This is a genomic window from Chryseobacterium sp. HNCC26DJ238 (assembly GCF_057180465.1).
Genome location: NZ_JBXUGI010000002.1, coordinates 288,357 through 332,974, shown reverse-complemented (window position 1 = coordinate 332,974; position 44,618 = coordinate 288,357). Strand labels below are relative to the sequence as shown.

At 38.1% G+C, this 44,618-nt stretch carries 39 protein-coding genes; 21 read left to right on the top strand and 18 right to left on the bottom strand.

What is annotated here, in order from left to right; translation table 11 throughout:
• Positions 1 to 130: 130 nt before the first annotated feature.
• From AC2A07_RS03145 to AC2A07_RS03120, 6 genes are all read right to left on the bottom strand, one after another.
• The gene (locus AC2A07_RS03145) at positions 131 to 1,552 is read right to left on the bottom strand and encodes a sugar MFS transporter (protein ID WP_484049162.1); all 1,422 of its coding nucleotides are present in this window, start codon (positions 1,550 to 1,552) and stop codon (positions 131 to 133) included.
• Positions 1,553 to 1,805: 253 nt separating this feature from the next.
• On the bottom strand, positions 1,806 to 4,253 hold the full coding sequence (locus AC2A07_RS03140) for a glycoside hydrolase family 3 N-terminal domain-containing protein (RefSeq protein WP_484049161.1): 2,448 nt from the start codon (positions 4,251 to 4,253) through the stop codon (positions 1,806 to 1,808).
• 13 nt (positions 4,254 to 4,266) lie between these two features.
• Positions 4,267 to 5,295, bottom strand: coding sequence for a nucleoside hydrolase (locus AC2A07_RS03135; protein ID WP_484049160.1), 1,029 nt, complete (start codon positions 5,293 to 5,295; stop codon positions 4,267 to 4,269).
• 67 nt (positions 5,296 to 5,362) lie between these two features.
• Positions 5,363 to 6,241 carry an alpha/beta hydrolase gene (locus tag AC2A07_RS03130; RefSeq protein ID WP_484049159.1) on the bottom strand — a complete coding sequence of 293 codons (879 nt, stop codon included), beginning with the start codon at positions 6,239 to 6,241 and terminating at the stop codon, positions 5,363 to 5,365.
• Between the two features lie 357 nt (positions 6,242 to 6,598).
• Positions 6,599 to 8,902: a glycoside hydrolase family 3 protein gene (locus tag AC2A07_RS03125; RefSeq protein ID WP_484049158.1), complete on the bottom strand. Its 2,304-nt coding sequence runs from the start codon at positions 8,900 to 8,902 to the stop codon at positions 6,599 to 6,601.
• A gap of 11 nt (positions 8,903 to 8,913) precedes the next feature.
• The gene (locus AC2A07_RS03120; protein WP_484049157.1) at positions 8,914 to 11,181 is read right to left on the bottom strand and encodes a TonB-dependent receptor; all 2,268 of its coding nucleotides are present in this window, start codon (positions 11,179 to 11,181) and stop codon (positions 8,914 to 8,916) included.
• 565 nt (positions 11,182 to 11,746) lie between these two features.
• Between AC2A07_RS03120 and AC2A07_RS03115 the strand changes: the two genes are divergently transcribed.
• A complete protein-coding gene (locus AC2A07_RS03115) occupies positions 11,747 to 12,496 on the top strand; it encodes an NUDIX hydrolase (protein WP_314491035.1) in 750 nt (249 codons plus the stop codon).
• 492 nt (positions 12,497 to 12,988) lie between these two features.
• Here AC2A07_RS03115 and AC2A07_RS03110 read toward each other — a convergent pair whose 3' ends face one another.
• The gene (locus AC2A07_RS03110) at positions 12,989 to 13,615 is read right to left on the bottom strand and encodes a CatA-like O-acetyltransferase (RefSeq protein ID WP_314491032.1); all 627 of its coding nucleotides are present in this window, start codon (positions 13,613 to 13,615) and stop codon (positions 12,989 to 12,991) included.
• Between the two features lie 149 nt (positions 13,616 to 13,764).
• Positions 13,765 to 14,121, bottom strand: a complete 357-nt coding sequence (locus AC2A07_RS03105; RefSeq protein ID WP_314491029.1) for a winged helix-turn-helix transcriptional regulator — start codon at positions 14,119 to 14,121, stop codon at positions 13,765 to 13,767.
• A gap of 136 nt (positions 14,122 to 14,257) precedes the next feature.
• On the opposite strand from AC2A07_RS03105, the gene AC2A07_RS03100 reads away from it, so the two are divergent.
• Positions 14,258 to 15,319 carry an NADH:flavin oxidoreductase gene (locus tag AC2A07_RS03100; protein ID WP_484049156.1) on the top strand — a complete coding sequence of 354 codons (1,062 nt, stop codon included), beginning with the start codon at positions 14,258 to 14,260 and terminating at the stop codon, positions 15,317 to 15,319.
• Positions 15,320 to 15,412: 93 nt separating this feature from the next.
• On the opposite strand, the gene AC2A07_RS03095 is transcribed toward AC2A07_RS03100, so the two are convergent.
• Positions 15,413 to 16,252, bottom strand: coding sequence for a helix-turn-helix domain-containing protein (locus AC2A07_RS03095; protein ID WP_484049155.1), 840 nt, complete (start codon positions 16,250 to 16,252; stop codon positions 15,413 to 15,415).
• Between the two features lie 143 nt (positions 16,253 to 16,395).
• On the opposite strand from AC2A07_RS03095, the gene AC2A07_RS03090 reads away from it, so the two are divergent.
• The 11 genes from AC2A07_RS03090 (at position 16,396) to AC2A07_RS03040 (ending at position 26,235) form a co-directional block, all read left to right on the top strand.
• Positions 16,396 to 17,775: an amidohydrolase family protein gene (locus AC2A07_RS03090; RefSeq protein ID WP_484049154.1), complete on the top strand. Its 1,380-nt coding sequence runs from the start codon at positions 16,396 to 16,398 to the stop codon at positions 17,773 to 17,775.
• 8 nt (positions 17,776 to 17,783) lie between these two features.
• On the top strand, positions 17,784 to 18,893 hold the full coding sequence (locus tag AC2A07_RS03085; protein WP_484049153.1) for an L-dopachrome tautomerase-related protein: 1,110 nt from the start codon (positions 17,784 to 17,786) through the stop codon (positions 18,891 to 18,893).
• A gap of 10 nt (positions 18,894 to 18,903) precedes the next feature.
• Positions 18,904 to 19,887: an aldo/keto reductase gene (locus AC2A07_RS03080; protein WP_484049152.1), complete on the top strand. Its 984-nt coding sequence runs from the start codon at positions 18,904 to 18,906 to the stop codon at positions 19,885 to 19,887.
• Positions 19,888 to 20,303: 416 nt separating this feature from the next.
• Complete coding sequence (locus AC2A07_RS03075) at positions 20,304 to 21,425, top strand: aldo/keto reductase (RefSeq protein WP_484049151.1); 1,122 nt, start codon at positions 20,304 to 20,306, stop codon at positions 21,423 to 21,425.
• 3 nt (positions 21,426 to 21,428) lie between these two features.
• Entirely contained in the window at positions 21,429 to 21,728 is a 300-nt protein-coding gene (locus AC2A07_RS03070; protein WP_484049150.1) for a DUF3861 domain-containing protein, read from the top strand.
• Positions 21,729 to 21,772: 44 nt separating this feature from the next.
• Positions 21,773 to 22,567: an SDR family NAD(P)-dependent oxidoreductase gene (locus AC2A07_RS03065; protein WP_484049149.1), complete on the top strand. Its 795-nt coding sequence runs from the start codon at positions 21,773 to 21,775 to the stop codon at positions 22,565 to 22,567.
• Positions 22,568 to 22,591: 24 nt separating this feature from the next.
• Positions 22,592 to 23,443, top strand: coding sequence for an NAD(P)-dependent oxidoreductase (locus tag AC2A07_RS03060; RefSeq protein WP_484049148.1), 852 nt, complete (start codon positions 22,592 to 22,594; stop codon positions 23,441 to 23,443).
• Positions 23,444 to 23,515: 72 nt separating this feature from the next.
• Positions 23,516 to 23,911, top strand: a complete 396-nt coding sequence (locus AC2A07_RS03055; RefSeq protein ID WP_484049147.1) for a MauE/DoxX family redox-associated membrane protein — start codon at positions 23,516 to 23,518, stop codon at positions 23,909 to 23,911.
• 6 nt (positions 23,912 to 23,917) lie between these two features.
• Positions 23,918 to 24,388: a PPC domain-containing DNA-binding protein gene (locus AC2A07_RS03050; RefSeq protein WP_484049146.1), complete on the top strand. Its 471-nt coding sequence runs from the start codon at positions 23,918 to 23,920 to the stop codon at positions 24,386 to 24,388.
• A gap of 22 nt (positions 24,389 to 24,410) precedes the next feature.
• Positions 24,411 to 24,992: a Crp/Fnr family transcriptional regulator gene (locus AC2A07_RS03045; protein WP_484049145.1), complete on the top strand. Its 582-nt coding sequence runs from the start codon at positions 24,411 to 24,413 to the stop codon at positions 24,990 to 24,992.
• Positions 24,993 to 25,158: 166 nt separating this feature from the next.
• Entirely contained in the window at positions 25,159 to 26,235 is a 1,077-nt protein-coding gene (locus AC2A07_RS03040) for an SDR family oxidoreductase (RefSeq protein ID WP_484049144.1), read from the top strand.
• 260 nt (positions 26,236 to 26,495) lie between these two features.
• Here the strand turns inward: AC2A07_RS03040 and AC2A07_RS03035 are convergent, their stop codons facing one another.
• Both AC2A07_RS03035 and AC2A07_RS03030 read right to left on the bottom strand, forming a co-directional pair.
• On the bottom strand, positions 26,496 to 27,320 hold the full coding sequence (locus AC2A07_RS03035) for a tyrosine-protein phosphatase (protein ID WP_484049143.1): 825 nt from the start codon (positions 27,318 to 27,320) through the stop codon (positions 26,496 to 26,498).
• Between the two features lie 9 nt (positions 27,321 to 27,329).
• Complete coding sequence (locus AC2A07_RS03030) at positions 27,330 to 30,194, bottom strand: TonB-dependent receptor (protein WP_484049142.1); 2,865 nt, start codon at positions 30,192 to 30,194, stop codon at positions 27,330 to 27,332.
• Between the two features lie 655 nt (positions 30,195 to 30,849).
• Between AC2A07_RS03030 and AC2A07_RS03025 the strand changes: the two genes are divergently transcribed.
• The 5 genes from AC2A07_RS03025 (at position 30,850) to pdeM (ending at position 37,710) form a co-directional block, all read left to right on the top strand.
• Positions 30,850 to 31,599, top strand: coding sequence for a helix-turn-helix domain-containing protein (locus tag AC2A07_RS03025; RefSeq protein ID WP_484049141.1), 750 nt, complete (start codon positions 30,850 to 30,852; stop codon positions 31,597 to 31,599).
• Positions 31,600 to 31,667: 68 nt separating this feature from the next.
• Positions 31,668 to 32,696 carry a ligase-associated DNA damage response exonuclease gene (locus AC2A07_RS03020; protein ID WP_484049140.1) on the top strand — a complete coding sequence of 343 codons (1,029 nt, stop codon included), beginning with the start codon at positions 31,668 to 31,670 and terminating at the stop codon, positions 32,694 to 32,696.
• A 97-nt stretch (positions 32,697 to 32,793) separates the two neighbouring features.
• Positions 32,794 to 34,374, top strand: a complete 1,581-nt coding sequence (locus AC2A07_RS03015) for an ATP-dependent DNA ligase (protein ID WP_484049139.1) — start codon at positions 32,794 to 32,796, stop codon at positions 34,372 to 34,374.
• Positions 34,375 to 34,621: 247 nt separating this feature from the next.
• On the top strand, positions 34,622 to 37,030 hold the full coding sequence (locus AC2A07_RS03010; RefSeq protein ID WP_484049166.1) for a ligase-associated DNA damage response DEXH box helicase: 2,409 nt from the start codon (positions 34,622 to 34,624) through the stop codon (positions 37,028 to 37,030).
• 35 nt (positions 37,031 to 37,065) lie between these two features.
• Entirely contained in the window at positions 37,066 to 37,710 is a 645-nt protein-coding gene (pdeM, locus tag AC2A07_RS03005; RefSeq protein ID WP_484049138.1) for a ligase-associated DNA damage response endonuclease PdeM, read from the top strand.
• Position 37,711: 1 nt separating this feature from the next.
• Here pdeM and AC2A07_RS03000 read toward each other — a convergent pair whose 3' ends face one another.
• Positions 37,712 to 38,014 (bottom strand): LuxR C-terminal-related transcriptional regulator, encoded by a 303-nt coding sequence (locus AC2A07_RS03000; RefSeq protein ID WP_314490974.1) that lies wholly within the window; start codon positions 38,012 to 38,014, stop codon positions 37,712 to 37,714.
• Between the two features lie 322 nt (positions 38,015 to 38,336).
• Between AC2A07_RS03000 and AC2A07_RS02995 the strand changes: the two genes are divergently transcribed.
• Positions 38,337 to 38,930 (top strand): cyclic nucleotide-binding domain-containing protein, encoded by a 594-nt coding sequence (locus tag AC2A07_RS02995; RefSeq protein WP_314490971.1) that lies wholly within the window; start codon positions 38,337 to 38,339, stop codon positions 38,928 to 38,930.
• A 258-nt stretch (positions 38,931 to 39,188) separates the two neighbouring features.
• On the opposite strand, the gene AC2A07_RS02990 is transcribed toward AC2A07_RS02995, so the two are convergent.
• On the bottom strand, positions 39,189 to 39,803 hold the full coding sequence (locus tag AC2A07_RS02990) for a cyclic nucleotide-binding domain-containing protein (protein WP_314490967.1): 615 nt from the start codon (positions 39,801 to 39,803) through the stop codon (positions 39,189 to 39,191).
• A gap of 354 nt (positions 39,804 to 40,157) precedes the next feature.
• Between AC2A07_RS02990 and AC2A07_RS02985 the strand changes: the two genes are divergently transcribed.
• Both AC2A07_RS02985 and AC2A07_RS02980 read left to right on the top strand, forming a co-directional pair.
• Positions 40,158 to 40,664 carry a pyridoxamine 5'-phosphate oxidase family protein gene (locus AC2A07_RS02985; RefSeq protein ID WP_484049137.1) on the top strand — a complete coding sequence of 169 codons (507 nt, stop codon included), beginning with the start codon at positions 40,158 to 40,160 and terminating at the stop codon, positions 40,662 to 40,664.
• 33 nt (positions 40,665 to 40,697) lie between these two features.
• Entirely contained in the window at positions 40,698 to 41,048 is a 351-nt protein-coding gene (locus AC2A07_RS02980) for a hypothetical protein (protein WP_314490962.1), read from the top strand.
• A 9-nt stretch (positions 41,049 to 41,057) separates the two neighbouring features.
• Here AC2A07_RS02980 and AC2A07_RS02975 read toward each other — a convergent pair whose 3' ends face one another.
• The 5 genes from AC2A07_RS02975 to AC2A07_RS02955 form a co-directional block, all read right to left on the bottom strand.
• Positions 41,058 to 41,651 (bottom strand): Crp/Fnr family transcriptional regulator, encoded by a 594-nt coding sequence (locus AC2A07_RS02975; protein ID WP_314490959.1) that lies wholly within the window; start codon positions 41,649 to 41,651, stop codon positions 41,058 to 41,060.
• Entirely contained in the window at positions 41,648 to 42,031 is a 384-nt protein-coding gene (gene ytxJ / locus AC2A07_RS02970; protein WP_484049136.1) for a bacillithiol system redox-active protein YtxJ, read from the bottom strand. The genes AC2A07_RS02975 and ytxJ overlap by 4 nt, the downstream gene beginning before the upstream one ends.
• The gene (locus AC2A07_RS02965; protein WP_484049135.1) at positions 42,028 to 42,489 is read right to left on the bottom strand and encodes a DUF1569 domain-containing protein; all 462 of its coding nucleotides are present in this window, start codon (positions 42,487 to 42,489) and stop codon (positions 42,028 to 42,030) included. The genes ytxJ and AC2A07_RS02965 overlap by 4 nt, the downstream gene beginning before the upstream one ends.
• Complete coding sequence (locus tag AC2A07_RS02960; protein WP_484049134.1) at positions 42,483 to 43,019, bottom strand: YfiT family bacillithiol transferase; 537 nt, start codon at positions 43,017 to 43,019, stop codon at positions 42,483 to 42,485. Before AC2A07_RS02960 ends, AC2A07_RS02965 begins: the two co-directional genes overlap by 7 nt.
• A gap of 193 nt (positions 43,020 to 43,212) precedes the next feature.
• A complete protein-coding gene (locus AC2A07_RS02955; protein ID WP_314490948.1) occupies positions 43,213 to 44,355 on the bottom strand; it encodes a DEAD/DEAH box helicase in 1,143 nt (380 codons plus the stop codon).
• Positions 44,356 to 44,618 lie beyond the last annotated feature (263 nt).

Sequence of the window (44,618 nt, the reverse complement as noted above, 5' to 3'; positions counted from 1 at the left end):
TTTAAGAAAGAAAGTTGCCTGAAGAGAAAAACTTTTTCTATTTTTCAAAATAATGAAGATTCTACCAAAATAAAAAATCCGCCTCAGTTTTAGTTGTGAGACGGATTGTTACTATATAAAATAACAAATATTAATGTCCGGATTTAGCGTCAGCATCCTGTTTTACATGTCCCAGATATTTGGTACAGTAGGCACCGAAGATCAGGATGGCTATGTAGCAGAATACAGGAATAATAAATGAATGCTGTACCCCGAAAATATCTGCAAGATAACCCTGGAAAATTGGTACAATCGCACCTCCCAGAATCGCCATTACAACCAATGATGATCCCTGACTTGTATATTTCCCTAAGCCGGAAATGGCAAGCGTATAGATATTAGAGAACATAATCGAGTTGAAAATTCCGATACCCAGAATACTGTACATTGCCAGTTCGCCCTGATTTAGCATTGCCGAGATCAACAGCAGAACGTTGATTCCTGCAAAAATGGATAATGTTCTTGCCGGAGCCGATTTTCCAATAAAGAAAGCAATAAAATTCAGTGCTATGAAAACTAGGAAGAAACTGATTTGTGAAAACGTAAGATCAACGATACTGAAAATTACAAGGAATACCGCAATCGCAGCACCTAGCATATAGATTACTTTTTTACTCTGACTCAGAGACTGATTCAGTGAGATAGCACCTAAGAAACGTCCGATCATGGCACCGCCCCAATATAAGGATAGGTAGTTTTTACTGACTACTTCAGAAAGGTTCATTACCTGAGGCTGCTCCAGAAAGCTGATAATGAAACTCCCTACAGCCACTTCCCCACCAACATAACAGAACATGGCAAATACACCGAACTTCAGATGATTAAACTGCAAGGCACCCAGACCTTTTACAATTTCTTCTTCTTCAGTCTGGAAAGAAGGCAGTTTTACCCGTGAGATCAATAATGCGACCAGCAATAAGATGGCTGCAAAGATCAGATAAGGAATTCTCGTTGCCACGGCAGAAAAAGAACCGTCTGCAGCAGAAAAGAATTCGAAAATCAGATGTCCGCCCAAAACCGGAGCGATGGTTGTTCCGAATGCATTGAATGCCTGCGTCATATTCAGCCTGCTCGATGCAGATTCTTCAGAACCCAGGAGTGATACATAAGCGTTTGCAGTAATCTGTAAAACGGTAAATCCTAATCCGAGAACGAAAAGAGCGCCTAAAAAAAGACCGTATGAAGAAAATGTTGCTGCCGGATAAAACAGGACACATCCGAAAGCGGCAAGGAAAATTCCAAAGAGGATTCCTTTCTTGTATCCTACTTTATTGATGGGATCTCCGCTGGAGGATGAAACCAGGAAATAAATTAACGAACCTATAAAATAAGCTCCGAAGAAACAAAACTGCACCAGCATTGATTCGAAGAAGGTCAGTTTAAAGAGTTGTTTCAGATAAGGGATCAAAATGTCATTCATGCACGTGATGAATCCCCACATAAAAAATAAAAGCGTAATAGTAATCAACGGAATCGTATAATTCCTTTTTGACTGTACTGCATTATCGATCATATACATTTAATTTTAAAAAGAGGCTAAAGATAATCCCTTTTGTTGATAATATCTTAATTTGAGACAATAAATTTGCTTCAGATTCGTAATATTTGATGAAAAAAAAGGCATCAATCATGGTAAAATCAGAAACCTTCAGTTCGGATTAAATTCAGAAAGAATTCTGTATCGTGAATTTTTGTAAAAAACACTAAAATTCCCGACACATTTTCTATTCTAAAAACTCGAATTGAAGGTGTTCCGATAAATACAGTTAAGGCTTTAAATCTTCAAACTGCTGATCTGCCGGAAAAACATGCTGCACTTTCTCAACAACCAGTTCCTTTGGAAGTGAGAAATCTGCAGTCTGTCTGATATCCAGAGAAGATGCGCCTACGGAAATTTTATAATTCCCTGCTTCTGCGATCCAGGCAGATTTTGCTGTGATATACGATGCCAGATCTTTCGGATTCAATGTTAAAGTGACGGTTTGAGATTCACCCGGTTGCAGCGCTTTTGTTTTAGCATAAGCTTTTAACTCTGATTTGGGTTTATCAATAGACTGGTTTGGAGCAGAAAGATAAAGTTCCACGACTTCTTTTCCGGTAACTTTTCCGGTATTCTTTACTTGAACGCTTATCTCTAAGTGATCGTTGAAAGTTTTTGAGCTGGTTTTAATATCTGAATAGGCAAAATCCGTGTAGGACTTCCCATAGCCGAATTCATAAGACGGTTTTATATTGAAAGTATTGAAATAACGGTATCCGACATATATACCTTCTTTATACGTTACATCTTTGGGGTTATCAGCAGGAACTCCGGGGAAATTCTTTGCGGATGCATGATCAGAATAATTCACCGGGAATGTCATTGTCAGTTTTCCGGAAGGGTTTACTTTTCCTGAAACTACATCTGCTACAGAATGTCCGCCTTCTTGTCCGGGCTGCCATGCCAGTAAAATAGCATCCACTTTATCTTTCCAGGAGGATGTTTCGATTACCCCACCGATATTCAGGATAGCCACCACTTTCTTTCCTTTTGCGTGAAAGGCTTTTGAGATTTTATCCAGCATTTGGATTTCCTCCGCTGCCATATTAAAATCGTTATCCACTACCCGATCTCCGCCTTCACCTGAATTTCTTCCGATTGTTACAAAAGCAATTTCTGAGGTTTCCGCTTTTTTGCTGATCAAGGCATCGTCCATTTTCATTTCAGGAAGTCTTTCCGGCAATGCTAGTATTCCTCTCGACTTTCTTCTTTCCTTTTCTGCAACAACCTCTTTTTCAGCGAAAGGTTTGTACAGATCAACCAATTCCTTATCCAGTTTATATCCTGCTGCATGTAAGCCTTCCAGCAAAGAAACCGTGTGTCTGTTATTTACACTTCCACTTCCCGTTCCTCCGGTAATCCATGCATAGGATGTTACTCCGAATAATGAAACTTCCTTCTGTTTATCGGCAAACGGCAGAGCGCTGTTATCATTTTTAAGTAAAACCATTCCTTCGGTGGCTGCATTTCTGGTTACTTCTGCATTTTGAACCAGGTCAGGTTTGTTACTGTACTTGTATTTAGCGAAAGTCGGTGTTTTAAAAACGTACTCCAAAATTCTTTTCACATTAAGATTTGCGGTCTCCTGAGATAGTTCTCCGGAATTCAATGCTGCTAACAGAACTTTTTTCTGAGCCGGAATTCCCGGCATCAACAGGTCATTACCTGCGTTCATCTGCTTTACAACATCAGAAATTCCACCGTCTCTGATCGATTCAAATCCGGGGAAACCTCCAAACCAGTCAGTCATGACAATCCCTTTGAAGCCCCATTCGTTTCTGAGAACCTGAGTTAAAAGATCTTTACTGTCAGAAGTGTAAACGCCGTTCAGTTTATTGTAAGAGGACATCACCGTCCAAGGCTGGGATTCTTTCACCGTAATTTCAAAATTCCTGAGATACAATTCTCTCATGGCTCTTTCCGAGACATGGGCATTGATCGTCAGACGGTTCGATTCTTCATTATTTGCCGCAAAATGTTTAATGGAAGTTCCGACACCCTGAGACTGAATACCGTTCACGATTGCTGCGGCAGTTTTACCGGAAATTAACGGGTCTTCGGAATAGTATTCAAAGTTTCTTCCGTTCAGTGGATTCCTGTGAATGTTCAAAGCCGGAGCAAGAAGTACATCGACGCCATATTCCTTTACTTCGTTTCCCATTGCTTTTCCTACCTGCTCCAGCAATGTTTTATTCCATGTCGAAGCTAGAGCTGTCCCAACCGGAAATGCTGTTGCATAATATGTTTTCGAATCACCATCCCTGGTCGGAGCTATTCTCAGACCTGCAGGACCATCTGCAACGATGGTAGCAGGAATCCCAAAACGTTCGAAAGAATCGGTACCACCGGCAGCTCCGGGAACCAGACCCTGTTTTGAATCTCCTACAGGGCCTGTCAGCACTTCTATTCCCGGCATTCCCGTTCCGATCAGTAGATTTACTTTTTCTTCGTTGGTCATCTCCCTGATGATCGCATCAATTCTTTTATCCACGGAAAGGACTGTGTTTTCCCAGGCTTTTAATGTTCCGTTTTTACTGGTTTTGCTGCTCGTATACGCAGTTTTCCCTTTAGTCTGAGCATTCACAAAAGGAGATGCAACAAATAAAGCAAGGAATAAGCCCGAGTATTTTGCTTTCTGAGAAAGTCCTGTCAATGTTGTTATATTCTTCTTCATAAGTAGAGATTAATTATTTTTTAGTAGTAAACATTTTTAATTTTGAATAGAAATCTTCGAACATCAGTCGTGTATCCAGTTGTATATAAATCCTGATGTTTCTCCCTTTAGGGTTATATTCGTATAATCCGCTGTCATTAATCTTAGGAGCATTTTTAATTACATAAGAACTTGAAGACGGATCAGCTTCGAAAGATGACTGCAGGGCTGACAACAAAACCAAAGGACTGTCGCCCATAATATACGTTTCACCAATCGGGAAGTTCAGTTTCTCAACCATCTTCATCAGATTTTCAATCTTTCCCGTCAGATATCCTCCGGTTTCTCCTTCCGGTTTTACTCTGGTTAACAGTTCAGCGTACGACATCAAAGTTTGCCGATATGCATTTCTGGGAATCTGCCAGATATTTAAATCAGATTCATTAAAAACAACCTGTGCCGCCTTGATATCGATTCCCAGATTGTATTCCAAAGGGGTATGACCGGGAGGCGGAGTTGCCAGTTCCGGATATTCGGCACCACCGATCCACACGACAATAATTTTGTCTGCAATTTTTGGTTCCATCAGATAAGCACTTGCTATCTCCGTGAGGCCTGCTCCACAGAGCAACAACAGAGGGTTTTTCTCATCAGCTTTCAGTGCTTCTGTAACAATTGCTTTTGCACCATCAGATAAGTTAGGCGTTTTTAAGTCTTTCAATGGATCATTGGATCCCCGGAAAACTGAGAATCTGGTTTTCAGATTCATCACTTCTAGAGTTTCATTGATTTTCTTTACTGCATTTTCAGCGGTAACTTTAGAAGAGTCAAACGGATCTCCGGGTTTCAAATGGGAGCCGATAATTCCTTTGATTTCTGTTGAGGGTGAAAGGATCTGATGAACCAACTGAAAGAGACCGTCAGGGTCACCGCCAAAATCATTATCGATGATGACACGGTAGCGCGGTTTCACATAGTTATCCATTTCTGAAATCACGGCTGAAGACTGTGCTGAGACGGCCATTACAGAAAAAAAAGAAATTATATTAAAAACTGATTTCATTACTTTTTATGGGTTATTAACTGCTGAAATTTTAAGCATCAGTCACATGAGATTTAAATTTCAAGGGTTATAAAAATTTGTGGAATTTTAACCAGTCCAGGTAAACATCAGACCATTTGTCAACCGGTGCATTCTGTATACCCATCCCGAAACCGTGACCGCCTTTTTCATATAGATGAAGTTCAGCAGGTTGCCCGGCTTCCTGCCATTTACTGTATAGCAGAACGGACTTCGGAGCTAATTTTAACTGGTCATCACTTGCCGCACAGATAAACATCGGCAGCGGGGACAAAGGAATTTCAGTATCTAAAATCTCCTGGCTTGGCCCGCCATAAACAGAAGCTGCAAAATTCGGCAATGTTGATGCATCCCTGCTGTGAAAAACGCTTTCAAGAATTACACTTGCGCCTGCCGAAAATCCGATTACTCCTAATTTTTCAGGGTTGATATTCAGTTCTTTTGCATGGGTTCTGATATAGGAAATGGCGGTCTTTATATCATCTCCCGCCATGACTTTGATGGGTGCTGTTTTTGCGTCAAAAGCTTTTCTGTCCTTAATTCCTTCCATCATTTCCCTGGCCGGATCGTTTGATTTTGTTTCAAGCAGTCTGTATTTTAGAACGACTGCTGTGATTCCGTTTGCCGCTAATTTTTTTGCAACTTCGGTACCTTCCCTGTTAATGGATAAGCTTTGAAAACCACCGCCCGGAGCAATAATGATCACGGTTCCGTTAGCTTTAGCTTTGTCCGCTTCAAAAAGCAGCATAGAAGGCTGTGCGACATTATAAACCACTTCGGTTTTAAAAAGTTCACTGAACTGCTGAGCTTCTTTCTGTGCCCAGTTCTCAGTTCCCGGCGCTTTTCCCCTGTATAGTGAAATTGACTGCTGAGCGTTGATGGTGCTTAAGCCTGCAAGGAAAATACCTGCTATGATAAATTTTTTCATTTTGATTTGATTTTAAAGTTTTAATTGCGAATTGTCGGGACAAAGTTTTTTTGAGTATTAAACTGTCTTTAAGTTCGCTGAGACGTTCCACTTAAATAAATTATAAGGATTTACCCTGTTGAGATTCCTTTGGAATGACAAATATGCTGTTGATTTTAACATCGAATTACACACACGCAGCCCGACTTGAACGGAAATCCTTTTTTGCATGAACTTCGAGTTCTGTTTAAACTGGATCGTCTGCAAAAAAGATTGGGAGTGAAAGGCGGAAAAGCTGCCCGGAGATCTATAAAAGAAGAAATGAGATTGAACATAATGCCTGATCTCAAAACATCAGATAAATCACTTTATTATGAGCTATTTCTTTTTATATTTCTCTGTTCTTGCATCTTTGATAACTCCGGACCAGTTCATTCCGAATCCGAAATCGTACTGGTGACCTTCGGAATCTTTATGGGTTTCCATATCATAAGGAACATCCTCTTTTTGATTTTCAACGGTTTCCATATTCGCAGGCATCTGTAACGGAAGCAATCCGGAAGGTTCATATTTTCCGGTAATGATATCTATCACAGCCTGATTAGACACATTGAAGTTCATCAGAACAGCGTCAGCATGTCTTTCAAATTCATTAAAAATCATCGGCTTCGAAGCCGTTACTGAGACAATAACCGGTTTCCCGTTCATTGCCTTGTAAGCATTTTCTATGGCTAATAAATCTGTGAAATTGGTAGCAGTGGAAGTTTTGTTTCTGAAAGTTCTGTCCTGTATATCAGGCGCAATTACAGGATCTCCCGCTGCAATGCTTTTCTCCCGGGCTGCTGTTGCTGTGTACGTCTGATATTGAAGAGAGATCGGCAGATAACCGTTTCCGCCTTCTTTTGCATCAACATCGCTGTACCCGCCTTCTTCACTGTGAGGACTTTTTACGAAAACCAAAGCAAAATCTGCCTTTCCGGGATCATCGGTTACATTAAAATTTTTCTTTACTTTTTCAATATCAACAGGATATTCTAAAGAAGGTCCGGTATAAACTCCCCACCAATTGAAGGTTGCCGGAGAATATCTCTTCGGAATGTAAACCGTTTTTCTTTCTTTGACCGGAAGAATATTGGCTTTGTTTTTCAACATTACGACCGACTTTACCTGAGCTTCATAACCGGCTTTCATAAATTCAGGATTTCCAACTGTTTTTTTGGTTTCTTCGGTATTTACATATGGATTTTCAAACAGCCCGATTCTCAAGAAATTTCTCAACAAACGAACAGCTGACTGCTCAAATTTTGCACGGTATGCCTTTTCACCATGTTCCTTTACCCCCATTTGGTACGCTTCAAGTACGGGAGCTTTATCATTGTTACCTCCAAACTGGTCAACGCCCGCTTCCAGAACTTTATAATGTCTTTCTGCAATTGATAATTTTTCGGCTCCCCAGGGTTTTCCGGCAAAGCCTCCCGGAGATTTGGGTTCATCTGCCGTGATTAACCAATCGGTACAGACTACCCCATCATACCTGTATTTTCCACGAAGCAAGTCAGTAATTAAATATTTGCTGTAGCCGTTTCCTACGTTTTCTTTATTTTTGGTATCCTGATTAAAACTGATGGTGTAATAAGGCATCACCGCAGAAGCTTCTTTAGTTCCGCCTGCCAATTTAAAAGCACCGTCAATAAAAGGCTTTACGTGGTTCTGAAAATTATTTCCCGGATAAACAGCATATTTTCCCATCGCCCAGTGACCGTCACGGCCACCCTCTTCCGGTCCGCCTCCGGGCCAGTGTTTTACCATGGCGTTTACGCTTTTATTTCCCCATCCGTTTTTTTCTGAATCTTTTCCGACTGTTGTCTGAAAACCATCAATATATCCTCTTGCCATATCTGCCGTCAGTTCAGGACTTTCGCTGAAAACATAAGCGATCCTGTACCATCGGGGTTCTGTCCCTAAATCTATCTGTGGAGACAGTGCTGTTGAAATTCCTAAAGCTCTGTATTCCTGAGCAGCAATGTTTCCGAATTTTTTAATCAGTTCAGGATCAAAAGTTGCTCCCATTGCCAGACCATCCGGCCAAAGGGAAATCTGACCTCCTGCCCCCTCATTAAATTCTGCTGTTACGGTCGCAGAATGTCTTGGGTCTGTACTGTTATTGGCAGGAATTCCCAATCCCAGACCTTCAATATATGCCTGGATATTGTTGCTCCATTTTGCAGCAACTTCCGGAGATTCTACGGTTGTTACCAGGACATGACGGAGATGGTCATCCTTTAAAAATTTTTTCTGCTGGTCTGTTAAATCGAAAGGTCGGGCACCGCTTTCTTTATAAAACATTCCGTTATACTTTCCTGCTCTGAAACCGTCTGCAGGAGCCGGAACCGATTGGTGACCGCTGTAAAGCATCAGTCCTGCAATCTGCTCAACCGACATTTTTGCAGCCAGGTCTTTTGCTCTGTCATCCACCGGTAAACGCCAGTCTTCGTATTTGTCGAGCTTCCCGTTTTTATTTAAATCTTTGAATCTTTTTCCGCCTACGGTCAGGATTTTTACCCCTGAATCAGCAGAATACCCTAAAACAGGACCTTTAGAATTTGTTACCGTCCGGATGTTCTGTGAAAATACGGCCACCCCCAAAAATAATGCTGCAACATTTAAAACTGTTCTTTTCATTCTTTTACATTTTAGAAATTAAAGCTTACCGAAAACTGGCCGGTCAAAGGCATAATATAGGTTCCTGTCAACAGTTTTCCGTAATACGGGCTTGCATCTGTAATTAATTCAGCTCCGTTGATCGTACCGCTCGCCCCTCTTTGATTAAGGAAGTTGATCACGGTAGCACCAAGATTGATATTCTTATTAACCGTATAACTTACCCCTCCGAAGGTTTCCCCTCTTGGAGCGAAATACAATGCATTGGTAAGGTTGGCGTACTGTTTTGAAAAATACCTGAAGCTTGCCCAGAATCTCCATTTGTCAATGGTATAGCTCGGGTCGATTTCCATTAAAACTTTAGCGACACCCAGCACATTGTTGTCGTTGTAATCATAGGCAGTTCCGAAGGCATTGAAATTGAATTTTTTATAGACCGGATTCTGGAAGGTTACCAGATAATGCAGATTAAATCCTTTGAATGGTTTTAAAACAAAATCCGTTGTCCATCCGATGGTCTGAATATCATAGTAGACCGTCACATTCTGAGCCTGTGTGGTATTGGCGGGATTAACGAGGTTGTACCGGTTAAGATTATTGTTTTTCTTAAGATAAGTGGCCTGGGAAATTAACTGGATGTAATCTGTATTCCAGAAAACCCCCAAAGCTCCCAACGGACTTTTGATTTTATTGGTATTGGGCTCAAAGGCCTGAGAATAACTTTCCAGCCTTCTGTTTTCTTCAGTGTAAAGTAAATTGGCAATAACCCCAAAATTCTTATTAATGTTGTAAGTAGCATTCAGGCTTCCTCCGATTTGATAAAAGCTCTGGTTGATCTTATTAAACTGGTTATCATTCGTAAAATTAAATCCTACGGTTCTGGGCGTCAAAGAATATTCGCCGTCAATAATATGATTTCTCAAATGTAAACCATAGCTCAGATTAAAGTTGTCTGAAACCTTCCATTCATCAGTTGCATATACCGAAAGCTTATTTTCTGTTCCGCTGTGGAATTCTCCGCCTGCATTATAATTGTAAAAACCATCAGTATCTGTAGTGGGACCGATCAGTCTCTGAGGTTGTGGTTCTACAGTCTGAAAAAAGAAAGACCTGTTGGAGGTGAATTTGTCTATATGGTAGTACTGTTCTAAAATACCTACGGTAACGTTATGATTTCCCAATTGTTTATTCAGTGAAAAACGTCCTGCTATGTTGGTAATGGGAGTCTCCGGAGTATGCATTGCCAGCTGAGTTCCTACTGCTCCTGAATATGCCTGTCCTGTGGAAGCGATGGTATATCCGGTGCCGGGCGCAGCATTGAAAATACTAAGAGGAATGATATTGGAAGATTTTGCTGTAGCGAAGTGAGCTCTTGTGGTGAATTTGAAATTCCAGCCGTTGTCAAGAAGATAATTCCCTAAAATATCGATATTGTGAGAGGTATTCCGATTATCATTTCCTGCCATATTTGCCCAATATGTTTCACCAGAAAAAATATCTTTCATTTTAATTCTTCCGTCATTCACAACATAAGAATCTCTTCCGATTCTGAAGTTGTCCAGCTCTGTCACTTTTCCGTTTTCACCGTATTGGAAAACAGCATAGTTTCCTACGTTATAGGAGTCTGCATATTTGTATAAAATGGAGATTTTACCCTTATCATCATTAAAATATTTGGTCACGCCTGCTCTGAAAATCTTTGTTTCATCAACATTCCTTGCAAAACCAAGTTTGAAAGTACTTGGGTCATAATTGGCAAATGCTCCGACCGTATAGGTCCATCCATTTTTAGAAATGGGTCCTGAGGCATTTACATCTCCCTGCAGCCATCCGAAAGTACTGGTCGTAAATTTTCCTTTTAACTTAAAATCTTTTGTTCCGGTCTGTGAATAGGAATTAACTGCAAAACCAAGATCTCCCATCGTATTTGCCAGCTGATCCATTTTTAAAAGGCCTGTTTTTTCAAGACCTACACTCTGTCTCCATGTTTTATTCGGAAGTTCCGGCCAGAAAAAGTAAACAGCAGGAAGATCATTTTCGAGAATGGTAATTCCTCCGACAGTAGATGGTAAACCGATGTTTACATCTCTCGGACTCGTATTGTTGGCTGCGTTCAGCATGACATTCCTGTTATTGTCTTCTTTTGAAGATGTCGCAACTGTTTTCACGCCTTCCTGCTTCCCGGCAGCAGCATTGACAGCACTTTTTATGGCAAGACTGTCTGTTTTTTCCTGTCCGAATGCCGCAGTAAACGAAAGGAGCAGTCCCAAAGCTGAAATTTTAAGGGTAGATTTTCTCATTGTATAATTATATAGTTTGTCTTTATTTCTAAATCTTTCAGATAGCCCTCTTATAAGGCACAACATTTCCTGCACCCGGTTCGGGGTGATTTTCTACATACATTAAAATGATTATGGAATTTTCAGCAGCCTGCTACGTCCTAAGTTCCCTTCATGCAGATTTTGCACTGCTTATCAGAACTGTTATCGAATTCCAAAATTTACTTCAACTTAAGGTGAACAGAATAGCCACCTTCGTTGATCAATGATATTCCCGAACGAATATCCTGAAATAAATAGTCAGTAACAGGTGTGTTTTTATTGCTTCATTATGAAACATTACAATTATACATTCTTTCCGGTTAACAGCAAAGAAAAATATGAATAAAACTTAATATTAGATATAAATATCTATATATCAATTATTTAAATTTAAATTTTATCATTATTATTCATTGTTTCATATGGAAACTATGAGATTTATCATTAAAAATAATCCCCAAATTTTAATCCTGTATACCACTTTTAAGAAATTCTTAGTTTTTTAGTATTAAATTTGTAATATCAGTTCATCATAAATAATAATATGGATTTACAGCAACAATTTTTACGAAAATCTGAAGAAGCAAAAGATCTTTTTCTGCCACATCTTTCTGCCGATCCCGTAGTATTCGGTTTCGATAAAAATGAGTTGAAAGTTCTGCTGCTTCAGATGACCTACCGTAAGCAATGGCTCCTGCCTGGTGGTTATGTAAAAAAAGAAGAAGATCTGGATGATGCAGCAAAAAGAGTTCTCAAAGACAGGGCCGGAATATCGGATGTCTATCTTGAAGAATTTGCAGTTTTCGGCAAGAATAAAAGAAGTGAATTTTACTTTGAAGATTTTGACGATTCCCTGTGGCACAAGCAACGTTTTGTATCTATCGGATATTATGCTCTCTATAATCCGGATAATGCTCATCTTGTGGTCGACGAATTCAGTGATAAATGCGAATGGATTTATCTAAGCCAGCTTCCGGAAATTGAACTGGCGATGGATCACCGCGAAATTATAGAAAAAGCCTTACTTGCTCTAAGAGAAAGGATTTCTTACAAACCCATCGGTTATAATCTTCTACCGGAGAAATTTACCCTTTCAGAGTTACAGAAACTTTATGAAACTATTCTGGGAAAAGAACTCAACCGTGGAAATTTCTACCGGAAAATCAAAAACCTGGGAATCCTCAAAAAGTTAGACGAACAGCGCCGTGGCGGTGCGCACAAGTCGCCCGACCTGTATTCTTTCGATGAAGAAAACTATAAAAAAGCATTAGAAAACGGATTGAATAACTGGTAAATTATTTTCAGAAACAATAGGATGTAGAATACAGAATAATGTTTCTGATCAGTCACGAAAATATACATTTTAAAAAAGTCATATTTTAAAACTCAGAGCCCATTTAAATTTTAGCAGGGAATTATTACAAATACAGTTATCGATCTATTTTGTTGACAAGACTCAACAGGTTACGTCTGAAATTATTTTGATTAAAAGATTGACGCAAAGTTTATGAAGAATTCTACTTTATCTAAGTGGGCAAAGTGATTCGATTTCGTCGCTGATAAAGCTATATGATTCTATAGGCTTAGAAGAATTAACTTCGCTTATTTACTCATTTATTTCGTAATTACACATGATGAAGCTAAAAGATTGATAGAAAAACACGTCATCAGTACATGATCTTTTTAGTGAAAAGTATCCTTAAAGAATTTGATTTAGATAAAAATTTAAATACTGAACAAAAAATAAAATTTATAAATTTAAACAGTCTCTTAAGTTTCTGTTCAGCTATTCATCAAGTTGCTTCTGAAACTCCTCAAGGTATTTTGCTAAATGAATTCCGTCGGCGAGACCATGATGCGCCTCTATAGAAAGCGGCAGGTATTTTTTACCGTCTCTGACATTAAACCTCCCGAATGCTATTTTCGGAATGCATTCTTTAGGATCAAAATTGGTCGGATGAAGCAGAGCACTGAACGAATTCCAGGGGATCGCAGTGTGCCGGATGTGATTGATCGGTAAGACGTCATTGCTGATTCCCAAACCAACTGAATTCTGTACTGTTTTGATCTGATCCTGTAAACCTGCATTAAAGATTTCAAAATCTTCAGAATAATGGAAAAAAGAAAAACCGAAAGTTCCGTCAGCTCTTCCAATGGTGCTTCCAACATGTACTTCATCATAGAGGATCACCTCATCTCCCACTATTCTGAGTTTAAGTTCGTCTACAGAATTGATGGCAACCATTGACCGGTAAAGGTAATAGGCAAAGAATGAACAGCCTTTTTCCTTTGCCGTTTTATACGCTTTTGTACAGTCTACTTCAGTGGTCAGACCAAAATAGGGACTTGCCATTTTAGAGAAAAATTCAAAGTGTTCCTTTCTGTTCCAGCTGTCAAGGTCAATAATCTTCATTTTATAAATGGTTTATACGAATGATCACGAAATTTTTTTACTACATCCCCACTAAAAACAGTTTGGAAATATCCTGTAATTCATAAGAACAGATTACGCTTCCAGTGCTTTTAAAGATGAAATTTCATTACATTTTAAAATTGAAATAATCAGTTTAAGAAAGCATTGACTTCTGATTTTTTCTCAGCGATATCAAATTCCCGCTCCCACTCTTCAAGAAGATTCAGAATAGGAAGCAGTGCCAGCCCTTTCTCGGTGAGGGTATATTCTACTCTAGGGGGAAGCTCTTTAAATTCCTGTCTGGTGACTAAAATATCTTCTTCCATTTCTCTTAGCTGGTCTGTGAGAACCTTTCTGGAAATGACCGAAATACGCGCTGCAATCTCACCGAATCTCAAAGTACGGTCTTTGATCACCAATACAATGATCGGCTTCCATTTGCTTCCTAAGGCCGACATTGCCTTACCCAGCGGGCAGCTGCAATGTTTAATTTTTTGTTGTCTCAATGTTGGTTACATTTGGGTTACTACTGTCAGTTACTCTAAGGTAACCAGTATTTTCAACTTCATTATACAAAAATAAACTATTATTAGTTACTTTGCGTAACAATTAAAAATTGAAGCACTAAAATTAAATAAAAAAATGAACATAGACTCATTATTTACACCGTTTACTTACAAAAACCTTACGCTGAAAAACAGATTGGTGATGGCACCGATGACCAGAGCCCAGTCTGACAACGGTGTTCCTACGAAAGAAATTGAGGATTACTATGCAAGAAGGGCTGCATCAGAGGTAGGATTAATTCTGTCTGAAGGAACAGTGATCAATCGTCCTGCATCAAAAAACATTCAGAATATTCCTGATTTTTATGGAACTGAAGCTTTGCAGGGCTGGAAAAACGTGATTGATGCTGTACATCATAACGGAGGAAAAATGGGACCTCAGATCTGGCACGTCGGGGATACGAGAAGTTCTGAAGATTATCCTGAAATACCAATGGAAAAGGCCTCAACGATGACTTTAGAAGATATTCAGGATACCATTGCACAGTTTGCTACATCTGCTAAATCTGCTAAAGATCTCGGGTTTGACTGTCTTGAAATTCATGGAGCACACGGATATCTGATCGATCAGTTTTTCTGGGAGGTTACCAATACCAGAACTGATGAGTACGGAGGAAAAAACATTAAGGAAAGAAGCCGTTTTGCAGTAAATGTTGTCAAAGCGATCAGAGCTGCCGTAGGTGAAAATTTTACAATCATCATCCGACTTTCTCAGTGGAAACAGCAGGATTATAAAAGCAGGCTGGCAACGACACCATCCGAAATGGAAGACTGGCTTTTACCTATGAAAGACGCCGGTGTTGATATTTTTCACTGTTCACAACGTCGTTTCTGGGAACCTGAATTCGAAGGTTCTGATTTAAATTTTGCAGGTTGGGCAAAAAAAATCACCGGACAGCCAACCATTACTGTTGGATCTGTCGGTCTTAAAGGAGATTTTATGGGCGCATTTGCCGGTGAAGGAAGCGAAAAAACCGATCTGTCTGAACTGATGAGAAGATTTGAGCGTCAGGATTTTGACCTGGTAGCGGTAGGAAGAGCATTGTTGACTGATCATCAATGGGTGCAGAAGATCAAAGAAGGGAGAACGGAAGAAATTTCAGATTTTTCAGCTGAAAGTCTTGGCGTTTTGTATTAGTTTTTTCCGGGAATACAAAGTTATTAAATAACAGATCGTATTAAATTAGATTTTGATAGTTAGAGTAAGCAGCTTCATTTTGAAGCTGCTTTTTTATGCTCTGCTTAAAAGTTTAAAATCGGAAGGATTTATTTTGTTCAAATTTTTAAAATAGTTTGTAAGATGGCTTTCATCCGTAAAACCAAACTCAAAGGCAATCTGCTTCATCGTCATCTGTCCGGACTGAATTCTTCTTTCAATAAGCTTCAGTTTGTAATCAGTGATATAATGCTGATAAGAAACTTCAAAGTTTCTTTTGAAATAAGCTCCGAAATAGGTTTTTGAAATATTGAAATGTTCGGATATATTTTTAATTCTGATTAATTCAGGAGTATAAATATTCTGATGGATATAGGAAATAAGGTCATCCTTCCGTGGAATTTTTCGGTCAATTCCCGTATTCATCTTCAGAGATGCTTCCCGGATTAGCCCGAATAGGGAAAGTACCTGAAACAATACAACCGGTGAATCTGAAATTTTATAAAAATCATGGTATTGAAATATATTTTCCACTGTTTTTCTGAGGATGGTTTTACAGGGTTCGTCAAAAATCAGCTTATCTTCTTTAAGCAGGTGATTCCGCATGATATCAATCGGTGAAGCCACCGTCAGCTGATCCGGTGATACATGTTTGTTTTCCCTGAAATAAGTGTCATTGAATTTGATAAACCAAAACGTGGTCAATTTTTTGATGTCAAAAAAGTGCTCATCATCAGGAGAAATCAGATACAGATCTCCGGTTTTGTAGGGAATAACAATCTGATTGATGTGATGATTCCCAAGTCCTTTTGATATATAGACCAATTCGTAATACGTATGGCTGTGTCTCGGAAAAGGATAGACGGCAGTTTCAAAAGTATCAAGTTCAAGAGGTTCAAACTGTTTTCGCTTCATCTTCTAAATGTACAATTTGTTAAACGATTTCTGCAAGTGAAAACTTGTTTTTATTGGCAAACTTTGTAGGAATATTGATGAATTACAGATGGTCTTCTGTAAAATAAAAATAACACGCTTCAAACATTACATAAAATAACACCATGAACATCATTCAAAAAATTTCAGGACTTTTACTCACTGCAGTGGTTCTTATCTCATGCGGTAATGATAAAAAAGGAAACTCTACAGGAAAATCCGGGACACTTCTTTTTGAAAATGTTACGCTCATTGACGGAAACGGCGGAGATCCTGTTCAAAATACCAGAATTCTGGTAAAAGACGGAAAAATCGCTGCGATTGGAAGTGAGGTCTCAGATGATAATGCAGAAAAGGTTGACCTGACAGGAAAAACAGTAATGCCTGCTTTAATATCTGCCCATTCGCATGTCGGCACTCTAAAAGGAACCACTACAAAACCGGAAAATTATACCGAAGAAAATATTCTGTCTCAGCTTAAAAAATATCAGGACTACGGTGTTCTCAATGTCATGTCAATGGGTACTGACCGTCCTCTGCTTTTTGCAGGTAGTTTACGGGAAAAATCGGTAAAAGGTGAAATTGACGGGGCAAGAATACATTCTGCAGGTTACGGTTTCGGTGTTACAGATGGTGCTCCCCCACTCGATTTTGCGATGGATAAAGTCTTCAGGCCAAAATCTGTCAAAGAAATTCCTGCGCAGATGGACAGCCTTAAAAAGATCAATGCAGAACTGGTTAAAATCTGGGTTGATGACTTTAACGGAAAATTCAAAGTAAAAATACGTCCGGAAATCTATAAGGCGATAATCAGTGAGGCTCATAAAAGAGGTCTCCGGGTTGCAGCCCACGTTTATTATCTTTCAGATTTAAAACAGCTCATTGCTGACGGGATTGACATTATCGGTCACAGTGTACGGAGTGAAGTAATAGACAATGCTGCCCTGGCTCAGATGAAAGCTAAAAACGTTACCTATATTCCTACCCTTTCTTTAGATGAATATGCTTATGTGTATGCAAAAAAACCGGAATGGATCCGTAATGCATTCTTTACAAAATCTCTGGAGCCGGGAGTGTATGAGATGATCACTTCTGAAAAATATCAGAACGAAATTAAAAACTCTCCGAATTATGCTTTGAATATGAAAGCCTTCGAAACAGCTAAACAGAATCTTAAAAAAGTAATCGGATACGGAATTCCTGTGGCCATGGGCACCGACAGCGGAGCAATGCCTATCCGCGCGCAGGGATTTTCTGAACATCTGGAACTGCAGCTCATGACAGAATCCGGATTGACCCCTTTACAGGCCATTACAGTGGCCACCAAAAACTCAGCGGAAGCTTTAAAAATTGACAGGGATTTCGGAACGCTTGAGGTCGGTAAGACAGCAGATTTTATTGTATTGGATGCCAATCCTGCCAATAATATCAGGAATACCCGGAAAATATTTTCAGTGTATAAAGCAGGAAAAGAAGTGAGTAAAGGTCCCTTGAAAAAACAATAATGATGATCATGAATAAATTAATCGTAAGCGTATTCCTTTCAGGATTTACACTCTTTGCCAATGCCCAGTCCAATTACGAAATTGTCACAAAAATTTCACCTCCCGATCCTGATCCTTCAGGAATTGCCGTAAGCTCAAAAGACCGGGTATTTTTAGGATTTCCGCGTCACTCAGATGATCATAAGAAATTTGCATTAGCAGAACTGGTTAACGGTCAGTTGATTCCTTTTCCGAATAGAGAATATGTTTATCCAGGCAACAGTGATTATAAAAACCGGCTTATTTCCCCACACGGAATGTATATCGATAAAAATGACATACTCTGGGTTTTGGATGATGGAAAGCGTTCTGGAATCAAAGAAATCCCTCCAGGGGCAGCCAAAGTTGTAGCAATAGACATTACTTCAGGAAAGATCCTTCATACAGTAGTAATTCCTAAAACGGTACTGTCTGATGACTCCCATTACAATGACCTTCGTGTTGATCTTTCGCACGGTAAACAGGGAACTGTATATATTGCCAATTCGGGATTCGGAGAACGCTTTTCTCTTATCGTTCTGGATGTGTCAAACGGAAAAGCAAAGGAAGTATTGCTGAATCACTATTCAACTTCTCCTGAACCGGGTTTTATGGGATTTTTGGAAGGACTGCCTTTGACTTATGATTTTAAAGATCAAAAATTTCCGGTTGGCGGCGCTGACGGAATTGCAATAAGCCCGGATCAAAAAACACTGTATTGGACTGCAATAACAGGAAGAAAACTGTACAGCATACCAACTGATCTGTTAAGCCGGTTTGAATCTACAGAAAAACAAATTGAAGATGGAGTGAAATTTGAAGGAGAAAGACCGGCATGTGATGGACTGGCAGAAGATGAAAAAGGGAATATTTATTTCGGAGCTTTTGAACAGCAGTCAATCATCAGAAGAAATGCTGACGGGAAATATTCCCTGCTGTCTCATGATAAGGAAAACTATGTGTGGCCGGATGGTTTGGCCTACAGAAACGGCTACCTTTATGCAACTCTGGGACAGTGGAACAGGCTGCCGGGCTTTAACGGCGGGAAAGACCTGAGAAAACCACCTTACTTAGTCGTAAAAATGAAAACAAACAATTAATACATAAAAAATGCAATACAGAAAATTAGGAAACAGCGATTTGGAAATATCAGCAATCACTTTCGGAGCATGGGCGGCCGGTGGATGGATGTGGGGAAGTACAGACCGAAATGAGGCTATCGATGCCATAAGGGCATCTTACGATATGGGAGTCACATCAGTCGATACCGCACCTGTTTACGGACAGGGCGTCAGTGAAGAAATTGTAGGTGAAGCGCTCAAAGGATTTTCAAGAGATAAAGTTCAGATTCTGACTAAATTCGGGATGCGATGGGATTTGGCTAAAGGTGATTTCGGATTTAACAGCTTCAAAAACAATGGCGAAGCTATTGATATTTATAAATATGCAGGGAAAGAAAGCATCATCCATGAATGTGAAGAAAGTTTAAAAAGACTGGGAACAGATTACATTGATCTGTACCAGATCCACTGGCCGGATTCAACAACTCCGATTGATGAGACTTTTGAAGCCGTTTCAAGATTAATTGAGCAAGGTAAAGTTCGTTTTGCGGGAGTCTGTAATTATGATGCAGCACAGATGGCAGAGGCTGGAGAAACGCTCAATTTAGTTTCCAATCAGATTCCTTTCAGTATGGTTAACAGGGAAATTGAAAAAGAAACTGTGCCCTATTGTATAGAAAATAATAAATCTATTCTGGCATACAGTCCGTTAGAAAGAGGATTACTGACGGGAAAAATTACTCCGGGTTACCAATTTAAAGAGGGTGATCACAGAGCAGGGCATGCTCATTTTCAACCTGATTTTATTGGAAAAACCAATCAATTGCTAGACAAAATAAAACCAATTGCAGACAGGCATGGGGCATCGTTGGGACAGTTGGTTTTGCGCTGGACGATTGAAAGACCAGGAATCACCATTGCTTTGGCAGGAGCAAGAAATGCTGAACAGGCTGTGCAGAATGCAGAATCGATCAATATTAATTTATCTGAAGAAGAAATAAAAACAATTGATAATCTGGTTAATGCTTTTTAGTTGATTAAATCCAGATCATTTTTATCACCGAACATCTATTTAAATTACATAGATTATTAAACGCAAAGCAAAACAAAGAATTTATAAGCTTTCCGAATATTTAAGGTAAACAAAGGCGTTCTACTAAAAAACAAAATACAATTGTATTACTCCAATAAGCGAAGCGGCTTTGTTTATCCTTAAAAAATTACAGAGAGAAATTAAAAAAACTTTGTTTACCCTTGCGATAAAATAAAATATCATCAGGACAAAATATTTAAGAATAGATTAAACGTAAAGCAAAACAAAGAATTTATAAACTTTCCGGAAATTTAAGGTAAACAAAGGCGTCTCTTGCGGTCAGATATTATTAAAACAACTGAGTATGTAAGAGTTAATAAAAAATCACCAAATCAGGCAACACACAAAATAGTAAAATGGAAAGAAGGACATTTTTAAAAAACAGCGGACTGGCAGCTGCAGGATTAATGGCATCATCTGCCGTCCCTGCTTTTGCATCACAATTATTAAAAGAAAATATCATGGAACAATTTGAAAATTCAACACAGCATAAAAGATTCAGACCGAAAAACAAATCAGGTTTCGGAGGGGTCGCTTTAGGAAACGGTTTTAATATCAATCCCGATATCGAATGCTTACAGTCTATAGAGGCAGCATGGAATGCAGGGGTTCGTTATTTTGATACTTCGCCATGGTATGGTCTGGGAATCAGTGAACACAGAATGGGGATGTTCTTAAAAGATAAAAAACGTGATGAATTTACACTGTCTACAAAAATGGGGAGAATTCTGAAACCTCATGATGACTTTAAATTGGACGGTTTGTGGAAGGGTAAACTCAATTTTTCTTATGAATATAATTACTCTGCTGCCGGAGCAAGAAAAAGTGTGGAGGACAGTCTGCAGAGGCTGGGGGTTGCATCATTAGACATTGTTTTTATTCATGATCTCTCTCCTGACAATAAAGATATGAAGGAAGACTGGGTAAAATATTTTGATATTGCAGCAAAAGGAGCAATGCCCGAACTGATCAAAATGCGTGAAGAAGGTTTAATAAAAGGCTGGGGATTTGGGGTAAATACCATTGAACCCATTCTGAAGGCTATTGAAGTTTCAGATCCTGATATTTTTCTTTCGGCATGTCAGTATTCACTGATGGATCATAAGGATGATCTTAATAAAGTATTTCCCAAAGCAGTTGAAAAAGACATTTCTATTGTGGTCGGAGCACCACTCTGTGCAGGCTTTCTGTCAGGAAAAGACAGATACCTGTATAATGGAGACTTCCCCTCAGGAGTCAGGGAAAAACTTGCTTCCTTACAGCGTGTTGCGAATAATCATAAAGTAGATCTCCGGACAGCAGCACTTCAGTTTGCAGCGGCACCTAATGTAGTATCAGGAGTAATTCCCGGGGCTCATACCGTGAAGCAGTCTCAGGAAAATGCAGAATCATTCAAGACGAAAATTCCTGCTGGGTTCTGGGCTGAACTTAAAAAAGAAAAATTAATTGAACAGAACGCTCCGGTTCCAAAAGGATAAATAATGAAAAAGAGAAATAACAAATACCAGATCGATCTGAAGGAATTATCTTTAAAAGACGGCTCGGAAGGAGATAAAGGCCTGTCATTTGATTTTGAAAATCATGATGACCTTTTTGAAATTTTTGATTTGATCAAAGCTAAGAATCTTTTTGAAGATGAGAAAACGGCACTTGAGTTTTCACTGGGTCTGAAATTATTTACAGAAGTCCTGATTACGCAGAAAAGTCATCCTTTATTTGAAGAATTAAGACCTGCTATTTCAGAATTTATGAAAAAACTGAAAAGTCAGAACTCCCGATAATGCGTTAGTTATAAAGGTTTTAAACACTTAATACGACAGGTAAAATGGATTTACAGTTAAGAAATAAAACGGCATTGGTGACCGGTTCTACAGAAGGAATCGGTTTCGCCGTAGCCAAAGGTTTACTGAAAGAAGGAACAAAGGTCTATGTTAACGGCAGGCAGCAGGAGAAAATAGATAAAGCTGTTGCTGAATTAAAAAGTGAAATTCCTGACGCAGATGTACAGGGAATTGTTGCAGATTTTTCTAAAGTTGAAGAAGTCAACAGCCTGATCAGTCAGCTTCCGGAAGTTGATATCTTAGTGAACAATGTCGGAATCTATGGAGATCAGCCTTTTGACATAACGGAAGATGAGACACGGTTTCATGACTTTGAGGTTAATGTGATGAGCGGAGTGCGTCTTTCGCGCCACTACGCACCTCTTATGAAAAAGAAAAACTGGGGACGAATTATTTTTCTTTCCAGCGAATCTGCTGTCAATATTCCTGATGATATGATTCTTTATGGTGTGACCAAAACAGCTTATCTGGCATTAAGCCGGGGGCTTGCAAAACATTTGAAAGGAACAGAGGTTACCGTCAATGCAATCTTGCCCGGCCCGACCTGGTCAGCGGGAAACCGTAGGAGTATGCAGAAAATCGCAGATGAAAAGCAGATCACTCTCGAAGAAGCCGGAAATGAATTCGTTAAAGAAAAAAGACCTTCTTCAATTGTAGGAAAGTTTGTAGAAGCAGAGGAAGTTGCAAATCTCGTGGTATATACAGCAAGTCCGTTATCCTCAGCAACGACCGGTGCAGCGTTGAGAGTTGACGGCGGGGTTATTGATTCTGCATTTTAATCTTTAATTATAAAAAATTTAATAATGAACGAAAAATTAGGATTTATAGGTTTGGGAAACATGGGACATCCGATGGCGAAAAACCTTGAGAAAGCAGGATTCCCGTTATCCGTATACAACAGAAGTGCTGAAAAAGCAGAGAATTTTTCAGAAAGATCAAAAGTTTCCGAAAGTGTGAAAGATCTGGTTTCGGAAAGTGACATTATTTTCACGATGCTGACCAATGATGAAGCGGTGAATGATATCTACAGACAAATTTTAGATTTAGATATCTCAGGAAAGCTTTTTATCGATATGAGTACCGTTTCCCCGGAAGCCAGTGGAAAAATAGGTGATGCCTTAAAAATAAAAGAAGCATCGTTCATTGATGCACCGGTAGCCGGCAGTACAAAACCTGCTGCTGAGGGAACGCTAATCATTATGGCCGGTGGAGAAGAAAAAGATTTACAGAGAGCTGCCCCTTATTTGGAAAAACTGGGAAAACAGATCAGACATTTAGGAAAAAACGGAAAAGGTCTGGCAGCAAAACTGTCAGTTAATTACTTCCTTTCAGCATTATACCAGGGATTGGCAGAAACAATTCTGTTTTCTGATCATCTGGGAATTGACCGGAAAGATATGCTGGAAATTATCAATGAAAGTGCCAGCGGAAGCGGTGCTACAAAAGTAAAAACACCACTTTTGACAGAAAATAAGTTTTCTCCTGCATTTTCTCTGGATCTGATGTTAAAAGATATATTGCTGGCAAAAAATGCAGGTGCTGATTTTCCGTTGGCCCATACGCTCATTGAAACATATCAGTCCGCTCAGGATCAGGGTTTCGGAAAAGATGACGTGATTGGAATTATTAATTATCTGAAAAAGGACAGAAGCTGATTTAAGTATTTTGAATACCTGACAAACAAACTTACAGAACCTATTCCCCCACTTTCAATAAAAATTTAAACGATGAAAGATTTCAAAACTGTATTTTTCTTTTTGAGACTTCCTGTCGCTGTTTCTTTGGCAGGACACGGATTGGTACGATTGCCAAAATTACAGGCATTCACAGAAGGAATGGTTAAATCCATGGAAAAATCGGCAATTCCTGAAGTGCTGATCATCCCTTTCGGCTATCTGCTGCCCTTTTTGGAAGCACTCGTCGGAATAGCCCTCCTGATCGGTTTCAAACCGAAATTAACTATTTATGCATCAATTTCTTTGATGAGTATGCTGATCTTGGGAAGCAGTTCGGTTGAAAACTGGTCAGCCATTGAAGCACAGCTGATCCATTCACTCTGCCTTTCTGCGCTCTTATGGTTTTATTTAAAATACAGTTCTGAAGATCATCAACCGGTAAAATAATAAAGTATGAATGAACGAATTTTAGAAGGCGAACTCTGGACCGCCAAAAAAATTGAAAATAATTTTATTGTCAGTATAAAAGATAAATCCAGTATTGTACAGGCTCTGACAGATTTTGTCCTGAATCAGAATATCAAATCCGGTCAGGTGACAGGGATCGGAGCTGTAAGTGAGGCTACACTGAGGTTTTTTAATTTTTCCACTAAAAAGTATACCGATAAAAAATTTGACGAACAGATGGAGGTTACCAATCTGTCAGGTAATGTATCTGTAACAAAAGACAAGCCTCTTCTTCACCTGCATATCACTTTAGGGAGGGAAGATTATTCAGCGGTTGCAGGGCATTTAAAAGATGCAAAGATTCGGGGTGCCGGAGAATTTTTCTTTTATCCGATGGCAGCAGTGGTATATAAAACAGCTGATGAGGAAACAGGAATTAATCTCTATGATTTTGAAAAGTCTTTAGAGAAACATTAATTTTGATTTACAATTTTTCTGCATGTTTGACGTCCTTATTTCACATATTCAAAACAAAGTACATCTCCACAAAGAAGAACAGGATCAGCTGCAACCCTTTTTTTCGTTCAGGAAGCTGAAGAAAAAACAATATCTTTTGCATGAAGGAGAGGTCTGTACGCATCTCTCGTTTGTAAGCAAAGGTTTGCTGAAATCTTATTTTGTGGACGAAAAAGGCAGTGAACATATCAACATGTTCGCTTTCGAAGGCTGGTGGATCTCAGATTTTAAGAGTTTTATCAGTCAGGAAAATGCAGTATTGAATATAAATGCCGTTGAAGAAACAGAACTGCTGATGATCACTCTGGAGGATTATAATACGCTGATGCTTAAGATACCGGCCATGGACCGTTATTTCAGGATTTTATACCAAAACAGTCTTGCCACAAAGGATTATCGCCTGATTGCCTCAAACAGTTATACGGCAGAAGAAAAATACCTTCAGCTGTCTGAGAAAAATCCCGAAATGATCAAAAGGATCCCCCATAACCTTATTGCGTCTTTTTTGGGACTGGCTCCTGAAACCGTCAGCAGAATTCGCAAAAAAAATTTACTGAAACCCTAAACCTAAACTCTAACCAAACACCATCATCTATCCATCTATCCATCTATTATCAACCATCAATTATCAATCATCAATTATCAATCATCAAATCTCACCCAAAACTCATGACCCAGATCAAGTGCTTTTGATTAAAACCGCCATAGCTTTGTATTAGAAAATTTACAAAATGGAAAATACTAAAAATATTGCACTGGTCGTAGGCGCTACAGGAATCACAGGAAGCAATCTCGCAAACGAGCTTGTTGCTCAGGGATGGACAACTTATGGGATCTCCAGAAATACAGACCGTACTGTCAAAGGTTTGATCCCTGTAAAAGCTGATCTTTTGGATGTCGAAAGTCTGGGAGCTGCATTGGAAAGCATCTTCCCCACTCACGTATTTTTTACAACGTGGATGCGGAATGATACTGAAGAGGAAAACATCCGTGTGAACAGTGCGTTGGTGAGGAACCTGTTAAAGGTCTTGTCTCCAAAAAAGTCGGTCAGACATGTCGCTTTGGTAACAGGGCTGAAGCATTATCTGGGGCCGTTTGAAGCCTATGCTAAAGAAGGGGTCTTACCCGAAACACCGTTAAGAGAAGAACAGTCCAGGTTACCCATTCCCAATTTCTATTATGATCAGGAAGATGAAGTTTATGCCGCTTCCGAGAGAGACGGATTTACTTGGAGTATTCACAGGCCTCATACGGTCATCGGTTATGCGGTAGGAAATGCAATGAATATGGGAACCACATTGGCCGTTTATGCAAGTATCTGTAAAGAAAAGGGAAGAAAATTGATCTGGCCCGGATCAGCTGCTCAGTGGAATGGTATTTCTGACGTTACGGATGCGCGGATTTTAGCCAGGCAACTGATTTGGGCTTCGACCAGTAAATCTGCTGAAAATAAAGCGTTTAATATTACCAATGGAGATATCTTCCGTTGGAAATGGCTTTGGGGAAGATTGGCAGATTATTTTGGAGTAGAAGCTGTAGGCTTTGAAAATGAAATTCATCCTCTCGAAAAAGAAATGGAAGATGATCAGGCTGTCTGGAAAGATATGGTAAGGAAATACGATCTTAAAGAAGGTAATCTGGAACGGGTATCTTCAGCATGGCATACCGACCTGGATCTGGGCAGGCCGATTGAAGTCATGACTGATATGGCTAACAGCAGAAAATCAGGATTTACTGAATATCAGAATACAGAAGAATCTTTTTTGGATTTATTTAAAACACTAAAGGAAGAAAAAATCATTCCTTAAACTTTTATAGAATAGAGCTGTTTCAGAACAGCTCTATTTATTTAGTATAGTTCTGGTGATTTTTTTCAAATGTATATAATACTGATTTGAAATCTGTTGGGAGCAGATAAGCCCTAAGAAATCCAAACGACTTACTGTAAATTTGATTATAGCTGTTTTTTTTAAGATCATTTACTGTCGGAGGTCAATTTACTTTTCAGGTCAATGATGATTTTTTATTAATTTAATCAAAAGCAGAAAAGATTGATAATTTAAAACTGCTACTTAAGATATTTCTGTTTCAAAACCGCAACTTCTCTTGGTCCTATTCCCATTTCCACCTGGAAAAAATTTTCTGTGCTGCCGTATTTTTTATTGATGACTCCAAAGAAATTTCTGATCAATTCTGGTCGCAGTTCCATTTGCTGTTTGATTTCAGTTTCTGTCATTCCTGCCATTTTTGATAAACCGGAATACATTCCGTTCATCGTTGGGTTTTTAGCCAGGTAAAAGTTTGAAGCTACATAATCGCTCTCAATAATTTCTTGGGGAACTCCAAGAATTTTCAGAAATAAAGCAGAAGCCATTCCTGTTCTGTCTCTTCCTCCTGTACAATGAAATAAAAGTGCTTCATCGGGCTTTAAAGTTAATAGCTGAACGAATAATGATCTGTATCTTTCTCCGAAGTAAGGTAATCCGCCGTCACCATACATATCATACAGAAAGTTTTTGTTTTTAAACATTTTTGCCATATCCTGTACTGTCGGAAGATTATTGCTTCCTGCAGGACATAAAATATAATTTGTATCCTGAGGTAAACGATCCTGCGCTTTTTTTGCTTCTTCAACCCCTCTGAAATCTATGACGGTAGCTATTTTTTTTTCCTTAAAAGTTTGTAAATCTCTATCCGTCAGTTTATCGATTGCATCACTTCTGAAAACTTTTCCCAGAACAACTTCTTTCCCATCTTTAGTTCTGTAACCTCCCGTATCTCTGAAATTATAAGCTCCTTCCATTTTTACGACGCGTTTCAGGCTGTCTGCAATCTGTGCATTTGCGGTTACTCCGAAAGCAATAACTGTCATTGTCAATACTGTTTTTTTCATATATAAATTTTAAAATATTTGCCAACGGATTCCTACTTGTCCTCTACTTCCGTACCATTCGTTAGAAGTAATTCTTTTCTTATTGTCACCCATATAAAGTCTTAAGCTTTCATCACTTACATTATTCAGCTCAATAAACATTTTAACTTTTGGAGTAATGTCGTAGCTTGCTGAGAAATCAATTGTAAAGTTTTTATCTGACCAGATATAATAATCAGGTCCGAGTTTTTGATTAATTGTTTCGACAGATTTCCCTCGGTAGTTTCCGGCAATTCGAACCATTACTTTATTACTTTCGTAATATAAAATGGCATTGAACAAATTTTTAGATTGATTTGGCAGAGAAGTCTTATCAAAAATAGTGGGAGTTCTCGGAACCTCAACCTCAGAATTGATATAGGTATAATTGAATTCTATTCCGAAGCCATTCCAGAAGCCCGGTAGAAAATCAAGGCGTTTATTAATTCCCGCTTCAAATCCTGCTAATTTTGAATCCTGAAGGTTTTTTGACTGAGTCACCGTATAATTGGTTCCGTCAATATTCATCACAGAAGTGTCTGAGAAAACGATGTCAGAGATTTTTTTATAAAATACACCTCCTGAAAGAATTCCGATATTATTGAAATAATATTCTCCCATCAAATCAAGGTTTTGGCTGAAGGTTGGCTTCAGATCAGGATTTCCTCTCGTAATAACAAAGGAAGAATTGTCAATGCTTGATCCTGGCGACATATCACCAAAGTTGGGTCTGATAAACGATTTTGTATAAGCAAATCTTACATTGGCTTTTGGTGAAAAATTGTAACGCAGATGAAGCATTGGTAAAAAAGCATCGTAATTACTTTCCACCACAGATGGACTTAAGGTGGAAACAGTTCCTTGTCTGGTTAGTTTTGAACCGTTTAATGTTAATCTTGTAGATTCATTTCTGAAACCTCCGATAATTTTAAATTTTTCCGATGCTTTGATTTCTGCCATTGCATAGGTTGCAAAAACCGATTCTTCGCCTGTATAAAGACTTGTGTTTCTGGCAGGATCATTTAATTCATTAAAACCATTCTGCTGTAAAGTCTGTGGCGAAAATAAATTAAAAAGCTGATCTTTTGTCGGAGGATTCATAACATACTGATCATAATTTCCGTTCATATTTCCTAAAAAAGCAATTCCTCTTGGCGGTTCTGAAGTTGCCAGCTGAGCAAGCGTAAGAGAATTACCGGCTGAAGGAAGATAAACTGCATTGTAACCAAATGTACTTGTACGATCTTTTTCACGGTATTTTGCCCCGGCCTTTATGGTAATATTTGAATTGATGTCATACTTTAAATTTAACCGTCCGATCTTATCTCTTTCGTTATTGTCTAATTTTGAAATCACCAATTGAGAGAGAAGTAATTTATTGGCACTCATCACATCATTCGGATTTGCAATATCTGAACTGTAATCCATATATTCACCTCCAATTCCCGATGGAGAATCAAATCCCCAATAACGTTTTCCACCGGTAAGATTATTAAAACCTCCGTTTATTTTCTGTCGGAACGTTGCGATTGGAAGTCCTTTTGTATCATTTGTAGGAGGAGTATCTAAGAAATATTTTGCAGAATAATCACTCAACATCCAGTCTAAACTTAATTTTGAAGTAAGGCTGTGTTCTCCGCCTAGTTCCATTCCGTACAATTCTGTCTGGTAATGAGAATATCGGAAATTGTATTGATAACGGGTATTTGTATAATCTACATAGGTTTCATAAACCGGACGAATGTCGTCAAACTTATTAAACATTCCACGGAAATATACTTTATTGTTGGCGTTGAATTTATATTCCAAACCACCATTCAAACCGATTGTTTTCCTCGTTCCCATGTATCTCTTCATCATGACGGTATTGATTGATTTCTTTTCAATGTCATTGGCTGCATTGGTGTTATAAGTCACATCAAAAGAATCTGCTCCCCACTGTCTGTCCCAGATTGCTCCGGATAAAAGTACTCCCAATTTATTTTTAAAGAAACGATCTCCGTAAACTGCAGATGCATTATAAGTTCCGTCCTGTGAAAAAGTATTATAACCTCCGGCTCCGCTTACACTCAAGGTTTTCTTGGCTGGAGCTGTTCTTGTAATGAAATTGATACTTCCACCAATCGCATCACCGTCCATATCAGGAGTTACAGCTTTGGCAACCTGTACAAACTGAATCAATTCTGAAGGGACAACATCCAAAACGAAAGATCGGTTTCCTAAAACATTGGCACTCGGAAGTCGGTTTCCGTTAAATAAAGCCGAAGTCCACGCAAAGGGAGTTCCTCTTACAGTTGCCTGATCTGCTTCACCGTGATATCTTGCAACAGCTACGCCCTGAACTCTTTGTACAGCTTCTGCTGCATTCCTGTCCGGAAGTTTCCCGATGGCATCGGCTGCAATAACTTCCATGATCGCATTATTGTTTTTTTTTATCTCGTAAGCTTTTGCCTGTGTTAATGCATTTGATCTTGTAATAGTAACTTCCTGAATGTCTTTTAATGTACCTTTACTTGCAGGACTTTCAGGATCAATAGTAATGTAACCGATGTCATTGGTTCCTTCTTTTACCGTTATCAGAAAGTATTTTGTTTCATAACCGATGTATTCTATTTTAAGATTAACTTCACCCAATTTTGGAGATAATAAGTTAAAATCTCCGTCTAAAGATGATGAAGCTCTTGCATTTCCATCAACGATAGAAATGTTTGCACCGGGAAGAGCTCCGTTTGTTTTCCCTACAACAGTTCCTCTAATAGTCTGTGCATGAATGGTTCCAAAAGATGCCATCAGAAAAAATGCAGATACCTGAATGATTCGTGACCTCTGTTTTAAAAAACCAGTATAATTTTTCATTGATTTATTTTTTCTGCAAAATTGAACGGTTTACCATTTGCATTCGTCCTGAGAAAAAAATCATCAGTCAAAACGTATCACTCGTTGGATTGAGTCCTTTAAGTAATTGATTTACAAATAATTATTTTATTTTAACTATTTGTTATTTATTCATGAACCGAATATTAAATTGTTTTTGAAATGTTTAATAGATATATAACAGTATTCTCAGGGACAGAATAATGATTTTGTATTTACTTTGTACAAACCTAAAGGAGAAATGCAATATATTGTTTTAATTGGTGCTTTTCAGGCACTTGTTGCACTTTGGCTGCTGACCGTCAAACAAAAAAAAGCACTGTCCAATTATCTGTTTATTTTTCTGCTTTCTGCGATTGCTGTACATCTGACAATTAAGTTTATTATATTTAGATTTATACCGGATGAAAGTATCAGGCAGCAGATGAATACGTTTATTTCAGTGTGTTATGGACCTTTGATCTATTTGTACACGCTCACCAAGACTAAAACAGAATTTTCACTTTCTCGTAAATGGTTTATTTTTATACCTTTATTTATTTTAATGATCGCTTACTTCACAATTTCATGTGTATTTATTATTCTTAATAAAGTAGATCATCATCTCTTGAATATTTATAATAATTTCAGTCTTGCAATGATCTTTATCATTAATTTATACTATCCCCTGAAAAGCATACTGATAATTATAAAAAATAAAAGTTTAGTTGCAGATAAAAGTGAGTCTGACGTTATCATAAGAATTTCTGCATGTATTCTAATAATGGAATCTTTGGTGGTGATTTCCAAAATACTGCTTCAGTTATATCCGGAAAGTATTGAGATGTTCAATCTAATTTTACGAAGTGTTTCATACTTTATATTACTTTTCATCTGTCTTTTAATTATAAGAAAAAACTTTAGTTCCGCAGAACTTAGTCATAAAGTTAATGTTCAGTCTAACAACATAATTAATCAGGTTTCTGAAAAAAAGACACTGATTAATACGGTAGATTATGATCTTAAATTTAAAAATACTTGGCAAAAATTAGATCATTTTGTAAAAGCAGAAGAACTTTTTAGGGATTGTGATCTGACTTTGGATCAGCTGGCTTTAAAAACAGAAATTAATAAATATCAAGTCAGTGAAATGTTGAATAACTATAGAAATAAACCGTTTTATCGCTATATCAATGAGTATCGGATAGAATATTTTAAAAGTAGTGTCGAAATGGCAATAAAAAGAAACGAAAACATCAATTTTTTATCATTTGCCTACGAAGCAGGGTTTAAATCAAAATCGTCCTTTAATCGCTATTTTAAGGAAATTACAGGAAAAACACCTTCTGAATACCATAAAGATTTGTTGAGGAAAAATACACTGCAACTTTCAGTAGATCAAGTTTAAAATATCTTCAGTTTCCTGGCGAAATTGGTTAGGTTTTTGAATATTCAAAAACAATAACATAATCTCTCTTGAAACTAATCACATTTACAAATAAAGGAATATACTGTCCTAAGGGAAAATTTTACATTGACCCGTGGCGTCCTGTTGATTTTGCAGTGATCACCCATGGTCATGCAGATCATGCCCGGTGGGGAATGAAAAAGTACCTTTGCCATCATTTTACAAAACCTATTCTTCATCAGAGAATTTCTCCTGATATCGAATGCCAGACTTTACAGTATGGTGAAGTTCTGGATATCAACGGCGTCAAACTTTCTATGCATCCTGCAGGACATATTATCGGTTCTGCACAGATCCGTCTTGAATACAAAGGCTATGTCAGTGTTATATCCGGTGATTATAAAGTTCAGGATGACGGTTTAAGTACTCCTTTTGAATTGGTCAGGTGTAATGAATTTGTCACTGAAAGTACTTTTGGGCTTCCTATTTACAACTGGTTAGAAGTACCTGATCTCAATAAAAAGCTTCAGAATTGGGTCCTGAGAAATCAGGAAAACCAAAAAACATCTGTATTTATAGGCTATTCCCTTGGAAAGGCCCAAAGGATAATGAAGGCTGTTGAAGGCATGGGAAAAATCCATGTACACTACTCGATCGGGAAACTTAATAAAGCTTTTGAAGAAGTCGGAATTGTACTTCCTGAATATGAAGTGCCGGATTTCAGGGAGAGTATCAAACACGTTGCAGGCGACATCGTTATCGTTCCGCCCGCTTTGCTCGACAGCAATGTCATCAAAAAAATTCCGGATGCCGCCACAGCGATTTGCTCAGGCTGGATGCAGGTTCGCGGTGCCAGAAGATGGCGAAGTATGGACGCCGGCTTTCCAATGAGTGATCACGCAGACTGGAAGGGGCTGTTACAGGCCATTAAAGCTACTGAAGCCGAGATCGTACACGTAACGCATGGACAGACCGAAGTCTTTTCAAAATATCTGAATGAGCTGGGTATAAAATCGGATGTTGTAGAAACATTATACGGTGACGATGACGAGGAAGTCGTTGAAAAAGAAAGCGCATCAGAAAAAAACGACGACTAATCAGAATTAAACTACCTTTCATACTTCGGGAAGCTCCGTAGGAGCGACCTGTTAATAATAAAGGATGATAATACGTCCAACAAACAAAAAATAAGAAATGAAAAATTTCGCAGAACTCATCAACGGCCTGGAGAGCACGAATAAAACCAATGCTAAAATCGATGCCATCATCGATTATCTTGAGCGTGCCCCGGATGATGATAAACTGTGGTTTATTGCTTTATTTACCGGTAAAAGACCGAAGCGGAATGTCAATACCAATTATATGAAAGAATGGGCTCTTGAAATTACTCAACTCCCATTCTGGCTATTTCAGGAAAGCTATTCTTCGGTTGGAGATTTAGGGGAAACCATTTCTTTGATCCTTCCTCCGCCAGCCGAAAAAATTGAAAAAACGCTTTCAGAATGGATGAATGAGATCATCGCCCTTAAAAATAAAACTGAAGAAGAAAAGAAGGAGTTTGTTCTAAGCTCCTGGAACGGGTTGGATTATACAGAGCGCCTTATCTTTAATAAACTGCTGGGCGGAAGTTTCAGAATAGGGGTCTCTTCAAAAACGCTGATCAATTCACTTACCAAATTTTCAGGTCAGGAAGCCAGTACTTTAATGCATAGCCTGATGGGAAAATGGCAGCCCGATGAAGTGTCATTCCGGAAACTGATCTCTGCCGAAAATATCAATCCCGATAATTCCAAGCCTTATCCTTTCTGTCTTGCTTATCCTCTCGAAAAAGAACTGGAAGAACTGGGCAGTCCTGAAGATTGGCTCACAGAATATAAATGGGACGGAATCCGTGGACAGATCATCAGGAGAAATGATGAAGTCTTTATCTGGTCAAGAGGAGAAGAGCTCGTCACCGAACAATTCCCTGAAATTGCAGAAACGGTTAAATCGATGAAAGGGAACTTTGTCATTGATGGAGAAATACTTGCGGTAAAGGAAGGTAATGTTTTAAATTTTAATGAATTACAGAAGCGATTGAACCGTAAAACTTTAACTAAAAAAATGCTTTCTGAAATTCCGATCGAAGTCTTTGCTTACGATATCCTCGAACTTGAAGGAACAGATCTGAGAGAAAAACCCATGTCGGGCAGAAGAGCCATGTTAGAGGAATTATTGCTGAACCAGGCTCCGGAAAATATAAAAATTTCACAAGCTATTGATTTTACGGACTGGGTCCAGTTAGATTTGATCAGGGAAAATTCCCGTGAAATCAACAGTGAGGGTCTGATGCTTAAACAGAAAAATTCGCATTATCATTCCGGACGAAAAAAAGGAGATTGGTGGAAATGGAAAATCAGTCCGTTAACGATTGATGCCGTTTTAATTTATGCACAGAAAGGAAGCGGAAGAAGAAGTGCGTATTACACTGATTACAGTTTTGCCGTAAAAAGCGGAGATGCTTTGGTAACTATAGCCAAAGCTTATTCCGGACTTACTGATAAAGAGATCATGGAGGTCAGCAAATTTGTCAATAAAAATGCAATTGAAAAATTTGGTCCTGTCCGTACAGTAAAAGCTGAACTCGTTTTTGAAATTGCTTTCGAAGGAATTGGATTCAGCAACCGTCACAAAAGTGGTGTAGCATTGCGTTTTCCGAGAATCCTTCGATGGAGGAAAGATAAGACTGTAAATGACATTGATGATATTGAAGAAATAAAGAAATTGATACAGTAATTTTTAATATCATATGCGTAAAGATTCTTTTAATATTTTTAAATAAAGTCAGTCAGCAAAGAAGTTTGAACTCGTATAATATTTGATTTACATACCGATTAAATCATCTGAAAGAATGTCTTTACCAACAAAAATAGATACAGGGGAATGTCAAAAATAATCAGTATTCCTGGCGTTTAAATACTACAATTAACAAAATTTGAGCAATTACGAAAATACTGAAGGCTATAAAATCATTCAAAACTGGATGATGGAAAAAGGCAATTCTCCATTCAAATTTCAGGTGGATACCTGGAAAAAATTCGGTAGTGGATACAGCGGAATGGTGGTTGCTCCGACGGGGTTCGGTAAAACTTTTTCAGTATTTCTGGCCCTTATTTCAGATTTTCTTACCTATCCGGATAAATATAAAAAAGGGCTTAAAGTGATCTGGATCACCCCACTCCGCTCTCTGTCAAAAGATATTGCCAAAGCAATGCAGGAAGCGATTGACGAGATTGGGCTTGATTGGGCAGTTGGGGTAAGAAATGGAGATACTGATCCAAAGGTTCGTCAGCAGCAGGTTAAAAACATGCCTGAAATCCTGGTGGTTACTCCCGAGAGTCTGCACCTGCTTCTCGCTCAGAAAAATCATCAGCGCTTTTTTAACAGCATGCACTGCATAGCGGTAGATGAATGGCATGAACTGTTAGGATCAAAACGGGGGGTGATGATAGAACTGGGCATTTCCCAGCTCTTCCATTATGTGCCTAAGCTTAAAATCTGGGGAATTACGGCGACTATTGGAAATCTTGAGGAAGCTCAGGATGTTCTGATTCCCTATGACATAAAAAAAACAAAAATTACAGCTAAAGAACAGAAGAAGATTGATATCATCTCTGTGTTTCCTGACGAAGTGGAACTGCTGCCCTGGGCAGGACATCTGGGTCAGAAATTAGCAGATAAAGTGGTGCCGATAATTTTAGAATCTAAATCAACCATTGTCTTTACCAATACCCGGAGCCAAAGCGAAATGTGGTATCAGCTGTTGCTGAATGCCTATCCTGATTTTGCAGGACAGATTGCGATCCATCACAGTTCGATTGATGCCCATCTGAGGATCTGGATTGAAGAAAATTTAAGTTCAGGTAAATTAAAAGCAGTAGTTTCAACGTCATCTTTAGATTTAGGGATCGATTTTAAGCCTGTTGATACCGTGATCCAGATCGGATCAGCCAAAGGTGTAGCGAGATTTCTGCAGCGTGCAGGAAGAAGCGGGCACTCCCCTTTTGAGACGTCTAAAATATTTTGTGTCCCTACCCATTCTCTTGAACTGATTGAAGTAGCTGCTTTAAAGGAAGCGGTAAAACAGAAAGTGATTGAACCCCGTGAGCCGGTGGTTTTATGCTTTGATGTTCTGGTTCAGTTTTTAATGACGCTTGCGGTCGGTGATGGATTTCTGCCTGCTGAAGTGTATGAGAGAGTAAAAACAGTCTATACTTTTCAGGAAATCCGGGATGAGGAATGGAAAGGGATCATCGATTTTTTAACAATCGGCGGCAGTGCATTGAAAAATTACGAAGAATATCATAAGGTAGTGGTGATGGAAGATGGTCTTCACAAAGTAACTTCGAGAAAAATAGCCATGCTCCACAGAATGAATATGGGAGCAATTGTGAGTGATGCAATGCTGAAAGTCAAATTCATTTCCGGCGGATACATCGGTATGGTAGAGGAATATTTTATTTCAAGGCTGAAAAAAGAAGAAAAATTTATTCTTGCAGGTCGGGTTCTGGAAGTGGCAATGATCAAAGATATGACGGTTTTTGTACGGATGTCAAAAGGAAAAGCACAGGCACCGAGTTACCTGGGAGGAAGATTGCCCTTAAGTTCAAATCTCGGGCATTTTCTGAGAGAAAAATTATCAGGCGCACTAAATCCAAAAGCTTCAGAGAAAGAACTGAAATTTTTGCATCCATTATTAGCCAATCAGGAAAAGCGTTCACACATTCCGAGAGAGGATGAATTTCTGGTCGAAATGATTAAAAACCGTGAAGGATACCATCTTTTTATGTATCCTTTTGAAGGGCGTTTAGTACATGAAGTAATGGCAGCCCTGATTGCTTACAGAATTTCAAAACTGGCGCCGATCTCTTTTTCAATGGCAATGAATGATTATGGTTTTGAATTGTTCAGTGATAAAGAAATTCCGCTTAATGAAGATAATCTGGACAAAATACTGACAAGGGATAATCTGATGGTTGATGTCATTTCCAGTATTAATTCTGCTGAGATGGCAAGGAGAAAATTCAGGGATATCGCTGTTATATCAGGAATGGTCGTTCAGAATTTTCCCGGACAGCAGCGTTCGAACAAAGCATTGCAGAGTTCGGCAGGACTTATCTTTAAAGTGCTTGAAGATTACGATCCCAATCACTTCCTTGTCCGACAGGCCTACACCGAAGTTTTCAATATGCAGCTGCAGGAACAGCGGCTGGTAGAAGCTTTTAAAAGAATCGAAAAATCTAAATTTATTCTGAAACGTTCCAACAAATTTACACCACTTAGTTTTCCGATTAAAGTTGACAGTTTACGACAGACTTTAACGAGTGAGAATCTGGATGCGAGGATTCAGAAATTAATAAAACAGTCCGGAAGAAATATTAAAGACGACTAAATCTTTATCCTCATTCTCCCATTCTAATATCTATTATGAACATAGCTACAAAAAACATATCCATTACTGACGAAACCTTTACCCTTACCAATCAGCGTGCTTTATTCTGGGAAAGGGAAAAAGCACTCATTTTTTCCGATTTACATATTGGTAAAACCGCTCATTTCCGAAAAAACGGAATTGCCTTGGCAAATCACATCATGAAAAATGATTTAGACCGGCTGTCGGTTCTTATTGCTTATTTTCAGCCGGAGAAATTCATTATTGTCGGTGATCTGCTTCATGCAGGAAACAATTCTGATGTGGATGAATTCTGCACCTGGAAAAAACAGTATCCTGATGTCAAATTCTGTCTTGTCGAAGGAAATCATGATCGGATTTCTAAAACTCTCGAACGAAAACTCTGTCTTGATTTCAAATCTGAATCATTGGAATTGGGTGATATAGCATTTGTTCATGACTTTGACCGTTCCAATCCAAAATTTCAGATTACCGGGCATATTCATCCAGGTTATGTCATTAATTCTCCAGTAAAGAAAATAAAACTCCCGTGTTTTGCTCAGACTTCCAGACAGTTATTATTGCCTGCATTCAGCGAATTCACTGGGTTAGATACAAAAAACATCCCTAAAAAAGGAATGTATTTTGTTTTTACTGATTCGGATATCTATGAAATATGAATTAAAATTCATGAAACCACTTGTAGATATCAACTGACGAAGAAATATTCAGTTTTTTCCTGATCCTGTTTTTTCTGTTTTGTATGGCTTTCGGAGTTACAAATGTATACGTTGCAATTTCTTTCGTCGTCAGATTCAATTTCAGATAAATGCAAAATATCAGTTCAGAATTTTGCAGGTTAGGCTGTATTGCTGCCAGTTTTTCAAAAAAAGCAGGATGTGAGACTTTGAATTTACTCAGGAGTCGGGGAGAATTGTCTTTAGCTAATCTTATAATTTCTTCTTCTGCCAAATTTTTCACCATATTTTCTCAATTAATTTTTAACTTCATCATTTAAAAGTTTACAACTTTTTGTTTGAATTTTTAAATCTTTCAATGATTATTCTGCTGATCAACAATTAATCAACCATCAAATATATTAGATTATATCGCTGACTTTTTATGATTGAAATCACGATGGATAAAAATCAAGCTGTCTGTTTTTTCAAAATTTTGTGGTATCTGTGTGGTAGGCTATTAATTCACTGTTAACAAAAATTATTTTTTCTTTACAACTTATTAAAACAGCCCTGTTTAAAGTGAATTTCAGGGACATTCATAAATGTTTTAATAGTTATAATGATTTATGATTAAGGAAGACATCTTATTTTCTCACGGTGCAGATTCTAAAAATTTTAAAGCTGGAGAGGTTATTTTTGCGGAAGGCGATACGCCTGCCTATTATTTTCAGATACAGCATGGAAAGGTTAAGATCAATAACATCAATGATCAGGGAAAAGAATTTATCCAGGGAATCCTTTCCGAAGGAGGCAGCATTGTTCCAAACGCCCTTTTTTTACAAAGACCCTATCCTATCAGTGCAATTGCCATCGAAGACTGCAGGCTGGTCAGAATGTCAAAGCAGAGTTACCTCAATCTTTTAAAGCAGAATCCTGAACTGTATGAAACAGTGGTAAGTGACATTTCAGAAAATATGTATTACACATACATCATGATGCAGAGTATGTCGTTTGAAAACCCTGAAAATAAACTGACTACTTTGATGAATTATCTTAAAGAGCAATATCAGGATCAGTCACAATATTCATTTCAGATCCCATATACCAGGCAACAGCTGGCCTATCTCACAGGATTAAGTGTAGAAACGGTGATTAGAGTTACGAAAAATATGGAAAAGAATGAGATCCTTAAAATAAAAAGCAGGAAAATATTTTTCTGATATTTCCTGCCCTGTTTTATTTATCTGTTGATTTCATTATCTGTGAAAATCATTCCTCCATTGGGGTTGCAATGCCTGACCCTTCATCTCTGCTGTATGATCTATTGCATTGCTTTCTTTTTATTAGCTTGGTTTTCTGCTGATTGCATACATTTTCATTATTTTGAACTGTAAAACATATTAGTCAAGAAATTGAATCATCTACTCAGCTTCAGTCGGGGGAATTTTAAAGTTCAAAAAAATCAAAGTATTGGTGAATCAGAAGAAAATCTTTCTTTTTTCAATTTTCACAACACTGTCCTTTTCCATTCTCTTAATGGTTCTGATGACCGTTTCAACCCGAAGACCGGTCAAATTGGCAATCTGCTGCCTCGTTAACTGAATCTGAAATGATAAAGGAATATCGTCATTGTGAAAACTTTTAAGATATTCCAGTAAACCGGTGAGTCTGATTACCGGATCATTCGAAGCAAGATTCTGCATCATAATAAACTGGTAATGCATTCTCTGAGACATACAGGAATTGATCTGAACTGACGTTTCAGGATGCTTCTCAAGAAGATTCAGGAAGTTTGACTTTGAAAGTCTGATCACGGTAAGCCCTGTAATTGCTTCTGCATTGATCGGATACCTTTTGTCGATAAACAGCATAGAATCTCCAAAACTCTGACCGGGACCTAAAATGTTGTGTATAAATTCTCTTCCATCAAGATCCTGATTGTTTTCTTTTACCTTTCCTTCTGTAATCTGAAAATAATACATCGGAATTTCACCCTGCTGAAAAATTTTATCACCCTCTTTAAAATGTTTTATTTCACCTCCGAAAGATTTTAAAAGATCTTCATCCAGTTTCGTACAGCTAATGGTTTTCATATCATTTATCATGGTTTTAAAGCGGTTTTTATCAATATATCAAATACCGGATTTTTATTGTATAATTATTTTGAACTGATTCAAATTCATAAGCATTATGATATACTTCATTTACTCTTTCAAAATTATTCGAATATTATGACATCAGCGAAAAATTGATTATGATTTGAATCATAATTTAAGCATAAAATTACAATCTTATATACATAACTTCACTATTTTTAGATTTTTTTTGTGTTTACTTTACATTTGGTTAGATTTTTGACGTTGAACATTCAGTCGGAAAAAGGTCTGACAACAAGAGAAACAACCACTTCTCTTTTTTTATTATCATCACATTAAAATATTAATATTATGTCAACAGAAAATTTAGCGCACGTTGATGCGATTAAAAAAATCAAAGAACTTTCGGAAAAAGCAAAATTCTGTATGTTTGCTACAGATCTTGAAACATTACCAATCACTTCAAGACCAATGGGACTTCAGGAAACAGATGAATCAGGAAATTTATGGTTCATCAGCAGCGATGCCAGCAATAAAAATTTTGAAATTATGGATGACCGCAGAGTTCAGCTGTTCTTTATGAATAACAGTGATTCTGAATACCTTTCTGTTTTCGGTGAAGCTACTATTTATAAAGACAAAACAACCATTGAAGAAAAATGGTCGGCAATGGCCAATGCATGGTTTGACGGTAAGGACGATCCTAATGTCTCTATTATCAGGGTAGAACCTAAGGAAAGCTATTACTGGGATACAAAAGCAGGAAAACTGGTAAGTATGTTAACTTTTGTAACTGCCGCAGTGACTGGTCACAAAACCGATAACTCTGACGGAGTTGAAGGAAAAGCTACAATATAGGGCTGTCACCTTAAACACTAAAACTATGCAGCCATGATTTTTGAAGACCAACCGCATGCTGTTCGACAGGAATTGAGCAGCATGCCACATGAAAGTTTAAAACTGATCACCAATATCATCAATTTTACCGGTGATCAGTCTTTTATTCTTACTTCTCTGCAAAAAATCCAGAGCAGTACACTCTGTGACCGTAAACGGAATACCATTGATCAGTTTATCAGGGAATACGCTCTTAATTTCGGAGGATTTGTAGAAAATGACATATCTGCACATCAACAGGACAGTTATCAGGTGTGCCCGGTATATGCCAAAAAATCTTTTGAAAAAGTAGTGATGGAGCAGGAATACCTTACCAGACTGATGAATATATTAAATAATGACTGAATTACAGGATCATTTATCCGTTATAAAGTTTTTCTTAGCCAGTTCTTTCCTCACCCTGCTTAAACTTTCCGGAGTAATGCCGAGATAAGATGCTACCATCCATTGTGGAACCCTTAATAACAGATCAGGATACATTCTGATAAACTTAAGATACCTTTCTTCAGCAGTTTCACCAAGTAAAGAATTGATTCTGTCCTGCAGACTTTTTACATGTTTCTGAAGAACAAGATCACTTTTTTCGATGCTGTTTGGGAATTCTTCAAGAAGTTTATTAAAAAAATCACGAGATAAGACAGAAACTTCCGAATCTTCCACAGCCTCTATATAATAGTTGGATTTTTCACTGAAATAAAGACTGCTTCTGTCTCCAATCAGCCAGTTTTCCGGTGCAAACTGAATGATATGTTCTTTTCCATTTTTGTCAATCGAATACATTCTTAAAAGTCCTTTTTCCACAAAAAATGTATTTCGGCAGATTTCACCATACTGCAGAAGGTATTCTCCTTTGGGTATTTTTTTTATCTCATAATGAATACTGCAGAGATTCAGCCTTTCTGCAGGAACTTCAAATACTTTTGATAAGTATTGCGTCATATTACTCATAAGGTAATCTGGCTTAAAGTGATATCCTGATGAGATGCATTATTGATTTCATTACCGTTTTCGATAACAATCAACTGCGGGCTTTCATGGCGTATGCCAAAATCCTCAGCGATTTTATTGGAAAGATTCCTGTGTGCCAAAAGATCTAAAAAAAATAGAGTGGCACCATGTTCGTCGGCTTCATCTATTTCTTTTTCAAAATTTCTTAAAACAGTTTTGCTGATGAAGCAGCTTGTAGAATGTTTGAAAATAGCAATTTTTCCCGAATGGGATTTTTTAATTGCTTCTTCAAGATCCTGTTCAGATTCTATTACATTCCAGAAAGATTTAGACTGAACTTCCTCCTGTTTTCCTCCGAATATTTTATCAAAAAAACTCATACATAAAATTGTTTCAAGTGATGATTGAGGTGCTTGTATTCTAAAAATCCCCAATCTTTTTCATTCATTTGTCCAAAAAGTGCGTGACTGTCCGGCAGCTGATGATTTTCGAAAGCTTTCACATATTCGTTAAGCGTTTTCAGAAGATTCATTTTTGCTGTTTCAAAATCACAGTCAAAATTAACAATTAGTTTTTGAAAACTCGGCATGTTGGGCGGAATTCCGTTATTAAACATCTGAATTTCTTTTTTTGTTAAAATTCCGATCGCTCTTATAACAAAATTTGTTTTGGGAAGAATGATTTTTTTCAGTGGTACCTGAAGAATCAACTCACAATGGGTAAGCATCTGAGCCACCTTCATCCTGCCCCATTTTCTTTGAGAATGTTCAGAAAGTAACGTTATTCTGGTAACAATTTCGTCAAAATCTTTTCTGTTATGAAGACTTTTTTTTACCAACCTTTCTCGATCTTTAAATTTTCAATATGGGCATAATGATGATTGCAGTGCCACGCATACATTGCTGAAAAATACCTGAGATTGTGATCTTTTTCCTGTTCAGGATGATGAAAAGTTCTTTCAAACTGTCTGTTCGTCATTGTTTTCAGTAATACATACCATCGCTGGTGAATTCCTTTCAGCATTCTCATAGCAGGTTTTACAGGCATGTTTGCACTGTCCTGAAGTTCTGCCCACTGAGCTTCATGATAAGGTTTAATGGTTGGGTTTTCTTCTGTCAAAGCAAGTTTGAAACGGATGAAACTGTTTGCATGGCTGTCTGCCAAATGGTTAACCAGCTGCCTTACAGTCCACCCTCCTTCCCTATAGGGAGTATCCAACTGTTCATCAGAAAAATCTTCGATCAGTTTTTTTAACTTTTCGGGAAAGTTTTTGATGACTTTAATATGCTTATCCAGTTCAATGTCACAATCAGTACCCTTTTCCTGAAATTTTCCGATGGGGAATTTTTTATTCTCTAAATTGTTCATTTTAATAATAATTTGAATACTGCTTCGTGATCTTTTATTTCAAGCAGTTTCTGAGTAAAAGTTTTTTGTAAATGTATTGAAAATTTGAGAATTTAAAAATGAAAAAAAATTAAATATAGATCGGAATGTAGAATTTTTCGGATTAAAAAATTCATTAAAAAGCCTTCAGTCTACTCAATTGAAAGCTTTTCTTTTAATAGCCATGTAAGTCAATGCCTTCTGTTCTCTGTAAGGTTACTTTCCTGCCCATTTTTTTCTGAATAACTCTGAAGTGCTGCAGCTCATCATCTGTCAGGATAGTGATGGCAGTTCCTTTTTCTCCTGCCCTGCCTGTTCTTCCGATTCGGTGAATGTAATCCAGAGGGGAACGCGGCAATTCGTAATTGATCACACACGGCAGAGATTCAATATGGATACCTCTCCCGATCAGATCGGTTGCTACCAAAATCTGAGCACCGTTCACTTTAAATTCCTCTAAATTATTTCTCCGTGCGCCCTGAGATTTCTGACTGTGAATTCCAACTGCTTTGATCTTATTTTTCTTCAGTTTTTCAACCAGGTTATCTGCTGCTTTTGTAGATGAAACAAAGATTAATGCTTTTTCCACTTTTTTCTCCTTAATCAGGTACCGCAGAAACGGACCTTTATTTTCAGGAGAAACATGGTAGGCCAGCTGTTCAATATGCTCTATCTCAACTTCTTCTTTTTTAATTTCAATAAGTACAGGATTGATAGACAGACGCTGTTTCATTTCAGAAACTTTGTCATCTAAAGTCGCAGAAAATAATGTGGTCTGTTTGATGACCGGCATCATTCCGAAAAGCCTGTTCATCTCATCCCCAAAGCCTAACTGAAACATTTTGTCCGCTTCATCAATCACCAGATGTCGGATCCCTGAAATGCTCAGTGCATTATGCTCAATCAAATCCAGTAAACGGCCGGGTGTTGCGATAAGAACTTCAACGCCAAACATTCCTTTCATCTGGGGGTTGATCGAGACGCCGCCATATACTGCCATCGTACGGACTTCCCTCTTTAGGTTTTCTGTAAAAGCCCTGAAGACTTCATCAATCTGAATCGCCAATTCACGGGTGGGAACCAATATTAAAACCTGGATATTCCTGTCTTTCTTAACTTCCGCGTTTTGTAATTTTTCTAAAATAGGCATCACAAAACAGGCTGTCTTACCTGAACCTGTCTGTGCAATTCCCATCAGGTCTTTGCCCTGCAGAATAACAGGTATTGCCTGTTCCTGTATTGGAAACGGCTTCAGGTATCCCAGCTTTTTTACTGAATGAATAATATTGTTTGATAATCCTAACGATTCAAATGACATAAATACTTATTTACGGCAAAGATAAGCTATTGGGAATTGTTATTTCCAAAACTGAAAATATCTTATTGTACAGCATATCTTATCAATTACAAAAGATTTTATCCTGCTTTCTCTAAAAAACTTAAAATACTGGCAGGAAGGATGGATTCTCAAGGAAAATGAAATCAATATTGACAGAGCCGTTGAATGGTTCCCAATAAAATATTTCACTTTTTTTTGAAATAAGAAAATTTGAAAATACAAGACACGTTTAGGAATGATAA

Excerpts from the sequence above, each read along its gene's own strand:
- AC2A07_RS03145 (WP_484049162.1), bottom strand. The coding sequence starts at position 1,552 with ATGATCGATAATGCAGTACAGTCAAAAAGGAATTATACGATTCCGTTG.
- AC2A07_RS03140 (WP_484049161.1), bottom strand. The coding sequence starts at position 4,253 with ATGAAGAAGAATATAACAACATTGACAGGACTTTCTCAGAAAGCAAAA.
- AC2A07_RS03135 (WP_484049160.1), bottom strand. The coding sequence starts at position 5,295 with ATGAAATCAGTTTTTAATATAATTTCTTTTTTTTCTGTAATGGCCGTC.
- AC2A07_RS03130 (WP_484049159.1), bottom strand. The coding sequence starts at position 6,241 with ATGAAAAAATTTATCATAGCAGGTATTTTCCTTGCAGGCTTAAGCACC.
- AC2A07_RS03125 (WP_484049158.1), bottom strand. The coding sequence starts at position 8,902 with ATGAAAAGAACAGTTTTAAATGTTGCAGCATTATTTTTGGGGGTGGCC.
- AC2A07_RS03120 (WP_484049157.1), bottom strand. The coding sequence starts at position 11,181 with ATGAGAAAATCTACCCTTAAAATTTCAGCTTTGGGACTGCTCCTTTCG.
- AC2A07_RS03115 (WP_314491035.1), top strand. The coding sequence starts at position 11,747 with ATGGATTTACAGCAACAATTTTTACGAAAATCTGAAGAAGCAAAAGAT.
- AC2A07_RS03110 (WP_314491032.1), bottom strand. The coding sequence starts at position 13,615 with ATGAAGATTATTGACCTTGACAGCTGGAACAGAAAGGAACACTTTGAA.
- AC2A07_RS03100 (WP_484049156.1), top strand. The coding sequence starts at position 14,258 with ATGAACATAGACTCATTATTTACACCGTTTACTTACAAAAACCTTACG.
- AC2A07_RS03095 (WP_484049155.1), bottom strand. The coding sequence starts at position 16,252 with ATGAAGCGAAAACAGTTTGAACCTCTTGAACTTGATACTTTTGAAACT.
- AC2A07_RS03090 (WP_484049154.1), top strand. The coding sequence starts at position 16,396 with ATGAACATCATTCAAAAAATTTCAGGACTTTTACTCACTGCAGTGGTT.
- AC2A07_RS03085 (WP_484049153.1), top strand. The coding sequence starts at position 17,784 with ATGAATAAATTAATCGTAAGCGTATTCCTTTCAGGATTTACACTCTTT.
- AC2A07_RS03080 (WP_484049152.1), top strand. The coding sequence starts at position 18,904 with ATGCAATACAGAAAATTAGGAAACAGCGATTTGGAAATATCAGCAATC.
- AC2A07_RS03075 (WP_484049151.1), top strand. The coding sequence starts at position 20,304 with ATGGAAAGAAGGACATTTTTAAAAAACAGCGGACTGGCAGCTGCAGGA.
- AC2A07_RS03070 (WP_484049150.1), top strand. The coding sequence starts at position 21,429 with ATGAAAAAGAGAAATAACAAATACCAGATCGATCTGAAGGAATTATCT.
- AC2A07_RS03065 (WP_484049149.1), top strand. The coding sequence starts at position 21,773 with ATGGATTTACAGTTAAGAAATAAAACGGCATTGGTGACCGGTTCTACA.
- AC2A07_RS03060 (WP_484049148.1), top strand. The coding sequence starts at position 22,592 with ATGAACGAAAAATTAGGATTTATAGGTTTGGGAAACATGGGACATCCG.
- AC2A07_RS03055 (WP_484049147.1), top strand. The coding sequence starts at position 23,516 with ATGAAAGATTTCAAAACTGTATTTTTCTTTTTGAGACTTCCTGTCGCT.
- AC2A07_RS03050 (WP_484049146.1), top strand. The coding sequence starts at position 23,918 with ATGAATGAACGAATTTTAGAAGGCGAACTCTGGACCGCCAAAAAAATT.
- AC2A07_RS03045 (WP_484049145.1), top strand. The coding sequence starts at position 24,411 with ATGTTTGACGTCCTTATTTCACATATTCAAAACAAAGTACATCTCCAC.
- AC2A07_RS03040 (WP_484049144.1), top strand. The coding sequence starts at position 25,159 with ATGGAAAATACTAAAAATATTGCACTGGTCGTAGGCGCTACAGGAATC.
- AC2A07_RS03035 (WP_484049143.1), bottom strand. The coding sequence starts at position 27,320 with ATGAAAAAAACAGTATTGACAATGACAGTTATTGCTTTCGGAGTAACC.
- AC2A07_RS03030 (WP_484049142.1), bottom strand. The coding sequence starts at position 30,194 with ATGAAAAATTATACTGGTTTTTTAAAACAGAGGTCACGAATCATTCAG.
- AC2A07_RS03025 (WP_484049141.1), top strand. The coding sequence starts at position 30,850 with ATGATCTTTATCATTAATTTATACTATCCCCTGAAAAGCATACTGATA.
- AC2A07_RS03015 (WP_484049139.1), top strand. The coding sequence starts at position 32,794 with ATGAAAAATTTCGCAGAACTCATCAACGGCCTGGAGAGCACGAATAAA.
- AC2A07_RS03010 (WP_484049166.1), top strand. The coding sequence starts at position 34,622 with ATGATGGAAAAAGGCAATTCTCCATTCAAATTTCAGGTGGATACCTGG.
- pdeM (WP_484049138.1), top strand. The coding sequence starts at position 37,066 with ATGAACATAGCTACAAAAAACATATCCATTACTGACGAAACCTTTACC.
- AC2A07_RS03000 (WP_314490974.1), bottom strand. The coding sequence starts at position 38,014 with ATGGTGAAAAATTTGGCAGAAGAAGAAATTATAAGATTAGCTAAAGAC.
- AC2A07_RS02995 (WP_314490971.1), top strand. The coding sequence starts at position 38,337 with ATGATTAAGGAAGACATCTTATTTTCTCACGGTGCAGATTCTAAAAAT.
- AC2A07_RS02990 (WP_314490967.1), bottom strand. The coding sequence starts at position 39,803 with ATGAAAACCATTAGCTGTACGAAACTGGATGAAGATCTTTTAAAATCT.
- AC2A07_RS02985 (WP_484049137.1), top strand. The coding sequence starts at position 40,158 with ATGTCAACAGAAAATTTAGCGCACGTTGATGCGATTAAAAAAATCAAA.
- AC2A07_RS02980 (WP_314490962.1), top strand. The coding sequence starts at position 40,698 with ATGATTTTTGAAGACCAACCGCATGCTGTTCGACAGGAATTGAGCAGC.
- AC2A07_RS02975 (WP_314490959.1), bottom strand. The coding sequence starts at position 41,651 with ATGAGTAATATGACGCAATACTTATCAAAAGTATTTGAAGTTCCTGCA.
- ytxJ (WP_484049136.1), bottom strand. The coding sequence starts at position 42,031 with ATGAGTTTTTTTGATAAAATATTCGGAGGAAAACAGGAGGAAGTTCAG.
- AC2A07_RS02960 (WP_484049134.1), bottom strand. The coding sequence starts at position 43,019 with ATGAACAATTTAGAGAATAAAAAATTCCCCATCGGAAAATTTCAGGAA.
- AC2A07_RS02955 (WP_314490948.1), bottom strand. The coding sequence starts at position 44,355 with ATGTCATTTGAATCGTTAGGATTATCAAACAATATTATTCATTCAGTA.